Below are 57671 nucleotides of genomic sequence, written 5' to 3'. Positions count from 1 at the left end.
TTTTCCCGCGATATTAGCCCGGCTTATCGGCAGAAACTGCTTTCACTGGGAATGCTACCCGGTTCTTCATTTAATGTTGTGCGCGTAGCTCCCCTCGGTGACCCTATTCACATTGAGACCCGACGCGTCAGCCTGGTATTACGGAAAAAAGACCTCGCGTTAATTGAACTGGAAGCGGTTGCACAATAACACCTGACCGGCACTAAGAGTCTGAAAAATGAAAAAATTAACCGTTGGTTTAATAGGTAATCCTAATTCCGGCAAAACAACCTTATTCAATCAGTTAACCGGCGCGCGCCAGCGTGTGGGCAACTGGGCGGGAGTCACCGTTGAGCGTAAAGAAGGCGCGTTCAGCACCACCGACCACCAGGTCACCCTGGTCGATCTGCCAGGCACCTACTCACTGACGACAATCTCCTCGCAGACCTCGCTCGACGAACAGATTGCCTGCCACTACATTCTCAGCGGCGACGCCGACCTGCTGATTAACGTTATCGATGCCTCTAATCTTGAGCGTAATCTGTACCTGACGTTGCAGCTGCTGGAGCTGGGCATTCCCTGCGTCGTTGCGCTCAACATGCTGGATATCGCCGAAAAGCAGCAGATCCGCATTGACGTTGACGCGCTGGCCGCCCGCCTCGGCTGCCCGGTTATCCCGCTGGTCTCCACCCGCGGCCGCGGTATCGAAGCGCTAAAAATGGCGCTCGACCGCCACGAACAGAATCAGCCGCTGGAGCTGGTGCACTACCCGCAATCCCTGCAGCGTGAAGCCGATATGCTGGCGCAGGAAATGGATGTTGAAATGCCGCTGCGTCAGCGCCGCTGGCTCGGCTTGCAGATGCTGGAAGGCGATATTTATAGCCGCGCCTTCGCCGGCAACGCCGCCGACAAACTGGATCTGGCGCTGGCCAATCTCAGCAGCGAGATGGACGACCCGGCGCTGTATATCGCCGACGCTCGCTATCAAAGCATTGCCGCCGTTTGCGATGCCGTCAGCAACACCCTGACCGCCGAGCCGAGCCGCTTCACCACGGCGATGGATAAAATCATCCTTAACCGCTTCCTCGGTTTGCCGATCTTTCTGTTCGTGATGTACCTGATGTTCCTGCTGGCCATCAACATCGGCGGCGCGCTGCAGCCGATCTTCGACGCCGGCTCGGTGGCTATCTTCATTCACGGCATTCAGTGGCTGGGTTATACCCTGCACTTCCCGGACTGGCTGACCGTTTTCCTCGCTCAGGGGCTGGGCGGCGGTATCAATACCGTGCTGCCGCTGGTGCCGCAAATCGGCATGATGTACCTGTTCCTCTCCTTCCTGGAGGACTCCGGATATATGGCGCGCGCGGCGTTCGTCATGGACCGCCTGATGCAGGCGCTCGGGCTGCCGGGGAAATCCTTCGTGCCGCTGATCGTCGGCTTTGGCTGTAATGTCCCTTCCGTCATGGGCGCCCGTACGCTGGATGCGCCGCGTGAACGCCTGATGACCATCATGATGGCGCCGTTTATGTCCTGCGGCGCGCGACTGGCGATTTTCGCCGTCTTCGCCGCGGCCTTCTTCGGCCAGAACGGCGCGCTGGCGGTCTTCTCACTGTATGTGCTGGGCATCGTGATGGCGATCCTTACCGGTCTGATGCTCAAATACACCATTATGCGCGGCGAAGCCTCTCCCTTCGTGATGGAGCTGCCGGTGTATCACGTACCGCATATTAAGAGCCTGATTATCCAGACCTGGCAGCGTCTGAAAGGCTTCGTACTGCGCGCCGGTAAGGTGATTGTTATTGTCAGTATCTTCTTAAGCGCGCTGAATAGCTTCTCGCTGAGCGGCAAAGTGGTCGATAACATCAACGACTCGGCGCTGGCCTCGGTCAGCCGGGTAATTACACCGGTGTTTAAACCGATTGGCGTGCATGAAGACAACTGGCAAGCGACCGTCGGCCTGTTCACCGGCGCCATGGCGAAAGAAGTGGTAGTCGGTACGCTGAACACCCTTTACACCGCGGAAGATATCCAGAATGAAGCGTTCAATCCGCAGGAGTTCAACCTTGGCGACGAGCTGTTAGCCGCCGTTGATGAAACCTGGCAGGGTCTGAAAGACACCTTCAGCCTGAGCGTGCTGGCAAACCCAATTGAAGCGAGCAAAGGCGATGGCGAAATGGAAACCGGCGCGATGGGCATGATGGGCAGCAAATTCGGCAGTGCCGCCGCCGCGTACAGTTACCTGATCTTCGTTCTGCTCTACATTCCGTGCATTTCCGTCATGGGTGCGATTGCCCGCGAATCCAGCCGCGGTTGGATGATGTTCTCGGTACTGTGGGGACTCAACATCGCCTATTCGCTGTCGACGCTCTACTACCAGACCGTGAGCTTTAGCCAGCATCCGCGCTACAGCCTGGTGTGCATTCTGGCGGTGATTCTGTTCAACGTGGTGGTCTTTGGCTTGCTGCGTCGGGCGCGGAGCCGGGTGGACGTTTCGCTGCTGACAACGCGTAAAACCCCGGCATCCTGCTGTCAGAGCCCGGCTGGCGATTGTCACTAAGGAGCAATCATCATGGCATCGTTAATTGAAGTTCGCGATATGCTAGCCCTGCAGGGGCGCATGGAGGCCGCGCAGTTGAGCGCCCGCCTGCATACGCCGCAGCCGCTGATCGACGCCATGTTGAGCCGTCTGGAAACCATGGGTAAAGCGGTAAAAATTATCGAAGATGCCGATGGTTGTCTTTCCGGCAGCTGCAAAAGCTGTCCGGAAGGTAAGGCCTGCCTGCGGGAATGGTGGTCGCTACGCTGAATGAACATCCCCGGATGGCGGCTCACGCCTTATCCGGGCTACCCAACGGTACGGAATCGTCGCCCTGCTGAACATCCCCGGATGACGGCCAACGCCTTATCCGAGCTACCCGACGGTACGAAACCATCACCCTGCTGAACATCCCCGGATGGCGGCTAACGCCTTATCCGGGCTACCCAACAGCACGAAACCGTCGCCCTGCTGAACATCCCCGGATGACGGCGAGCGCCTTATCCGGGCTACCCAACAGCACGGAACCGTCGCCCTGCTGAACATCCCCGGATGGCGGCTAACGCCTTATCCGGACTACCCAACAGTACGGAACCGTCGCCCTGCTGAACATCCCCGGATGGCGGCTCACGCCTTATCCGGGCTACCTAACAGCACGGAACCGTAGCCCTGCTAAGCGTAGCGCCAGCAGGGAACATCCCCGGATAGCGGCTCACGCCTTATCCGGGGAGCATCTGATTTACTTATAAACGTCGGCGTTAGCGTGAACGCTCTTCTCGTTCTTCTCGCCAGCAATCACCACGAAGTATTTACCACCCAGCTTATCCGCCTTCTTCGACAGATCGCGTTTCGCGTCCATCGGCGAGGTTGTCTTTGACGTCGTAATGGTACCGACCTTAGTCAGTTTCATCTGCGCGACTTCATCTTTCTGAATCTCTTTCGCCGCGAACGCGCCAAAAGAAAGGGAGCCTATCACCAGAGATGCAACAATACCTGTAACAAGTTTCATAGCCTTTACTCTCCATAAGGTTGTTATTTTTAGTTTGCGGCGGCAAAAATGAAATAATCAACCACCGCAACAACCTAAGTATTACCAGATCCTGGCGATTTACCACGCTCCGCTAAAAATAATTATTCAGCCGATTTTTTAGCGTAATCAGTGGCTCACAGAACGCCTGCGGATGCGAGATAAACGGCGCGTGGGCTGCCTTTTCGAAGACGATAGCCTCGCTTTGCGGCCACCGTTCATTCAACAACGGAATGATTTTGCGCGGCACCAGGCCATCCAGGCGACCATAAAGGCGCAGGAATGGCATCGTCAGCGCGGCGAGCGGTTGACGTAAATCGACGGTCTTGAGGATCTCCAACCCGCCGTTGAGGACGTCGGCAGGCGGCATCGGCAGTGACAACACGGTACCTTTCAGCGCACGAGCATCCTGGCGTGCGCTTTCGGTCCCCATGGTCTGCAGGGCGAGAAAACGCTCGACGGTGCGCTGGAAATCTTCGCTAAGCTGCTGCTGGAAACCGCTCAGCACTTCCGGTTTAATCCCCGGCCACCGTTCACGCGCGCCGAAGCATGGTGACGAGGCTACGGTCACCAATGCCTGCACGCGCTGCGGATACTGTAGCGCGACGAGGCTCGCCACCAACCCGCCCAGGCTCCAGCCGAGCCAAATAGCCTGTTGCGGCGCTTTTTCAACCACCCGCTGCGCCATTTCCTCAAGCGTTAAAGCGCCAAAACCGACGCTGCGCCCGTAACCCGGCAGATCCACCAGGTGCAGCGTAAAATGCGCGGCCAATTCCGGCGTAATGCAATCCCACACGTTGGCATTCAGCCCCCATCCGTGCAGCAGCACAAGATGACAATTTCCTTCGCCCGTGGTTTGCCACCAGATGTCATTCATCAGTTACTGTTCTCTTTTCATCACTATGAGGTGAATTATGCTAACAGCACACAGCTTATGCTGGCTATGCCAAATGCCGTTGGCCATCGCCCGCTGGGGGATATGCTCGCGCTGCACTGCCTCGCTGCTCACACCGCAAACGCTCTGCCCGCAATGCGGTTTGCCGGCGTTAGCGCCTACCGTCCCCTGCGGGCGTTGCCTGCAAAAACCGCCGCCCTGGCGGCGGTTGGTGGCGGTCAATGATTATGTCCCGCCACTGAGCGGGCTGGTGCATCAGCTGAAGTTTGGACATCGTCCGGAACTGGCGCCCGCACTGGCGCGGCTACTCATTTTGCGTTTGCGCCACAGCTGCGGGCTACCGCCCGTAGACCGGATCGTGGGCGTGCCGCTATGGCAGCGTCGCCACTGGCGTAGGGGATTTAATCAAAGTGAAGCGCTGTGTCGCCCGCTGGCGCACTGGACGGGTTGCGCATGGCGCGGCGATTCGTTGACGCGCACCCGGCGCACCGCCACTCAGCATCAACTCAGCGCCAGATTGCGCAAGCAGAACCTGAAAAATGCTTTCCAACTTGAATTATCTGTACGGGGTCACCATATCGCCATTGTGGATGATGTCGTCACAACCGGAAGCACCGTCGCTGAGATATCCCGCCTGCTTTTGCGAAACGGCGCCGCGACGGTTCAGGTATGGTGTTTGTGCCGTACCTTGTAGACCCCCGCTGATGGGCGTATTATAACCCAGTAAAATAGTCAACTATTAGGCCAACGCTATGATCCGTATTTCCGATGCTGCACAAGCGCACTTTGCCAAACTGCTGGCAAATCAGGAAGAAGGGACGCAAATTCGCGTATTTGTGATTAATCCCGGCACCCCAAACGCTGAGTGCGGCGTATCTTACTGCCCACCGGATGCGGTGGAAGACACCGACACGGCGCTGAAATTCGAACAGCTGACCGCATATGTCGATGAACTCAGCGCGCCTTATCTGGAAGATGCTGAAATCGACTTCGTCACCGACCAGCTCGGTTCTCAGCTGACGCTGAAAGCGCCGAACGCTAAAATGCGTAAGGTTTCCGACGACGCCCCGCTGATGGAGCGCGTTGAGTATCTGCTGCAGTCGCAGATCAACCCTCAGCTGGCAGGCCACGGCGGCCGCGTGTCGCTGATGGAAATCACCGAAGACGGCCTGGCTATCCTGCAGTTCGGCGGCGGTTGCAACGGCTGTTCCATGGTCGACGTGACCCTGAAAGAAGGGATCGAGAAGCAGCTGCTGAATGAATTCCCGGAGCTGAAAGGCGTGCGCGATCTGACCGAGCACCAGCGCGGCGAGCACTCCTACTACTAAGCTTTCGTTCCCTGCGCCCGGCGACATTCCGTTTGCCGGGCGACTTCCCCAGCTTTCATGTTACCGCATAACAGTTCTTACTCGCCCGCACTGCAAAAACCCGGCAGAGAGTATGACTTAAGTCTCATATTTAAAATTTACCACGCCTGGGGCATTCTCAAAGCTCACATGTTACCCGTATCATTCACAACAAGCACCACCGATAAAAAATAGCCAGCTCTCCTCTCTCTGGGTCAGGAAAATGCCAGCTTTACGGTGCCAGACATCCTTGTTCCCGTGTGGAACGGATACTGTAGATGTTGAGACTTTAACGTTACCCATAACAAGTTAAGGCCAGGTAAATCATGCCATTAGTCATCGTAGCTATCGGGGTTGCCCTGTTATTGTTGCTGATGATCCGTTTCAAAATGAACGGCTTCATCGCTCTGGTTCTGGTGGCGCTCGCCGTCGGATTAATGCAGGGCATGCCTCTGGATAAAGTCATCGTATCCATCAAGAACGGCGTTGGGGGTACCCTCGGCAGCCTCGCGCTGATCATGGGCTTTGGCGCCATGCTCGGTAAGATGCTGGCGGACTGCGGCGGCGCGCAGCGTATCGCCACCACTCTGATTGATAAATTCGGTAAAAAACATATTCAATGGGCCGTCGTCCTGACCGGTTTCACCGTCGGTTTCGCCCTGTTCTATGAAGTCGGCTTCGTGCTGATGCTGCCGCTGGTGTTCACCATCGCCGCCTCCGCGCGTATCCCGCTGCTGTACGTCGGCGTACCGATGGCCGCCGCGCTGTCAGTCACCCACGGCTTCCTACCGCCGCACCCGGGTCCGACCGCTATCGCCACCATCTTCCATGCTGATATGGGCAAAACGCTGCTCTACGGTACGATTCTGGCTATCCCGACGGTTATTCTCGCCGGTCCGGTTTTTGCCCGCTGCCTGAAAGGCATCGATAAGCCGATTCCGGAAGGTCTGCACAACCCGAAAACCTTTAGCGAAGAAGAGATGCCGGGCTTTGGCGTCAGCGTCTGGACTTCTCTGGTACCGGTGATCCTGATGGCAATGCGCGCCGTTGCCGAAATGATCCTGCCGAAAGGCCACGCCTTCCTGCCGATTGCCGAGTTCTTTGGCGACCCGGTAATGGCGACCCTGATTGCGGTGCTGATCGCGATGTTCACCTTTGGTCTGAACCGCGGCCGTTCGATGGAGCAAATCAACGAGACGCTGACCTCTTCTATCAAAATCATCGCGATGATGTTGTTGATCATCGGCGGAGGCGGCGCCTTCAAGCAGGTGTTGGTTGATAGCGGCATGGATAAGTACATCGCCTCTATCATGCACGAATCCAATATGTCTCCGCTGTTTATGGCATGGTCCATTGCCGCGGTGCTGCGTATCGCGCTGGGTTCAGCGACCGTTGCCGCCATCACCGCGGGCGGTATCGCCGCGCCGCTGATTGCTACCACCGGCGTCAGCCCGGAACTGATGGTTATCGCCGTTGGCTCCGGTAGCGTTATCTTCTCACACGTGAACGATCCAGGTTTCTGGCTGTTCAAAGAGTATTTCAACCTGACCATTGGCGAGACCATCAAGTCCTGGTCAGTGCTGGAAACCATCATTTCCGTATGTGGTCTGATTGGTTGTCTGCTGTTGGGGATGGTGGTGTAACCTTCTCCCTGAGATAAGAAAAGGCCGGGTCCGCATCATGCGCCCGGCCTTTTTGTTGCTCGTTTCCCGGATGGCGGCGCAAAGCGCCTTATCCGGGCTACCCGTAGCCCCGGTAAGCGCAGCGCCACCGGGGAATTTTCTCTGGATTAACGGGATTTACGACGCTTGTCCAGGTCTTTAATCAGCTTATTCACCCGCTCATCGGCAAACATCCGTTCGAGTGTCACGGCAAGTTTACGCCGCCAGTTTGGATACTCAGTACTGGTGCCTGGAATGTTGACCGGTGAAGCCATCTCCAACCAATCTTCCGGCTGCAGCCCTAGCAGGGCGCTATTGCTGTCGGCGATATATCGCTGCATCCCGCGATTGAGCGTTGCGGTCATCGCCATCAGCGACGCCTTATGTCCGGCGCGCTTCGGCAAACAACCGTACCGATGCAGCGCGTCCAGCAACCCCTGCTTCGCCAGCTCGCGATCCGCATACAACCCGCGCAACACCGCCTCGTCCGGATACAGACCCAGCGACTTGCCAAGCGTCAGATCGCCGCTCTCCCAATATCCGCGCAGCGTCGGTAGGTCATGGGTCGTCGCGACCGCCATCGACTGCGGCGGATAAGCTTTCGGCGCGCGGAAGGTTTTATCGTGGTCGTTCTCAAAATAGAGCACTTTGTACGAGTAAACGCCGCGCTTACGCAGCTTACCGACGATTTCAACCGGTACGGTGCCAAGATCTTCGCCGATCACCATGCAGCGATGGCGCTGGCTCTCCAACGCCAGAATCGACAACAAATCATCCACCGGGTACTGCACATAGGCCCCGTGGTCGGCAGTCTCGCCATACGGGATCCACCACAGGCGCAGCACCGACATGACGTGGTCGATACGCAATGCGCCGCAGTTTTGCATATTCGCCCGCAGCAGCTCGATAAACGGCTCATAAGCGCGGGCGACCATGACGTGCGGATCCATCGGCGGCAGCCCCCAGTTCTGCCCCAGCGGGCCGAGGATATCCGGCGGCGCGCCGACAGACGCCTTCAGGCAGTACAGTTCGCGATCGCACCAGGTCTCAGAGCCGCCTTCGGCGACGCCGACCGCCAGGTCGCGATACAGGCCAATCGGCATCGCATCCTGCTGGCTGGTTTGCCAGCAAACGGCAAACTGCGTATAAGCCAACCACTGCAGCCACAGGTAGAAACTCACCTCATCGGCATGCTCTTTGCAGAAGGCCTTCACCTGCGGGCTGGTCGTGCTCTGGTACGCCTTCGGCCATGCCGGCCAACCCCAGCGCATGGGGTCCTGCTGGCTCTGCCAGGCATGCAGCGCATCAAATGCCGCCTGCCAGTAGAGACTTTCACCTTCGCGAAGGACGAATTGACGGAAATCCGCCATTTGCTCGTCTTCGCGAGTCGAAAACTCCGCCCACGCCATGCGCAGCGCGGTCAACTTCAGCGTAGTGACGGCGGTATAATCGACATCATCGGTCTGGCGCGCGGCCTGTAGCGCCTGTTGGGTCGCCGGAAGCTGCCACCACGCCTGCGCGGCGCGGCTGCGATGAAAATCCTCCACCGCGTTAACGTCGATATAGATAACGTTGAGCCAGCGGCGCGACGACGGGCTGTACGGGCTGGCGCTCTCCGGGTTGGCCGGATACAGCGCGTGAATCGGGTTGAGGCCGATAAACGCGCCGCCGCGACGGGCGATTTCCGGCAGCATAGCGCGTAAATCGCCGAAATCGCCGATCCCCCAGTTTTTCTCAGAGCGCAGGGTATACAGCTGGACGCAGGCCCCCCACAGCTTTTTCCCCTCTTTCAACGCCGACGGTTCATAGCAGCGCGCCGGGGCCACGATCGCCCGGCAGTGCCAGCGCTCGCCATCCCGCGTCAGGGTTAGCGTGTGATAACCTTCCGGCAATCTTCCCGGCAGCGTCAACGTCTCACCGCCGCGCGCCTCTCCCTGATACTGCTTGCCTTCTTCAGTGGTCAGCAGCCAGTGGAATGCGCCGCGGCCCGCCACCGGCAGCTGCATTTTCTTACCATGGGTAAAAACCTGCACCGTCGGTAGCGGCTCTACCGCCGCTTTCGCGGCGGCAGGAGCACGATGCATGGCATCCAGCAAACGCTGTTTGGTGGCCGCCGCGATCGACTGCGGCTGCCCGTGCGCGTTGATATAACTGGGGCTGATCCCTGCCGCCAGCGCGGCATTATCAAGGCGTTTATTCTCCATAGGCCTGTCCTTAGCGTTTTGCCTGCCAAATACGTTGCTGATAATCGCGAATGGAACGGTCCGAGCTGAACATGCCGCAGCGCGCGGTGTTGAGGATCGCCGCGCGGGTCCAGGCTTCCTGGTCGCGATACAGCTCATCAACCTGTTTCTGCGCCGCGACATAGGCGGCAAAGTCGGCCAACACCAGGTAGGGGTCGCCGCCTTTCAGCAGACTGTGCAGCATCTGATCAAAAGCGTGTTTGTCGCCGCCGCTGTATTTGCCGCTCTCCAGCTCTTTCAGCACCGCATCCAGCAGTTTATCCTTCTTGCGCCATTTCAGCGGATCGTAGCCTTTTGCTTTCAGCGCTTTCACCTCTTCCACCGTGTGGCCGAAGATAAAGATGTTGTCCTCGCCGACCTGCTCAGCGATTTCGACGTTGGCGCCGTCAAGCGTGCCGACGGTCAGCGCGCCGTTCAGCGCCAGCTTCATGTTGCCGGTACCGGAAGCCTCTTTACCCGCCGTCGAGATTTGCTCGGAGACATCCGCCGCCGGGATCAGCATTTCCGCCGCCGACACGCAGTAATCCGGCAAGAAGACCACTTTCAGCTTATCGCCCACCAGCGGATCGTTGTTGATCGCTTCGGCAACCTTGTTGATCGCCAGGATGATGTTCTTCGCCAGGTAGTAACCTGGTGCGGCTTTGGCGCCGAACAGGAACACGCGTGGCACGCGATCGGCCTGCGGGTTTTCGCGGATCTCTTTGTACTGCGCCAGAATATTCAGCAGATTGAGGTGCTGGCGTTTGTACTCGTGCAGGCGCTTAATCTGGATATCGAAAATCGCCTGCGGGTTGATGTCGATGCCGGTGCGCAGCTTAACGAACCTGGCGAGACGCACTTTATTGGCCTGCTTGATATCGCGATAAACCTGACGGAATTTCGCGTCATCGGCATATTTCTCCAGCTTAATCAGCTGGTCGAGATCGTTGGCCCACTCTTTCTTCAGCGTTTTATCCAGCAGCGCGGCCAGCGCCGGGTTACACTGTTTAATCCAGCGACGCGGCGTGATGCCGTTGGTCACATTATGGAATTTGTTCGGCCACAGCAGGTGATATTCCGGGAACAGATCCTTCACCACCAGCTCAGAGTGCAGCGCCGCGACACCGTTGACCGCAAAGCCGCTCACCACGCACATATTCGCCATCCGCACCTGCTTGTCATGCACCACAGCCAGCTTCGCCCAGACCGGCTTATTACCCGGCCAGGTTTTCTCCACCAGCCGTTTAAATCTGTCGTTAATCTCTTTGATGATCTGCATATGGCGCGGCAGCAACGCTTTCACCAGCTTCTCGTCCCAGCACTCCAGCGCTTCCGGCATCAGGGTATGGTTGGTGTAAGCGAAGGTTTTGCTGGTGATGGCCCACGCCTCTTCCCAGCTCATCTGATGCTCATCGAGCAGCACGCGCAGCAGTTCCGGGATGGCGATGGTCGGATGGGTATCGTTCAGTTGGATAACTTCGTAATCCGCCAGCTCATGCAGCTTGCGGCCCGCCAGGTGATGGCGACGCAAAATATCGGCCACCGAGCAGGCGCACTGGAAGTACTGCTGCATCAGGCGCAGTTTTTTGCCCGCCTGATGGTTGTCGTTCGGGTACAGGACTTTGGTCAGTTTTTCCGCGTCGATACCTTGCTGCTCCGCGCGCAGGAAATCGCCGTCGTTAAATTTGGTCAGGTTGAACGGATGGGCATGTCTGGCCTGCCACAGGCGCAGCGGCTGCGCGACGTTGTTGCGATAACCCAGCACCGGCAGATCCCAGGCTTCGCCGATCATCACGAATGCTGGCTGCCATTCGCCGTTTTTACTAACTTTGCCGCCAATGCTGACCTGCACATCCAGCGCGTTGTTGTGGCGGAACCACGGATAGCTGCCGCGTCCCCAGTCATCCGGCGCTTCCATCTGCTGGCCGTCATCGAAGGACTGGCGGAACAGGCCGTACTGATAGTTCAGGCCATAACCGGTCGCCGACTGGCCGACGGTAGCCATTGAATCCAGGAAACAGGCCGCCAGACGGCCCAGGCCGCCGTTGCCCAACGCCGGATCGGTCTCTTCTTCCAGCAAGTCGGTCAGGTGGATGTCATACGCCTGCAGCGTTTCGCTCACGCCTTCATACCAACCGAGATTGAGCAGGTTGTTGCCGGTCAGGCGGCCAATCAGGAATTCCATCGAGATGTAGTTAACGTGGCGCTGTCCTTTCACGGCTTTCGCCGCGGGTTGCGCCGCCAGAAGCTCCGCCAGCGCGCCACTGACCGCCTGCCACCACTGGCGCTGGGTCATCTCTGCGGCTGACGATAAACCGAAACGCTGCCACTGACGCGTCAGTGCAGCCTGAAACTGAGCTTGGTTAAAAGAAGTCTGTGACATAAGAAATCCGGGTCCTTTACTAAAACGTTAGCCTTAGTGTGCCGACCTCCCGATGCCGCTGCCTCATCCCGAGGGGGATTAGGCAGGGAGGAGTGGCAGGGATGAGCGAAAATTGTGATCGCGGCCACTTTAACGTTAGCCCGTCGCCGGCAATTCACTGCCTTATTCCGCGTTCAGAACAATAAAATCGCCAGTGTAGTAAGCCGTAAATTTGTTACAGTGCAATTCATGCAGAAAAACAAAATGCTCTTCTGCGGTTATCGAGAAATAAAAAATAAACCACCCACAGAATAAAAAGACGCCATGACAAAAATACGTGAAATAGATTAAGCCTAAGAATTCAATGAGGATAACTTAATAAAAACAATCAACTACAAAAAACGGTATTAAAAGTGATTTATTACCGGGCGAAACCGTCAGGAACTGAGGTGTGACGCGCACTGGTACCGGTTTAGGTTCCGTTAAAAACCTAAATGAGGATTTGTGACCCAGTGCAAATTCGAGAGCATCAATTTTGGACATAACTTGCAATAATTTTCATTATCGCCGACCTTAGGAGTTATTAATTACGAAGCGCAAAAAAAATCCCCATTCCTTTCTTGCACAGCGAAATAGTGAACTATGTTGATTCCGTCTAAATTAAGTCGTCCGTCCCGTCTCGAACACACCGTGGTTCGCGAGCGGTTACTGGCGAAACTTTCCGGCGCGAACAATTATCGTCTCGCGTTGGTGACCAGCCCGGCAGGTTACGGCAAAACCACGCTCGTTTCGCAGTGGGCTTCGGGTAAGCATGACCTCGGCTGGTTCTCGCTTGATGAAGGCGACAACCAGCAGGAGCGCTTCGCCAGCTATCTGATTGCAGCCATCCAACAGGCTACCGGCAGCCACTGCGCCGCCAGCGAAGCCATGGTGCAAAAGCGCCAGTACGCCAGCCTGCCATCGCTGTTTGCGCAGCTTTTTATCGAACTCGCCGACTGGCAGCGCCCGCTGTATCTGGTGATCGATGATTACCATCTGATTAATAACCCGGTTATCCACGACGCGATGCGCTTCTTCCTGCGCCATCAGCCGGAAACCATGACTCTGGTGGTGCTGTCGCGCAACCTGCCGCAGTTGGGGATCGCCAACCTGCGCGTACGTGAACAATTACTCGAAATCGGCAGCCAACAGTTGGCTTTTACTCATCAGGAAGCGAAACAATTTTTCGATTGCCGCCTTTCCTCGCCAATTGAGGCCGATGACAGCAGCCGCCTGTGCGATGACGTCGCTGGCTGGGCCACCGCCCTCCAGCTCATCGCCCTCTCCGCCCGGCAGAAAAATAGCTCCGCCCACCACTCCGCCCGCCGCCTCGCCGGGATAAACGCCAGCCATCTTTCCGATTATCTCGTCGATGAAGTCCTGGATAACGTCGATGCCCGCACCCGCAGCTTCTTATTAAAAAGCTCGCTGTTGCGTTCGATGAATGACGCGCTGATCGTCCGCGTCACCGGCGAAGAGAACGGCCAGATGCAGCTGGAAGAGATCGAACGTCAGGGACTGTTCCTGCACCGGATGGACGATTCCGGCGAATGGTTCCGTTATCACCCGCTGTTCGGTAATTTCCTGCGCCAGCGCTGCCAATGGGAAATGGCGACTGAACTCCCGGAAATTCACCGCGCCGCCGCCGAGGCGTGGATGGCGCAGGGCTTCCCGACGGAAGCCATTCATCACGCGCTCGCCGCTGGCGACGCCGCCATGTTGCGCGATATTCTGCTCAACCACGCCTGGGGCATGTTCAACCATAGCGAGCTTGGGCTGCTGGAGCAGTCGCTGGCGGCACTGCCGTGGTCAAACCTGCTGGAAAACCCGCGGCTGATCCTGCTGCAAGCCTGGCTGATGCAGAGCCAGCACCGCTATAGTGAAGTGAATACCCTGCTGGCCCGCGCCGAGCAGGAGATGGATGTCGAAATGGATACCGCGATGCACGGCGATTTCAACGCCCTGCGCGCGCAGGTGGCAATTAACGCCGGCGATCAGGATGAAGCGGAACGCCTGGCGATGGTGGCATTGGATGAGCTGCCGCTGGCCAACTATTACAGCCGCATCGTCGCCACCTCCGTTCACGGCGAAGTGCTGCACTGCAAAGGCCTGCTGAGCAAATCGCTGGCGGTGATGCAGCAGACCGAACAGATGGCCCGCCGTCACGATGTCTGGCACTACGCCCTGTGGAGCATGATCCAGCAGAGCGAAATTCTCTTCGCCCAGGGCTTCCTGCAGGCGGCATGGGAGATTCAGGATAAAGCGTTCCAGCTTATTCGTGACCAGCACCTTGAACAGCTGCCGATGCATGAGTTCCTGCTGCGCATTCGCGCGCAGCTACTGTGGGCCTGGGCGCGCCTTGATGAAGCGGAAGGCTGTGCCCGCAACGGCATCACGGTACTGGCAGGCTATCAGCCGCAGCAGCAGTTGCAGTGCCTGGCGCTGATGGTGCAGTGCTCGCTGGCCCGCGGCGATCTCGACAACGCCCGCAGCCAGCTCAATCGCCTGGAAAACCTGTTGGGCAACGGCCATTATCACAGCGACTGGGTTTCCAACGCCGATAAGGTGCGCGTGATCTACTGGCAGATGACCGGCGACAAGACCGCGGCGGCCAACTGGCTGCGCCAGACGCCGAAGCCGGAATTCGCCAATAATCACTTCCTGCAGAGCCAGTGGCGTAATATCGCCCGCGCGCAGATCCTGCTCGGCGATGTTGATTCCGCCGAAATGGTGCTGGAAGAGTTAAACGAAAACGCCCGCTCGCTACGCTTGATGAGCGATATCAACCGCAATCTGCTGCTGTTGAACCAACTGTACTGGCAGGCGGATCGCAAGAGCGACGCGCAAAAAGCGCTGCTGGAAGCCTTAACCCTGGCCAACCGCACCGGCTTCATCAACCACTTCGTGATTGAAGGCGAAGCCATGGCGCAGCAATTGCGCCAGCTGATTCAGCTCAATACGCTGCCGGAACTGGAGCAGCATCGCGCGCAGCGGATCCTGCGCGATATCAACCAGCATCATCGCCACAAATTCGCCCACTTCGACGAAAGCTTCGTCGAGCGCCTGCTCAACCACCCGGAAGTGCCGGAGCTTATCCGCACCAGCCCGCTGACCCAACGCGAATGGCAGGTATTAGGGCTTATTTACTCTGGCTACAGCAACGAGCAGATCGCCGGCGAACTGGATGTCGCGGCAACCACCATCAAAACGCATATTCGTAATCTGTATCAGAAGCTTGGGGTGGCGCACCGCCAGGATGCCGTTCAGCATGCCCAGCGGTTGCTCAAAATGATGGGATACGGCGTCTGACGCCGCTTAGCACAACTCCAACTGCAGATTGTTGTCTTTAATCACCTTCAGCACGCCAGCAGGCGGCATGACATCGGTGTAGACCGCATCGACCATACTGATGCTGCCCATATTCACCATCGCATTACGGCCAAACTTCGAGTGATCCACCACCAGCATCACATGACGCGAGTTCTCGATAATCGCCCGCTTGGTACGCACTTCATGGTAATCAAATTCCAGCAGCGAACCGTCGCTATCAATGCCGCTGATGCCGAGAATGCCGAAATCGAGACGGAACTGGGAGATAAAATCGAGCGTCGCTTCACCGATGATCCCGCCGTCGCGGCTGCGCAGCTCGCCGCCAGCGAGAATAATACGAAAATCATCTTTCACCATCAGCGTATTGGCGACGTTGAGGTTGTTGGTCACGATCCGCAGGTCATTGTGATTGAGCAGCGCGTGCGCGACCGCCTCCGGCGTGGTGCCGATATCGATAAACAGCGTCGCGCCGTCGGGAATTTCGCTCGCCACTTTACGCGCGATGCGCTCTTTTTCCGCGGTCTGGGTCGCTTTCCTGTCGTGCCACGAGGTGTTGACCGAGCTTGAAGGCATCGCTGCGCCGCCGTGGTGGCGCAGGATCATTTTTTGTTCCGCTAAATCATTCAAGTCGCGACGGATAGTCTGCGGGCTGACGGCAAACTGCTCGACCAGCTCTTCGGTACTGACGTATCCCTGTTTTTTTACCAGCTCGATAATCGCGTCATGACGTTGTGTTTGTTTCATGAAATGTCCCTGGAAGAAGGTGCTCACTTATCAGGCGTTATTGTCAGGCCAGCGGGCAAACAACCTGCCCGCTGGAAAAGTCCTTACGCTCGTTTTCGCACATGTAACGTATCGACGAACGCCATCGCCAGGCCGACAACCAGGCCCGCCACGTGCGCACCGTTGGCGATCGACATGCCGAAAACATCAAACCATCCCGCCACTAACCACACTAAAGAGAAGAGGATCAGGCCGCGTTGCAGATAGATGCCGCTCTGCGGATCGCGTTCACCACGCAGCCAAACATAGCCCATCAACGCGTAGACCACGCCCGACAAACCACCGAACCACGGACCGCTGACCTGATGCTGGACAAACCCGCTCAACAGGGCGCTGATGACGGTAATCACCACTAATTTACCGCTGCCGATGCGCTTCTCTACCGCACCGCCGAGGTACCACCACCATAGCAGGTTAAACAGAATATGCATCAGCGAGAAGTGCATGAAAGCATGGGTAAGATAGCGCCAGGCTTCGAATTTCAGTGAAGGATCGTAGGGCCAGGCGAGCCAAATCATCACCGGCTGATCGCCGAGCGCATTCTGCAGCACGAAGACCACAATACAGGCCAACAGAATCGCCCACGTAAACGGCCCGGCGTTATGACGCAAGGTGGCTAAAAACGGGAAGCGCTGATAGTGCAGCCCGCTATTGGTATGCCCCGATTGCCAGCTGGCGGCGAGATAACGCGGGTCGGCCGGGTTTTCGAGAAAACGAGCCAGCTCGGCCTGCACCCGCTCGGTCTGGCTTTCATCGGCCAACCAGACGTCGCTCTGCGTGTGTTGTTGAATCGTCAGAATGACCCCCTGCGTCGCCATATAGTCGACAAACGCCTGGGCCACGCGCGGGTTGGCAAAAGAGGTAATCATTAACATACAGCGAGTCGCTTATTCCACACAAAGGGAGCTAGTATATACCGTACCGCGCTTATAGCGAGCCGTGCGCGACTTCCGCCGGGAAATGACGATGCCAGGCGTCAAACCCGCCATCAACGCTGTAGACCTGATCGAAGCCCTGCTGCAGCAGATACTGTGCGGCACCTTTACTGCTGTTGCCGTGGTAGCACATTACCATCACCGGCGTCTCAAAGTCGTTATCGCGCATAAATGCGCCCAGCGTATCGTTAGTCAGATGAAACGCTCCCGGCGTATGCCCCATAGCAAAACTCTGCGGGTCGCGGATGTCGACCAGTACCGCCGCCTGCTGCTGCAGTTTCTGGTGCGCTTCTTCTACGTTGATACATTCAAATTGTTCCATGGCTCTCTTCTCTATTTCGCTTCATGACGGGCGGTGACCGGCCCTGATTTTACCCTCTAGTGTACCGCCAGGCGGTAAATAAACGCCAATATGTTACATGTGTCACTCTGAAATGTTTTTTTGATGTTACCAAAAGCGCGTTTGTTTGCTATAGTGAGCGATATCGAACATTTATGAGCTTAAACGAAAGCGAACGAGGTGCGAGCGTGGAAATCAAAGATCTGATTGTGATAGGCGGAGGCATCAACGGTGCCGGTATCGCGGCAGACGCCGCCGGACGCGGTTTATCCGTGCTGATGCTGGAAGCGAGAGACCTTGCCTGCGCCACCTCAAGCGCCAGCTCAAAACTGATTCACGGTGGCCTGCGCTACCTTGAACACTACGAATTCCGCCTGGTCAGCGAAGCGCTGGCGGAACGTGAAGTGTTATTAAAAATGGCCCCGCATCTCGCCTTCCCGATGCGCTTTCGTTTACCGCACCGCCCGCACCTGCGCCCGGCGTGGATGATTCGTATTGGTCTGTTTTTATACGATCACCTCGGTAAACGCACCAGTCTGCCGAGTTCCAGCGGTTTGCGCTTTGGCGCGGAATCCGTGCTGAAGCCTGAAATCGTGCGCGGTTTCGAATATTCCGACTGCTGGGTAGACGATGCGCGCCTGGTGCTCGCCAACGCCCAAATGGTGGTACGCAAAGGTGGCGAGGTTCGCACCCGTACCCGCGCTATCTCAGCAAAACGCGAAAACGGACTGTGGGTCGTTGAAGCGGAAGATATCGATAGCGGTGAGAAATTTACCTGGCACGCGCGTGGTCTGGTGAACGCTACCGGCCCGTGGGTGAAACACTTCTTCGATGAGGGAATGCACCTGCGCTCACCTTATGGCATCCGCCTGATTAAAGGCAGCCACATCGTGGTTCCGCGCGTACATACCCAGAAGCAGGCCTACATTCTGCAAAACGAAGACAAGCGTATCGTATTCGTGATCCCATGGATGGATGAATTCTCGATTATCGGCACCACCGACGTCGAGTACAAAGGCGACCCGAAAGCGGTGGCGATCGATGATAAAGAGATCAACTACCTGCTGGACGTCTACAACGCGCACTTTAAAAAGACGCTATCGCGCGACGATATCGTCTGGACTTACTCCGGCGTACGTCCGCTGTGCGATGACGAATCTGATTCCCCGCAGGCGATTACCCGCGACTATACGCTCGATATTCATGATGAGAACGGCCAGGCGCCGCTACTGTCGGTATTCGGCGGTAAGCTCACCACCTACCGCAAGCTGGCGGAACACGCGCTGGAAAAACTCACCCCGTATTATCAGGGAATTGGCCCGGCATGGACCAAAACTGCGGTACTGCCTGGCGGCGATATCGGCGGCGACCGTGACGACTACGCAGCGAAACTGCGCCGTCGCTTCTCATTTATCAGCGAATCGATGGCTCGCCACTATGCCCGCACTTATGGCAGCAATAGCGAGTGGATCCTTGGCGAAGCGGCTTCTGTTGCCGATTTAGGCGAAGACTTCGGCCATGAGTTTTATGAGGCCGAGCTGAAATACCTGGTCGAACACGAATGGGTGCGCAGCCTCGACGATGCCATCTGGCGCCGTACCAAACAAGGTATGTGGCTGAACGCCGAACAGCAGGCGCGCATTAGCGAGTGGCTGGCGCAGCACGTGGGAAAGTCTGAACTGTCGTTAGCATCGTAACATACCCCGGGTTACATCACGACGCAGATCCGTAGCCTCGCTGAGCGCAGCGCGAGCGGAGAACTCCCCCGGGTTGCGGCTTACGCCTGACCCGGGCTACATCACCGCGCAAACCCGTAGCCCCGCTGAGCGTAGCGCGAGCGGAGAACTCCCCCTGGTTGCGGCTTACGCCTGACCCGGGTTACATCACGACGCAGATCCGTAGCCCCGCTGAGCCGTAGCGCGAGCGGAGAACTCCTCCGGGTTGCGGTTTACGCCTGACCCGGGCTACATCACCGCGCAAACCCGTAGCCCCGCTGAGCGTAGCACGAGCGGGGAAATCCCCCGGGTTGCGGCTTACGCCTGACCCGGGCTACATCACGGCGCAGATCCGTAGCCCCGCTGAGCGCAGCGCGAGCGGGGAAATCCCCCGGGTTGCGGCTTACGCCTGACCCGGGCTACATCACGACGCAGATCCGTAGCCCCGCTGAGCGCAGCGCGAGCGGGGAAATCCCCCGGGTTGCGGCTTACACCTGACCCGGGCTACATCACGACGCAGATCCGTAGCCCCGCTGAGCGCAGCGCAAGCGGGGAACTCCCCCAGGTTGCGGCTTACGCCTGACCCGTGCTACACACGGCGCAGATCCGTAGCCCCGCTGAGCGTAGCGCAAGCGGGGAACTCCCCCGGGTTGCGGCTTACGCCTGACCCGGGTTACATCACGACGCAGATCCGTAGCCCCGCTGAGCGTAGCGCGAGCGGAGAACTCCCCCGGGTTGCGGCTTACGCCTGACCCGGGCTACACACGGCGCAGATCCGTAGCCCCGCTGAGCGTAGCAAGAGCGGGGAAATCCCCCGGGATACATCACCGCGCAAACAGAAACGGGGCCTGCTGGCCCCGTTTTGCTGATACTTACCCGATTACAGACGAACCGGGTCGATATGCCAGATATATTTGGCGTATTCCTGAATCGTGCGGTCGGAAGAGAAATAACCCATATTGGCGATATTCATCATCGCCTTATTGGCCCACTCCTCCGGATGACGGTACAGCTCATCCACTTTATCCTGGCAATCCACGTAGCTACGGTAATCCGCCAGCACCTGATAGTGGTCGCCGAAGTTAATCAGCGAATCCAGCAGGTCGCGATAGCGGCCAGGTTCCGATGGGCTGAACAAACCGGTGCCAATCTGCGTCAGCGCCTGATGCAGTTCCAGATCCTGTTCATAGTAGTCACGCGGTTTGTAGCCGTTGTTGCGCAGGGCCTCCACCTCTTCCGCGGTATTGCCGAAGATAAAGATATTATCCTCGCCGACGTGCTCCAGCATCTCGACATTCGCGCCATCCAGGGTACCGATCGTCAGCGCGCCATTGAGACCGAACTTCATATTGCTGGTGCCGGACGCTTCCGTCCCCGCCAGCGAGATCTGCTCAGAGAGATCCGCCGCCGGAATAATCAGCTGCGCCAGACTCACGCTGTAGTTGGGGATAAATACCACTTTCAGCTTGTCGCCAATCTGCGGATCGTTATTCACCACCGCCGCCACATCGTTGATCAGATGAATAATATGCTTCGCCATGTAGTAGGCCGAAGCGGCCTTACCGGCGAAAATATTCACCCGCGGCACCCACTCCGCCTGCGGATCGGCTTTGATCCGATTGTAGCGGGTGATCACGTGCAGGATATTCATCAGCTGGCGCTTATATTCGTGGATGCGTTTAATCTGCACGTCATACAGCGCCTTCGGATTCACCACCACGTTAAGCTGCTGGGCGATATAGTTGGCCAGCCGCTGCTTGTTCTCAAGTTTGGCGTGGCGCACCGCCTGATTCACCGTCGGGTAATCGATATGCTGCAGCAGGTCGCTCAGTTGACTCAGATCGGTACGCCAGGTGTGGCCGATATTCTCATCCAGCACCTGCGACAACGACGGGTTAGCCAGCGCCAACCAGCGTCGCGGCGTCACGCCATTGGTGACGTTGGTGAAGCGCATCGGGAAAATCTTCGCAAACTCGGCAAACAGCGACTCAACCATTAAGCGCGAATGCAGCTCGGAAACGCCGTTCACTTTATGGCTGATCACCACCGCTAGCCACGCCATACGCACCCGGCGGCCGTTGGACTCATCGATAATCGACGTGCGGCTGAGCAGCGCGGTATCGTTGGGATACTGCTCCTGCAACGTCTTGAGGAAGTAGTCGTTAATCTCGAAAATAATTTGCAGATGACGCGGCAGAATTTTACCCAGCATATCGACCGGCCAGGTCTCCAGCGCTTCGCTCATCAGCGTGTGGTTGGTATAGGAGAAGACCTGACAGGTCACCTCGAAGGCCTCATCCCAGCTAAATTTATGCTCGTCGATCAGCAGGCGCATCAGCTCGGGGATCGACAGCACCGGGTGGGTATCGTTGAGATGAATGGCGATTTTATCCGCCAGATTATCGTAGGTTCGGTGTAGCTGATAGTGACGACTGAGAATATCCTGCACCGTCGCTGAGACGAGGAAATACTCCTGCCGCAGGCGCAACTCGCGCCCGGAATAGGTGGAGTCATCCGGATAGAGCACGCGCGACACGTTCTCAGAGTGGTTCTTATCTTCCACCGCCGCGAAGTAATCGCCCTGGTTGAATTTACCGAGATTGATTTCGCTACTGGCCTGCGCGCTCCACAGCCGTAAGGTATTGGTGGCGTCGGTATCAAAGCCAGGGATAATCTGATCGTAGGCTTCGGCGATGATCTCTTCGGTTTCGATCCAGTGGGTGTGTTTACCTTCCTGCTGCACACGGCCGCCGAAACGCACTTTATAGCGCGTATTGTAGCGCTCGAATTCCCACGGGTTGCCGTACTCCAGCCAGTAATCCGGCGACTCTTTCTGCCGCCCATCGACGATGTTCTGTTTGAACATGCCGTAGTCGTAACGAATGCCGTAGCCACGGCCAGGAAGACCCAGCGTCGCCAGCGAATCGAGGAAGCAAGCGGCCAGGCGCCCTAAGCCGCCGTTGCCTAAGCCAGGGTCGTTCTCTTCATCAATCAGCTCTTCCAGATCGAGCCCCATATCGGCCAGCGCATTATTAACATCTTCATAAATCCCTAACGACAACAGCGCGTTAGAAAGGGTACGGCCAATCAAAAATTCCATCGACAGGTAGTAGACCTGACGCACTTCCTGCGACAACTGGGCGCGGTTTGAACGCAGCCAGCGCTCGACCAAACGGTCGCGCACGGCGAACAGGGTGGCGTTCAACCATTCGTGTTTGTTCGCTATCGCCGGATCTTTACCGATGATAAACATCAGCTTATACGCGATAGAATGCTTTAACGCCTCAACGCTCAGCGTGGGTGACGCATAACTAAAGGGTGCATTCATAGCCATAGCTCCTGTGGTTACATCAAGCGTTGATAGAGTTCGCGATAAGATTTCGCCGCCACCTGCCAACTAAAGTCCATATTCATCGCCTGACGCTGGACGTAACGCCACAGCGACGGTCGCGACCACAACACAAAGGTGCGCCGGATGGCCCGCAGCAACGCCACCGCATTGCTGTCTTCAAAGACGAATCCGCTGGCGACGCCGTCGGCGAGGTTTTCCAACGAACAGTCGGCGACAGTATCGGCGAGACCGCCGGTGCGGCGCACCAGCGGCAGAGTGCCATATTTCAGCCCATACAGCTGAGTCAGGCCGCACGGCTCAAAGCGGCTGGGAACCAGAATCACATCGGCGCCGCCCATGATGCGGTGCGAAAACGCCTCGTGATAACCAATCTGTACGCCGACCTGCCCCGGATGTTCGGCGGCGGCGGCAAGGAAGCCTTCCTGCAGCACCGGGTCGCCGGCCCCCAACAGCGCCAGTTGTCCGCCCTGTTCGAGCAGACCCGGCAGCGCTTCCAGCACTAAATCCAGTCCTTTCTGGCTGGTCAGGCGGCTGACCACGGCGAACAGCGGCGCTTTATCATCCACCTTCAACCCCATGGCGATTTGCAACTGTCGTTTATTCTCGGCCTTCTCTTCCAGACAATCGCGGTCATAGCGCGACGCCAGCAACAGGTCGCTGTGCGGATTCCAGATGCTGTCATCCACACCGTTAAGAATGCCGGATAAACGCCCCTCGTGCTGACGCTGGCGCAGCAACCCTTCCATCCCGTAGGCATATTGCGGTTCGGTGATTTCCCGCGCGTAGGTCGGGCTTACCGCCGTAATATGGTCGGCATAGTACAACCCGGCCTTGAGGAAGGAGATCTGGCCGTTAAACTCAAGGCCGTGCATGTTATAAAACGACCACGGCAGCTCTATCTCATTCATATGCCAGGAGTAAAACATCCCCTGGTAGGCAAGGTTATGTACCGTAAACACCGACTTCGCCGGGTGGCCGCGCGCCGCCAGATAGGCAGGGGTCAGGCCCGCGTGCCAGTCATGGGCGTGTACCACCTCCGGTCGCCAGAACGGATCCAGCCCGCAGGCCATCTCGCTGCCGACCCAACCGAGCAGCGCAAAGCGCAGCACGTTGTCGGTATAGGCGTTCATGTTGGCGTCGTGATAAGGGCTCCCAGGGCGATCGTAGAGATGCGGGGCATCGATCAGATAAATGCCAACGCCGTTAAAATGGCCGAACAGCAGGGTAATGCGCCCGGCAAAGGTATCCCGGCGGGTCACCACCTGCGCGTCGGTGATCCCGCGTCGGATATCCGGATACCCCGGCAGCAGCACGCGGGTATCTACGCCGTCAGCGATCTGCGCCGCCGGCAGCGCGCCGATCACATCAGCCAGGCCGCCGGTTTTTAACAACGGGAACATCTCTGAACATACGTGTAAAACCTGCATTATCGCTCCTGTTTGTGCCCCAGTTTCCGCAGCATGTCGCGGGTTACCAGCACGATACCTTCCTCTGAACGGTAGAAGCGGTTGGCATCTTCTTCCGCATTTTCGCCAATTACCATGCCTTCAGGGATGACGCAGGCGCGGTCAATCACGCAGCGGCGCAGGCGGCACGAGCGCCCGACCCAAACATCTGGCAATAAGACTGCCGAATCAATGTTACAAAACGAATTCACCCGCACTCGCGGGAATAGCACCGACTGCACCACCACCGAACCGGAAATAATGCAGCCGCCGGAAACCAGCGAGTTCAGCGTCATGCCGTGGCTACCGGAACGATCCTGAACGAATTTCGCGGGCGGCAGCGATTCCATATGGGTGCGAATTGGCCAGTTCTGGTCGTACATATCCAGCTCCGGGGTCACCGATGCCAGGTCGAGGTTGGCTTTCCAGTAGGCTTCTAACGTCCCAACATCACGCCAGTACGGTTCGGAATCCGGGTCGGATTGCACGCAGGATAGTGGGAAAGGATGTGCATAAGCCATGCCAGCTTCGGTAATTTTCGGGATGATGTCTTTGCCGAAGTCGTGGCTGGAGTTTTCGTTGAGATCGTCGGCGGCCAGCAGCTCATAAAGGTAATCCGCATCAAAGATATAGATACCCATACTGGCCAGCGAGCGCGTGGCGTCGTTCGGCATCGCTGGCGGGTTGGCCGGTTTTTCAACGAACTCGATAATTTTCTCGCTTTCATCGACGGCCATGACGCCAAAGGCGGATGCCTCTTCAATGGGCACCGGCATGCACGCAACGGTGCAGCGCGCCCCTTTTTCGACATGGTCGATCAGCATCCGCGAATAGTCTTGTTTGTAGATATGGTCGCCGGCGAGGATCACCACGTATTCCGCCTTGTAGCGGCGAATAATATCGAGGTTCTGCGTCACCGCATCTGCCGTGCCGCGATACCAGTTTTCACCGTGTACGCGTTGTTGCGCTGGCAGCAGATCGACGAATTCATTCATCTCCTCGCTGAAGAAGGACCAACCGCGCTGGATATGCTGCACCAGGGTGTGCGACTGATATTGGGTAATCACGCCAATACGGCGGATACCTGAGTTAATGCAGTTAGATAATGCGAAGTCGATAATACGGAACTTACCGCCAAAGTGGACAGCAGGTTTCGCGCGCTTAATGGTTAAATCCTTAAGCCGGGTACCGCGCCCGCCAGCGAGGATCAGCGCCACGGACTTGAGAGGAAGTTGACGCGCCAGCATCAACGGATCGTTCTTTTCTAGCCTAACCATGATTAACTCCTTTTTACTTCCCTGCTTTACGGCCCGCGGCTGAAAAGGCGCGCCGAAAACCCCCAGGGATTACGACCTTTGAAATACGCACACTCCGTGCGCGGGCCCATGCCAGACAGCCATGATGACCGGATTATCCTCTCCGGCGAATGGAGGAACGGCGCGCCATTCCCCCGCAGGTAAAACCATTTCCGCCACCTCGGGGGCGGCGTTCAGCGTAATTAACCAACGATCGGACAACAGAATCTGCATACGCGCGGCGCCATGCTGCCACTCGTCGGCGTTTAATGGCCGCCCCTGCGGGTTGAGCCAGCGAACGTTGCCGTCTTGTTCCTGCCACCACTGATTGCGGGTTAACGCTGGAATTCGCCGACGCAGATGGATAAGCGCCACGACAAATGCGGTGAGCCCGCGATTCGCCCGCTGCCAATCCAGCCAGGTTAACGCATTGTCCTGACAGTACGCGTTATTGTTGCCGTGCTGACTATGACCATGTTCATCGCCCGCCAGCAGCATGGGCGTCCCTTGCGACAGCAGCAGCGTAGTTAAGAGCGCATGCACGCTATCTCGCCGTCGTTCAATCACCGGAAGATGGGCGTCTAACCCCTCTATACCATGATTGTTACTGTAGTTATTGTTAGTCCCATCGCGATTTTCTTCGCCGTTCGCCTCATTATGTTTCTGATTGAAACAGACACAATCGCGTAGGGTGAAACCATCGTGCGCCGTGATCAGATTCACCGTCGCCGCAGGCCGCTTACCATCACGGGCGTAGAGATCGCTGGACGCGGCGAAGCGCCGGGCGAAGTCACCCAACGACACGTTTTGTTGCAACCAGAAACGCCGCGCGGTATCGCGAAAATGGTCATTCCATTCGGCAAACAGCGGCGGGAAGTTCCCCACCTGATAGCCGCCCGGACCAATATCCCAGGGTTCAGCAATCAGCTTGATTGCCGACAGAACCGGATCGCGGCGAATCGCCTCGAACAGCGGCGCATCCTGGCGAAAATCCGGCGTGCGCCCCATCACCGACGCCAGGTCGAAACGGAAGCCGTCGACATGGCACTCGTCGACCCAAAAACGCAGGCACTGCAGGGCATACTCCACAACCCCCGGATGGCTGAGATTGAGCGTGTTGCCGCAGCCGGTCCAGTTGTGATAATCACCGTCGTCTCTGATCCAATAATAGCTGCGGTTATCGATACCGCGCAGAGAGATGGTCGGCCCTTCGAGATCGATTTCCGCGCTATGATTAAGCACGATATCAAGGATCACTTCGATACCCGCCGCGTGCAGCGCTTTTACCGCCTCGCGGAACTCATCAAGCGCCCGCAGTGGTTGGCTGGCGTAGCGCGGTTCCAGCGCAAACAGCGCCAGCGGGTTGTAGCCCCAATAGTTGCTCAGACCCATTCGCTGCAGGCGAGGCTCGCTGGCGAACTGCGCTACTGGCATCAATTCCAGCGCGGTTATGCCCAGACGGCGAAAATAGTCGATCATCAGCGGATGGCCCAGCGCCTTATAAGTACCGCGGATCGCCTCCGGCAACTCCGGATGCAGCCAGGTCAGCCCTTTGACATGCGCTTCATAAATCACCGTTTCGCCCCACGGCGTGCGCGGCGGTTTATCGCCAAGCCAGTCGTAGCGTAGATCAACCACCTGCGCCTTCGGCGCAATGGCCGCGCTATCGCGGCCGTCCGGTTCGTCCATGCCGCCGTGTAGACGCTCGTCATCCGGCAACGCTCCCACAACCTGATGCGCACAGGGGTCGAGTAGTAACTTGGCGGGATTGAAACGCTGCCCCTGCGCCGGATCCCACGGCCCGTGGACGCGATAGCCATAACGCAGCCCCGGACGGGCATCGGCCAGCCAGCCGTGCCAGATATCGCCGCTGCGCGCCGGCAGGTCGAAACGCCGCTCATTGCCCTGCTCGTCGAACACGCACAGTTCCACCCGCTCGGCGTGGGCGGAAAACAGAGTGAAATTCACCCCTTTGCCGTCATAGCTGGCGCCCAGCGGCGCGGGTTTTCCTGCAGCGAGCGTCGTCATCAGGCCTCCCGCACCAGCCAGATTGTCGCCAGCGGCGGCAGCGTAATCGACAGCGAGTGCTCGCGTCCGTGGCTGGCGACAGGCTCGCTCTCCACGACACCGCCGTTACCGGCGTTACTGCCGTGATAATGGCTTGAGTCTGTATTCAGCTCCTCGCGCCAACGTCCCGGCTGGTTAATGCCAAAACGGTAGTGATGGCGCGGCACCGGAGTGAAGTTGCTGGCGACGATGATTTCGTTACCGGCCTTGTCACGACGCACGAAGACAAAGACTGAACGTTCATGATCGTCGACCACCAGCCATTCGAAGCCATATGGGTCGAAATCAAGCTCGTGCAGCGCTTTATGGTGGCGATAGGTGTGGTTCAGATCGCGCACCAGCCGTTGCACGCCGTGGTGCCAGTTATCGCCGCCTTCCAGCAGATGCCAGTCAAGGCTTGCATCATGGTTCCATTCACGTCCCTGAGCGAATTCATTGCCCATAAACAACAGCTTTTTGCCCGGGAAGGCGAACAGCCAGCCATAGTAGGCGCGCAGGTTGGCGAACCGCTGCCACGCATCGCCTGGCATACGATCGAGAATCGATTTTTTGCCGTGCACCACTTCATCGTGGGAGAGCGGCAAGACGAAGTTTTCGGTGTAGTTGTAGAGCATGCCGAAGGTCATCTTGTCGTGGTGGAACTGGCGATGCACCGGATCGAGTTTCATGTAATCCAGGGTGTCATGCATCCAGCCGAGGTTCCATTTGAACCAGAAACCGAGGCCGCCATCGGCAGGCGGGCGCGATACGCCGGCAAAATCGGTGGACTCTTCCGCCATCGTCACCGCCCCTGGCGTTTGTTCGCCAAGAATGCGGTTAGTGTTGCGCAGAAACTCAATCGCTTCGAGGTTTTCCCGCCCGCCATATTCGTTGGGGATCCACTCGCCCTCTTTACGGCTATAGTCGCGGTAGATCATTGAGGCCACCGCATCGACGCGCAGGGCATCAATGCCGAAGCGCTCAATCCAGTACAGCGCGTTGCCCACCAGGAAGTTGCTGACTTCGCGGCGACCGTAGTTATAGATGAGGGTATTCCAGTCCTGGTGGTAGCCTTCTCGCGGGTCGCTGTGTTCATACAGCGAGGTACCGTCAAACGCAGCCAGCGCGAAATCATCCGCCGGGAAATGACCCGGAACCCAGTCGAGAATGACGTTGAGACCTGCGGCGTGGGCGGCGTCGATGAAATAACGAAAATCATCGCGGGTGCCGAAGCGACGAGTCGGCGCGTAGAGCCCGGTCGGCTGATAACCCCAACTGCCGTCAAACGGATGTTCGTTAACCGGCAGCAGCTCAAGATGAGTAAATCCCATCCATTTCGCGTATGGCACGAGCTGGTCGGCGAGTTCGCGATAACTCAGCCAGAAATTGTTGTCGGTATGGCGGCGCCACGAGCCGAGATGCACTTCATAGATGGAAATGGCAGCATCAAACTGGTTCGCCGCCTTGCGCTCCACTGGCTGTTCGACTTTCGGCGGCAGATCGCAGATAAGCGAGGCGCTTTCCGGGCGCATCTGCGCTTCAAAGGCGTAAGGGTCGGCTTTCACCCGCAGGTGACCATGTGCGTCGATCAGTTCGAATTTATACAGCTGACCGTTAAGCGCGCCGGGGACAAACAGCTCCCAGATACCTGACTCTTTGCGCAGGCGCATCGGGTGGCGACGGCCATCCCAGTAGTTGAATTGCCCGACCACAGAGACACGACGGGCGTTAGGTGCCCATACCGAAAAACGCGTGCCGGTAACGCCATCCATGGTGTCGGCATGCGCGCCCAGGGTTTCGTAAGGGCGCAGGTGCGTGCCTTCCGACAACAGCCATGCGTCGACATCCTGCAGCAACGGGCCGAAACGGTAAGGGTCGTCAATCAGATTTTGCTGCCCGTGCCAGGTGACGGCCAGCTGATAGCGAAAAACGTTTTTACGCCGCGGCAGCGTGCCGCTAAAGAATCCGCGCGAGTCGAGGCATTCAAGTTTGCCGACTTTACGCCCGGTTTTCGGTTCGATAACCCACACATCAGTGGCGTCTGGTAATAATGCGCGAACTTCCAGCCCGGCGTCGGTACGGTGCATGCCAAGCACGGAAAAAGGATCCGCGAAATGACCTGCGATAAGCGCATTAATCACGTCTCTATCGATACGATTAGACATGCTTTCATCCTGTTGTAGGTGTCGCCCTTTCCTGTAACCGGCGACTTTTTTTGACCTGAACGGCACAGCACTAACGTGCATCCTCCTGCTCCGTCCCACCTTCAGGTAAGGAACTCCTTACTTAAAGCATAGCCAAGGCTGTGTTACCTCCGAGGGGAAAAATCCAACATCCGCGTTTACTCCTTGTATTACGCAAAAAAAAGGGATGTATCCACACCCCTTATCGTTCGTCCTGTCGTTACGCCAGCTGCCGTAGCATGCGGCGCAGCGGTTCGGCGGCGCCCCAGAGCAGCTGGTCGCCGACGGTAAAGGCCGACAGGTACTCCGGGCCCATATTCAGTTTACGCAGGCGCCCAACCGGGGTCGTCAGGGTGCCGGTCACCGCGGCTGGGGTCAGCTCGCGCATGGTGATGTCGCGATCGTTCGGCACCACTTTGGCCCACGGGTTGTGCGCGGCCAGCAGTTCCTCAACGGTCGGGATAGAAACATCTTTCTTCAGCTTGATGGTGAATGCCTGGCTATGGCAGCGCAGCGCGCCAACACGTACACACAGGCCATCGACCGGAATCGGCGCGGCGGTGGCGAGGATCTTGTTGGTCTCCGCCTGGCCTTTCCACTCTTCGCGGCTCTGGCCGTTATCCAGCTGTTTGTCGATCCATGGGATCAGGCTGCCCGCCAGCGGTACGCCAAAGTTATCGACCGGCAGGTCGCCGCTGCGCGTCAGCGAGGTCACCTTACGTTCAATATCCAGAATCGCGGAAGCCGGGTTCGCCAGTTCGCTCGCCACGTGACCATGCAACTGGCCCATCTGGCTCAGTAGTTCGCGCATATGCCGCGCGCCGCCGCCGGAGGCCGCCTGGTACGTCGCCACGCTGGCCCACTCCACCAGATCATGGGCAAACAGGCCGCCGAGGGACATCAGCATCAGGCTCACCGTACAGTTGCCGCCGACGAAGGTTTTGATGCCGTTATTCAGGCCTGCGGTAATCACATTCTGGTTAACCGGGTCGAGAATAATGATCGCATCGTCTTTCATGCGCAGCGAGGAAGCCGCGTCAATCCAGTAGCCCTGCCAGCCGCTTGCGCGCAGCTTCGGGTAAATCTCGTTGGTGTAATCGCCGCCCTGGCACGTGACAATAATGTCCAGTGCCTTCAGCGCTTCCAGATCGAACGCATCCTGAAGCGTGCCACCGGTACTGCCGCCGAATGACGGCGCAGCCTGTCCCAACTGGGAGGTGGAGAAGAAAATCGGGCGAATGGCGTCGAAATCACGCTCTTCCACCATGCGTTGCATGAGAACAGAGCCGACCATTCCACGCCAACCGATAAAACCAACATTTTTCATAACGTATTCCTGCGAGGTGTGTGCTGTTAGTGCCAGGCCAGTTTCCAACTGGGATGTCCATCACATTACAAAATGCAGCTAAAGTCGCAAGTGAAATTAATCAATGATTGCCCGGCAATCAGAAAAGCAACTTATTCCACACTCCACCCACCGTCGCGGGGAATCATAAAAAGCATAAAGATTATCGGGGAAATAACCCGCGCAATGGAATCTTTTCTGTCGCTATTTTATTGATCCTGAATATGGATTCATTCGGAAATTTTGCGATTTTCCGCTTGCGCTAAAAAACCGACAACCCCTGATATAGCAAGCTTTGACGAGCAGTACGAGCATCTTCGTAGCAGTAATAGTAGCACCAGGGAAGAGAGGGAAAAGAGGGGGAAATCACGTGTTATTGAGAAGAAGCCAGGGTAAACGGTGTTCCCCGGTTTTTTACCCGACCGCGTGTGCCGTGGTCGGGTAAATTATTTTGACTTAGCTCAGCAGCTGGAAGGCAATCATCCCAACAATCGCGCCGGTGGTGCCGAGGATGGTTTCCATCATCGTCCAGGTTTTCAGCGTCTGCGCTTCTGTGGCACCGGTAAACTTACCGAACAGCCAGAAGCCAGCGTCGTTAACGTGGCTCACTACAATCGAACCACCCGCGATACAGATGGACAGAGCTGCCATCTGCGCACCACTGTAGTTCAGCTGTTCAATGACCGGCATCACCAGGCCGACCGCCGTCAGACACGCGACGGTTGCGGAACCCTGAATGATACGTACCGCCGCAGCCAGCACGAAGCAGGTAATCGCAATCGGCAGCCCCATACCGGTCAACGCTTCACCCAGCGCCGGGCCGACGCCGGAGTCAACCAGCACCTGCTTGAAGACGCCGCCTGCGCCAATCACCAGCAGGATAATCCCCGCCGGCTGCAGCGCGTGACCGCAGATTTCCATGACGCGATCTTTCGCCATCCCCTGACGTACCGCCAGGCCGTAGATCGCCACCAGGCAGGCCACCAGAATCGCGGTGAACGGGTGACCGATAAATTCAAACCACTCGTAGGCGTGAGAACCCACCGGCACAAAGCGCGCGGCAATAGTTTTCAGGCCAACCAGCACCAGCGGCAGCAGGATCAGCGCAAGGCTGAAACCGAAGGACGGCATCTTGCCTTCGCCAAGATGCGGTTCGCTGATATCGTCAGGAATGTGCAGCTCAACGTAGCGGCTGATGAAGTTGCCCCACAGCGGCCCGGCGATAATCATCCCCGGAATCGCGGCGCACAGGCCAATCAGGATCATCCAGCCAAAGTCGGCGTGCATTTGCGAAGCCAGCAGCATCGGCGCGGGCCCCGGCAGCAAGAACGCCGCCGCCGCCGCGACGCCGGCAAACAGCGGGATCACCAGCTTCACAAGGTTAGTACCGGTATGGCGCGCCATGGAGAAGGCGACGCTAATCAGCAACACGATCGCGACTTCGAAAAACAGCGGCAGCGCGCAGATAAGACCGGCCAGGCCAATCGCATAGTGTGCGCGGTTGTGGCCGAAGGACTTCAGCATTTTCACAGCAATTTGGTCAACGGCGCCGGTTTCATGCAGGATCTTACCGAACATCGCCCCCAGCGCGACGACTATCGCCAGAAAGCCCAGCGTGCCGCCCATCCCTTTTTCCATCGTCGCCGCAATTTTATCCAGCGGCATGCCGGAAAAGAGGCCCGCGCCGATAGAAACCACCATCAAAGCCACGAAGGCGTGCATACGCGCCTTCATGACTAAAAACAGCAGCAGCAATACTGAGCCAACTGCTGTTAAAACAAGCGTTAAAGTACTCACTAGTTACTGCCTTTGTTAATCACCTCAATGGTGCTGGCGACCACGCCTTCCAGTGACTGGTCGATATCAACGATAAGCACATCGCTTTCGTCGGCGCTCGGTTCCTGCAGCGTGTCAAACTGCGTTACCAACATTTGGGTTTTGAAGAAGTGGCCTTTACGCGCCTTCAGACGGTTTTCAATCACGTCGAAGTCGCCTTTCAGGTAGATGAAGGAGAGGTTCGGGTTGCCCTTACGCAGAATATCGCGGTAGCTCTTTTTCAGTGCGGAACACACGATCAGCGAGACTTTATTGGTACGCTGCATAGCAAACGCCGCGTCATTCAACGCTTGCAGCCACGGCGTACGATCATCGTCGTTCAGGGGTTCGCCGGACGCCATTTTGGTGATGTTGCTACGCGGATGCAGAAAATCGCCATCGAGAAACGCGGCCTGCAGTTGATGCGCCACTTCACTGGCGACGGCGGATTTACCACTGCCGGAAACGCCCATCAGGACATAGACGTGGTGATCATGGTTAGTCGTGCTCAAAGCGTCCTCCCACTGGACTGGTATGCCGCGCCGGGGCTGACTCATACAGCGCGAAAGCGGCATATCGGTTAATGATTACGGGCAAGTGTTACGGGTAACTGTTATCGGTAACATTGTCATGCCGGACCCAGGGAGAAGCAATAACCATTCGTGCCAGATGTGAATATGTGTGATCTACTTCAAATTTGTCAGTTTAAATAGATCCGCCCGGTGACAATGTGAAACCTAAATCTAACATCTTAGGGGTAATCGTCTCACCGCGGATGCGCGCCAGCAGGCGCTCGGCGCCTATGCGTCCCATCCGCTCACGTGGGGTCAGTACGCTGGCGAGACGTGGCTCCATCACCTGGCCGATATCGTGGCCGTGGAAACCGGCAATCGCCATGTCGTCCGGGATCTTCAGCCCCAGGCGCTGACACTCAAACGCCGCGCCGACCGCCAGGTCATCGTTAGTACAGAAGATGCCGTCGAGCTGCGGATATTCGCGGCGCGCCTGACGCATTAACTCTATCCCTGATGAGTAGGAGGACGACTGCTCCACCATCACGCTGTAGGGCGTCATCCCGGCGTCATGCATCGCCTGCTCGTACCCCTTCTGTTTGATGATCGTACGTTCATCCAGACGCGCGCCCAGGTAGGCAACGTGGCGGTGGCCGCGGGCAATAATCGCCGCCGTCATCTGCCGGGCCGCTTCAAAGTTGTCAAAACCGACGGCAATGTCGAGGCACGGCGACTGGCTGTCCATCAGCTCAACCACCGGGATCCCGGCGACTTCGATCATTTTGAGGGTACGCGGCGTGTGGGTACGTTCGGTGAGGATCAGGCCGTCAATGTTCCAGGAGAGCATGGATTCAAGGCGTTTCTCTTCCATTTCCGGCTTATAGCCGTAGTGCGCCAGCATAGTTTGATAGCCGAAAGCGTCAGTGACGCTTTCGATGCCGCGCAGCACTTCTGAGAAGACCTGGTTGGTTAACGATGGCAGCAGCACGCCAATGGCGCGGCTGGTGGCGTTAGAGAGGATGTCAGGGGCGCGGTTGGGAATATAACCCAGTTCATCGAGTGCAACAGCAATCTTACCACGCAGGGCCTCAGAAACCTGTTCCGGGTTACGTAAATAGCGACTGACCGTCATTTTGGTCACGCCGACAAGATCGGCTACATCCTGAAGTACGGGTCTTTTCTTTTTCATCGTCCTGACTGTGATCGGCTGGGAAACATTTTCTCAGTTTATCACGGACAAAGCGCAACCTTCCCGGAGAAAAAAGGGCTAAAAGATTTATTTAGAGTTGATACGCAAAATTATTCAAGTTGCATTGAGGCGGCAACGCCACGAATCCCCGGAAGCGTACAAGGGGTACGCGACCGGGGTGAGTGAGGAGAGCCAACAAAAATGCGGCTTGAAGGATGACGCGTATCAGACCGGCGGCAGATCGAACAGCAGAATTTCGCTATCGCTGTCGGCGTGAATCGAAATCGCCTGTTCGTCCCAAATCGCCAGACCATCGCTGGTGGTGGCTTTGGTGCCATTAATGGTCACTTCGCCTTTCACCACCTGGATCCACACACGGCGTTCTGCGGCAATCTGGTGGACCGACTGCTCATCTTTCAGCAGCGCCCAGCGATACAATTCCATATCCTGATGCACTTTCAACGAACCATCACGCGCATCCGGCGACAACACCAGCTGTTTGCCCTGCTCGGCATCAAAGCGGCGCTGCTCGTAACGCGGCGTAATGCCGGTTTCTTCTGGAATAATCCAGATTTGATACAGACGCAGGCGGTCAGTGTTGCTCGGGTTGTATTCCGAGTGACGCACGCCGGTACCCGCGCTCATGATCTGGAACTCGCCAGCCGGAACCTGCTCTTTGTTACCCATGCTGTCCTGGTGCTCTACTGCGCCTTCCAGCACATAAGTCAGGATTTCCATGTCTTTGTGCGGGTGAGTGCCAAAACCCTGGCCGGCGTCGATAACGTCATCGTTGATCACGCGCAGCGCGGAGAAGCCCATAAAATTCGGGTCGTAGTAATTAGCGAAAGAGAAAGTATGCCAGGAATCCAGCCAGCCATGGTTAGCGTGGCCACGTTCGTTAGCTTTGCGTAAAAAGATCATGTTGCACCCCCGTATGTTTTCGATGGACTCAGTGTGGACCCATTCCGTCGGCGATCATAGAGGGTGAAAATTGACTCCTCTGTTCAAAAAATATGAACAAGCGCCGGGGAGCCAATTTTGCTTACTTCGCCAGGGTAATCGTCGCCGGTGAAGGCTGCTCAAAGCCGCGCTGCAGAATCTCCATATTGGTGAGAACTTCAGATTCCTTGACGTAATTCAGCTGACCATTGACGAGGGTGTCATACAGCGCGTCGTACACCCGACCGTAGTCACCGGCCTCCAGCGGCACCTCTTCACGTACCGCCACGCCCGCCTCGTTGATATACACCAGTTGACCGACGCTGTTATCGGCGCCAAACCCCGCTTCACCCGGCATGATATTGGCCTTCAGGCTGGTCTCCTGCTGGTCGATGCCGTATTTCACAAACGAGCCTTTATGACCGTGGACGATAAATTTCGGGTAGTCGATCTGCACCAGATGGCTGGTTTTCACAATCGCCTTCAGGTTGCCGTAGAACAACTGAGCTTCAAACGTGTCATCAGGGTTGGCTTTATTACGCAGCGAACGCAGGTCGTAGGCAACGTGATCCGGGCGACCAAACAGAGAAATGATCTGGTCCAGGGTATGGACGCCGAGACCGTAGAAATCTCCGCCTTGCGGCCCGCCAGGATTGGTTTCCGCCAGCGGACGGTAGTTATCGAAATGACTTTCAATTTCCACCAGCTCACCGAGCTTACCGCTTTCAATCACTTTTTTAGTGGTCAAAAAGCAGGAATCAAAGCGGCGGTTCTGGTACGGCGTGACCGTCAAACCTTTGCTTTTCGCCAGCGCGAATAGCGCTTTCGCTTCGTCCAGGGTCGGGGTAAACGGCTTTTCGACCAGCACGTTTTTTCCCGCTTCCAGCGCCCGTTTCGCGTATTCGAAGTGGCTGTCAGCGTGAGTGCAGACAACCACCAGCTTGACCTGTGGGTCGTTCAGCACATCGGCGAGATCGCTGGTGAAGTGAATATGTGAATACTGCGGCGCCTGTTCTTCCGGCCTGGCGCTGCGGCGATAAATGTGTGCAACGCGCCAGCGGTCCTGGCGGTGCAGAACGTAAGGAAGGTGGTAGCGGGTGGTGCTTTTACCAAAGCCAATAAATGCGCAGTGCAGAGTCATAATGAGGTCCTTTTAAAGGTGACTCCCCTTACCTTAGCGCAACCCATCAGACGATGCCGCAGATAACGTTCTTGTCGTACCACGAACGCCAGGCGGAAAAAACAGCAAAAAAAAAGCCAGCACCCGGCTGGCTAAAGTAATACTGGAAGCAATGTGAGCAATGTCGTGCTTTCAGGCTTTCCGCAAGGGTCTCCCTGAATGCAGGACAATAATAATCATTCTCATTCGCACTTGTCTACTCTTTTTTGCAAAAAACAGCCATTGACTCACATGATGAAGTCAGTGATGTTTAAAGGGACTTTTCACCCAAATGAGGATTGAGGAATGAGTGACATAGTGATACGCCATGCCGAACCGAAAGATGTCGACGCGATTCGTCAAATTCACGCCCAGCCGGAGGTGTATCGCAACACGCTACAGGTCCCTCATCCTTCCGAGCATATGTGGCAAGAGCGGCTAAGCGATACTGCCGGTGTGAAACAACTCGTGGCCTGTATTGAGGGGCAGGTGGTAGGCCATTTAAGCATTGCGGTAGCCCAGCGCCCGCGCCGAAGCCATGTCGCTGACTTTGGTATTAGCGTGGATTCACGCTGGCATAATCGCGGTATCGCCAGCGCGTTGATGAATACCATGATTGATATGTGCGACAACTGGCTGCGCGTCGATCGTATCGAGCTAACGGTATTCGTGGATAACACCCCCGCAGTGGCGGTGTATAAAAAGTACGGTTTTGAGATCGAAGGTACCGGCAAGCGCTATGCGCTACGCAACGGCGAGTATGTGGATGCCTATTTTATGGCGCGGATGAAGTCATCATGAAGGAATTGCCCGGCGACGTTACGCCTGCCGGGCAAATAACTCAGTATCCCGCCGTCAAATCATCCGGCGAACGTGGATCGGATGCGCCATACAGCGTACCGTCCGGGCCGACCATAATGCTCTGGGTGCTGCCCATCGCCTCTTTCAGCACCACCTTTTGGCCTTTCTCTTCCAGCAGCTTCAGCGTATCCGGGCTAAAGCCTTTTTCAACACGCAGCTCATCCGGCAGCCACTGGTGGTGGAAGCGCGGCGCGTTGGTGGCTTCCGCGACATTCATCCCGAAATCAATGGTATTCACCACCATTTGCAGCACGGTGGTAATGATACGGCTGCCGCCCGGGCTACCGGTCACCAGCCAGGTTTTACCATCTTTGACCACGATGGTCGGCGACATCGACGACAGCGGACGTTTTTTCGGCCCCACCGCGTTAGCATCGCCGCCTACCAGACCATAAACGTTAGGCACACCAGGTTTCGCCGAGAAGTCATCCATCTGGTTATTCAGCAAAATACCGGAGTCGCCCGCCACAATACCGGTGCCGAAAGTGGTGTTCAGCGTATATGTCACCGCCACCGCATTACCGTCCTTATCCACCACTGAGAAGTGGGTGGTCTGGTTGCTTTCATACGGCGCCAGTTTACCCGGACGGATCTGGCTGGAAGGCTTCGCTTTATTCACATCAATTTCGGCGGCGATCGCCTTCGCATAGGCCTTACTGGTCAGCGCTTGCCACGGTACTTTGACGAAGTCAGGATCGCCAAGATACTCCGAGCGATCGGCATAGGCATGTTTTTCCGCTTCCGCCATCACCTGCATGGCGTCAGCGCTGCCGAAGCCATACTTATGCATATCGAAGTTTTCCATGATATTGAGGATCTGTACGATGTGGATCCCGCCGGAGGACGGCGGCGGCATCGAATACACCTCGTAGCCGCGATATTCGCCGCTAATCGGCGTGCGCTCCACCGCTTTGTAGTTGGCAAGATCGGCTTTGGTAATCAGCCCACCGTTCTTTTGCATTTCACCAGCAATCTGGTCGGCGATGGCCCCTTTATAGAAGGCGTCCGGGCCGTGCTCAGCAATCAGCTCCAGGCTTTTACCCAGTTGCTTTTGCACCAGCTTGTCGCCTTTTTTCAGCGGTTCGCCATTCTTCCAGAAGATAGCTTTGCTGTTTTCATGCTGCGGAATCACTTCGCTGCCGTAGGTTTTCAGATCGTCAGCCAGCGCATCGTTGACGATGAAGCCCTCTTCCGCCAGTTTAATCGCCGGGCGGATCACTTTATTCAGCGGCATAGTGCCGTATTTTTCCAGCGCGAGCGAGAAGCCCGCGACGCTGCCCGGGGTGCCGGAAGCTAGGTGGGAAATGAGCGATTTTTTACTGTCAGGGTTGCCATGTTCATCGAGGAACATATCGCGAGTGGCTTTCTCCGGCGCCATTTCACGGAAATCGATCGCCGTTGTTTTACCGTCTTTGGTACGCAGCATCATAAATCCGCCGCCGCCGATATTACCGGCCTGCGGGTGGGTTACCGCCAGCGCATAACCGACCGCCACCGCCGCATCGACGGCATTGCCGCCCTGGCGCAGAATATCCACGCCGATGCGCGTCGCTAACGCATCCACCGAAGCCACCATTCCCTGTTGGGCGCGGACCGGGTGGAACACATCTTCCTCAACGCCATAAGAGACCGGCGGCGGTGGCGGGTTGGCGGCGACGGTAAAGCTCCCGCCCGCCAGCAACGCAGCGATGACCACCTGACGCCATATTGTTGTTTTTATCATTGTCATACTCCTGAAAGTTAGGTTTATATCCCGGCTTAAGCCTGGTTGATAACTCCTAAAAAATCATTGTTATGGCGAAATAGAGATACACTTAAGTGATCCCACGCACGGGAGGAGAAAACAATGAAAGCGATTTTATTTCTGGCGGCGCTGATGCCGCTGAGCGTATTAGCACAGCCGATCAACATCAATAACAGTCCCAACCAGCCGGGATACGTGATTCCCAGCCAGCAGCGGATGCAAAATCAGATGAATGTGCAGCAACAGCAGCAGCAAAGCATGCTGAAGCAGGATCTGAATAACCAGTCCCGCACACAGCAGCAGCATTTGCAGACGCAACTGCAAAATAATCAGCAGCGCGCGCTGCAGGGGGGCACTCTCAATTCGCAGCAGCAGGTGCTGCCTAACACGAACGGCGGGATGCTGCGGCAGACCAACCCATAAGGGCCAGCTGCCGCGAAGCCACGCTTAAGGCTGGAAGTTCGGGCCGATAACGTCAATCGCATCGGTACAGATGCAGTCCACGCCCCAGCTCAGCAGCTCAGCAGCGCGCTGGGGTTTATTGACGGTGTAAACCAGGATATGCAGCCCGGCAGCCTTGAGGCTCGCTACCCGCGCCTCATCCAGCAATTTGTGATTGAGGTGAATCGACACGCAGCCCAGACGGCGAGTCAGTTCGCGCCAGTCATCACGCCAGTCATCCAACAACAGCCCGCGCGGTAGCTCGGGAGCGGCTTCCTGCGCTGCCTCCAGCGCGTCGATTTCAAAGGACGACAGCAGCGGCGCGGTCATCCCGGCCCACAATTCGCGCGCGGCCAGCGCCACCACCTTGCCGGTTTGCGGCCCCAGTCCGGTGGTCGGTTTAATTTCGATATTCGCCATCATGCCGTGTCGACGACAGCGTTCCGCGACCTCGGAGAGCAGCGGCAGCGGCTCGCCCTTAAATTCGCCGCTATACCAGCTACCGGCATCGACCTTCAACAGATCGTGCCACGGCAGCTCGCCAGCCACACCCCAGCCGTTGCTGGTGCGTTCGAGGTTATCGTCGTGCAGCAGAAAAATCTGCTCGTCTTTCGACAGCTTGGCGTCAAATTCGATCATCGTATGCCCGTAGCGGGCGCCAACATCGATCGCCGCCAGAGTATTCTCCGGCGCCAGTTTACCGCCGCCGCGATGGGCGACGATGCGGGGATAAGGCCAGTGACTCATGCGCGTTGTCCTGTTTCACCATCAAAGAGATGCAGATGTTCCAAAGGCAGATGCAACCATAGCGTGCTGCCTCCCGCCGGGCGCTGCTGATGCGGTAATCTGACCACCAGTTTCTGCTCGCCCCAGCGCCCGTGGGCGAGGTTATCGGCGCCTAAAATTTCCAGCGTATCCATCAGCAGCGGAATGCCGCCTTGCGCCTGCGAGCTTAAGATAAAATGCTCCGGGCGGATACCTAGCGTCATTTTACGCCCGGCGTGACGCCGATGCTCGTGATTCATCGGCAACTGCATGCCGCCTTCCAGTTCAAAGCGGCCGCCGTCATCGCTGACGCGTCCATCCAGCAAGTTCATCGCCGGGCTGCCGATAAAGCTTGCCACAAAGCGGCTGGCCGGTTTTTCATACACTTCAATCGGGGTGCCAATCTGTTCGGCGACGCCTTTGTTCATCACCATCACCCGCTGGGCAAGGGTCATCGCCTCGACCTGATCGTGAGTGACGTACAGTGAGGTGGTCTTCAGGCGGCGGTGGAGCTGCTGCAGTTCAAGGCGCATCTGCACGCGCAGCTTGGCGTCGAGGTTTGACAGCGGTTCATCGAACAAAAATACCGCCGGGTCACGCACGATGGCGCGGCCCATTGCCACGCGCTGGCGCTGGCCACCGGAGAGTTCGCGCGGGCGGCGCTTGAGCAGGCCGTCCAGCTCAAGAATACGCGCCGCTTCTTGTACGCGTTCGTCAATGAGTCCCTTGCCCATACCGCGAATTTTCAGCCCCCACGCCATGTTCTCTTCCACGCTCATATGCGGGTAAAGGGCATAGTTCTGGAACACCATTGCAATACCGCGGTCCTTCGGTTCCATCTCCGTCACGCGCTTGCTATCGATCCAGATATCACCGCTGGTCACCCGCTCCAGCCCGGCCACCATACGCAGCAACGTCGATTTGCCACAGCCCGAAGGGCCGACCATAACGATAAATTCCCCGTCCGCCACATCCAGCGTCAGCGGTTGAATCACCTGGGTTTTACCATCCCAGCTTTTGGTTACTGCTTGTAGTTTTAAACCAGCCATTTTATTTCTCACTATCGACCAGGCCACGCACAAACGCGCGCTGCATGGCTAAAACGATGACGACCGGCGGGATCAGGGTCAGCAGCATCGCCGCCATCACCTGATTCCACTGGGTAGTCCCTTCGCCGGTAGCGATCATGCCTTTGATACCGGCGACCGCGGTGCCAAGATTCACATCCTGAATAATCAGCAACGGCCACAGGTATTGGTTCCAGCCGTAAATAAAGGTGATAACGAACAGCGCCGCGAGGTTGGTTTTCGACAGCGGCAGTACGATGTCGCGGAAAAAGCGCATCGGCGAAGCGCCATCAATACGCGCCGCTTCAATCAGCTCATCCGGCAGGGTCATAAAGAACTGGCGGAATAAGAAAGTCGCGGTCGCCGAGGCCATCAACGGCAGCGTTAACCCGGCATAGCTGTCGAGCATTTTAAGGTTGGCGATCACTTCCACCGTCGGGAAAATACGCACTTCTACTGGCAACATCAGGGTAATAAAGATCATCCAGAAGAACAGGTTACGCAGCGGAAAGCGGAACCAGACAATAGCGAAAGCGGACAGCATCGATACCGCGATTTTGCCCACCGTAATGCCGAACGCCATGATGAAGCTGTTGAGCATCATCAGCCAGAAGGGCGCGCTGTTCGCGCCGACGCCGTTCACCCAGATGATCTTCATGTTCTCCAGCAAATGTCCGCCGGGGATAAGCGTCATCGGCGTTTCGAACACCGATTTGTTATCCAGCGTCGCCGCCACAAAGGCGACATACAGCGGGAACAAAATGACGGCAATGCCCAGAATCAGCATGGTATGGCTGAAAATCGTCAGCCCGCGACGGTTCTCAATCATTGGTAACGCACCTTACTTTCAACGTAACGGAACTGCACCACCGTCAGAATAATGACGAGGAACATCAGCACCACCGACTGCGCGGCGGAAGCGGAAAGGTCGAGGCCAGCGAAACCTTCGCGATAGATTTTGTAAATCAGCGTGGTCGTCGCCTGCACCGGGCCGCCAGCGGTTGCGGCATCGATCACCGGGAAGGTATCGAAGAAGGCGTAAACCAGATTGACCACCAGCAGGAAGAAGCTCACCGGCGCAATCAGCGGCAGCGCCAGTTTAAAGAAACGGCGAATCGGCCCGGCGCCGTCAATGGCGGCAGCTTCAACCAGTGAACGCGGGATCGATTGCAGCGCGGCGAAAAAGAACAAGAAGTTATAGCTAATCTGCTTCCATACCGAGGCGAACACCACCAGGAACATCGCCTGGCCGCTGTGTTGCGCGTGGTTCCAGTCGTAACCCAGCTCACCGAGGAAATGGGTTATCAGCCCGCGTCCTGGGTTGAAAAGGAAGATCCACAGCACGGCCGCCACGGCAGGCGCGACGGCATACGGCAGCAGCATCAGCGTCTGATAGAAGCGGCTGCCGCGCACCACGTAGTCAACCAGCGCGGCGAAGAATAGCGGAACCAGCAGGCCGCTGACGGTGACCATGGTACTAAATTTAATGGTGGTCCAGAATGAGTCCAGATAGTACGGGTCATGGAATAGCGTGACGAAGTTATCCAGGCCGACAAACTGGCTGGAAAGGCCAAAAGGATCGACGCTTTGCAGCGAATACCACAGCGCCTCGCCCGCGGGCCAGATGAAAAAGATAACGGTGATAATCAGCTGCGGCGCGACCAACACATAAGGCAGCCAGCGCGATTTAAACACCGGACGGGATGATGACATAGTTAAACTCTGAGTTGGTTTCCCCTCACCCCGGCCCTCTCCTCAAAGGGGCGAGGGAGAAAGGCGGGTCCCCTCTCCCCTTTGGGGAGAGGGTTAGGGTGAGGGGGTTAGTCAATGATTAAGACTTGGTCGATTGCTCGAAGCGACGCAGCAGCTGATTCCCACGCTCTACCGCAGAGTCCAGCGCCTGCTGAGGCGTTTTCTTACCGGTCCACACGCTCTCCAACTCCTCATCAACGATGGTGCGGATCTGCGGCATGTTGCCCAGACGCAGGCCTTTGGTGAACGGCAACGGCGGTTTGTTCAGCATCTGGCGGGTGGCGATATCGGCGCCCGGGTTCTTATCATAGAAGCCCTGCTGGCGCGTCAGATCGTAAGCGGCGGTGGTAATCGGCAGATAGCCGGTTTTCTGATGCCACTCGGCGGCGTTTTCCGGCTTAGTCAGGAACTCAAGGAACTTCGCCACGCCGGTATACGTTTCTTTGTCTTTGCCCTGCATCACCCACAGGCTGGCCCCGCCGATGATGGCGTTCTGCGGCGCGCCTTTGACGTCGGCATCGTAAGGCATCATGCCTACGCCGTAGTTAAATTTAGCGTACTGACGAATATCAGCCAGCGAGCCGGAAGAGGCGGTGGTAATCGCGCAGTCGCCGTTATAGAACTTCTCGGTGGACTCGTCTTTACGCCCGAAGTAGCTGAAATAGCCCTTCTTGTTCATCTCTTCGAGCATGGCGATATGCTTCACCTGCTCTGGTTTGTTGAACTCAAGTACCGCGTCGGTGCCGTCGAAACCGTTATTTTGGGTGGCGACCGGCAGCCCATGCCAGGCGCTGAAGTTTTCAATCTGGATCCAACCCTGCCAACCGCTGGCGTAGCCGCACTTCATACCGGAAGCTTTCAGCTTAGCGGTATAAGCCGCCAGGTCCTGCCAGGTTTTCGGCGGCTGTTCCGGATCTAAACCGGCTTTTTTGAAGGCGTCTTTGTTGTAATACAGCACCGGAGTGGAGCTGTTAAACGGCTGGGAGAGTAAATGGCCGGTTTTAGAATCGGTGTAATAACCGGAGACCGTCGGTACGAACTGCGATTCATCAAACTTAATGCCTGCATCGCTAAAGACCTGATACACCGGCTTAATGGCTTTCGACGCCATCATGGTCGCGGTACCGACTTCATACACCTGCAGAATCGCCGGGGCATTGCCGGTGCGGAAGGCGGCGATACCCGCGCTCAGACTCTGTTCGTAGTTGCCTTTGTACACCGGAACAATTTTGTAATCCGGGTTGGCTGCGTTGAAACGTTGCGCCAGAGAATCAACTTCTTTACCCAACTCCCCTTCCATTGAGTGCCAGAACGGGATGGTGGTTACTGCCAGTGCCTGGCCGGCAAATGCCAGACTCAGCGTCAGTCCTAAAGCTGTATGTCGTAACGATATCATCGGTTATCTCTCTTGTTGTTCTGGATGCGCGATTTCACGCGTTTTATGCTCGCGGGGTAACATGACATGTTCGAATTACAGAAAAATAACTTTTTTATTACAAAAAAAAGATAGTAACGGGTCAGTGAGATGACAAGCTGATGAAAGGACGAGGGAAGTAAAGTGGGAGCTGAGACACGGATAATATTCGTGCGATCGGCTCCCGGGGTCGGCGCAAGCGCCTCGCCCGGGCTACAATCCGGCCAAGTGAACGACGCCGGGTTACGACGAATTAACCGCCGAGATAGGCGCTGCGCACTGCTTCGTTCGCCAGCAATGCGTCGCCGGTATCTTCGAGCACCACGTGGCCGTTTTCCAGCACGTAGCCGCGGTCGGCCAGCTTAAGCGCCTGGTTGGCGTTTTGCTCGACCAGGAAGATAGTCATCCCCTGTTCACGCAACTGCTCAATGGTGTCGAATATCTGCTGGATAATAATCGGCGCCAGCCCCAGCGAAGGTTCATCCAACAGGAGCAGGCGCGGCTCGCTCATCAGAGCGCGGCCAATTGCCAGCATCTGTTGCTCGCCGCCGGACATGGTTCCGGCGCGCTGAACGCGACGTTCGTGCAGCCGCGGGAACAGCTCATATACCCACTTAATACGGGTCTGGAACTGATCGCGGTCGGCAAAAAAGCCGCCCATCGCCAGGTTCTCTTCCACCGTCATGCGCGAAAAGACCCGCCGCCCTTCCGGCACAATCGCCACCGCTTCACGCATGATTTTCGCGGTCTGCCAGTCGGTAATATCCTTGCCGTCAAAGACAATTCGCCCGCTGGAGGCGCGCGGATCGCCGCACAGCGTCCCGAGCAACGTGGTTTTCCCCGCGCCGTTGGCGCCGATAAGCGTCACAATCTCACCCTGCTTGATATGCAGGCTGACGTTGTGCAGCGCCTGGATCTTGCCGTAGTGGGCGCTTACGTTGTCAAAAGATAACATCGTTTTTTCCATCTTATGCGTCACCACCATTATGCTTCACCTAAATAGGCGCGGATCACGTCCGGGTTATTACGAATTTCTTCCGGCGTCCCGTTAGCCAGCGGCGTCCCCTGGTTAACGACGTAGATGCGATCGGAAATACCCATCACCAGCTTCATATCGTGTTCGATAAGCAGAATGGTGGTGTTGTGATGGCTACGCAGCTCAGCGATCAGCTCATCCAGCTCTTTGGTCTCTTTCGGGTTCAGCCCCGCCGCGGGCTCATCAAGCATCAGGATTTCCGGCTGGGTCACCATGCAGCGGGCGATCTCCAGGCGACGCTGGTCGCCGTAGGCCAGGTTGCTGGCCTGGCGGTTAGCGTGCTCCAGCAGACCGATACGCTCAAGCCAGGCGGCGGCACGATCCAGCGCTTCGCTTTGCGCGCGGCGGAAAGACGGCGTTTTCAGCAGACCGGAGAAAACGCCGGTTTTCAGCTGCTGATGTTGCGCCACCAGCAGGTTTTCAATCACCGTCATTTCGCGGAACAGACGCACGTGCTGGAACGTTCGCACCACACCCATACGCGCAATCTGCTGACCCGGCAGACCTTCCAGGTGTTGGTCGCGTAGCATAATAGTGCCGCCGGTCGGTTTGTAGAAACCGGTCAGGCAGTTGAAGACCGTGGTTTTCCCCGCGCCATTCGGACCGATTAAGGAGACAATTTCCTGCGGGCGCAGCTCCAGCGAAACGTTATTGACCGCCAGCAGGCCGCCAAAACGCATCATCAGGCCGCTAACGGATAATAATGGCTGACTCATGCCTGCTCTCCTTTTGCCTGACCGTTTTTCAGCTTCAGCTGCGGACGCGTCATCGGCAGAAGCCCCTGCGGACGCCAGATCATCATCAGCACCATCAAACCACCCAGCATTAACATGCTGTATTCGTTGAAATCACGCATCAACTCGCGCGATACCACCAGCAGCACGGCGGCCAGGATCACCGCAAACTGTGAGCCCATCCCGCCCAACACCACGATCGCCAGCACAAAGGCGGACTCCGCAAAGGTGAAGGATTCCGGGCTGACAAAACCCTGACGCGCGGCGAACAGCGTTCCGGCGAAACCGGCAAACGCGGCGCTGATAGTAAAAGCGGTCAGCTTGATGCGTGTCGGGCTCAGGCCCAACGAACGACAGGCGATCTCATCTTCACGCAGCGCTTCCCACGCGCGGCCCAACGGCATGCGCAGCAGGCGGTTGATCACAAACAGGCTCAGAACCACCAACAGCAGCGCCACCAGATAGAGGAAAATCACCCGGTCGCTGGGGTCGTACTTCAGGCCAAAGAAGTTGCTGAATGTATCCCAGCCGCCTTCGCGGGCGCTGCGGCTAAACTCAAGACCGAAGAAGGTCGGTTTCGGGATCTGGCTGATGCCATTAGGCCCACCGGTGATATCGGTGTTGTTAAGCAGCAGAATACGCACGATCTCGCCGAAGCCTAAGGTCACGATCGCCAGGTAGTCGCCGCGCAGACGCAGCACCGGGAAGCCCAGCAGGAACCCAGCCGCCGCCGAAACCAGCCCGGCCAGCGGCAGGCAGGTCCAGAAGCCGAGACCATAATAGTGGTTCAGCAGCGCGAAGGTATACGCGCCGATAGCGTAGAACCCGCCATAGCCCAGCACCAGCAGACCGGAGAGCCCGACCACCACGTTCAGGCCGAGGCCGAGGATGATATAAATCATCGTCAGGGTGGCGATATCCACCGTTCCGCGCGACACCATAAACGGCCATGCCACGGCAATCACCAGCAAGGCAATCAGGAACAGCTTCTGTTTCACCGTCGAACCGTCAATCGCCGGCATAATAAACTTCGGTCCGGAGACGTTCTTAACCGCCTTCTGGAACAGCGGTCGCAGCAGCTGGAAGAAAAAGACCACCGCGGTACCGATAAAGATCCACTGCCAGCGAATATCGGCGGCGGTATCCACCACCAGCTTAGTGCCGTCCAGTTCCAGCTGCACGCCCATGAAGACGCCCGCCAGAATAAAGAACATCACGGCGGACAGCAGCGCCATCGCAATTTGCATCGGTTTCATACTTTTTCTACCTCCGGGCGGCCCAGGATACCCGTCGGCATGACTAACAGCACCAGGATCAGCAGCGCGAAGGAGACAACGTCTTTATATTCGGTGCTGAGATAGGCAGAAGAGAGCGCTTCGGCAATACCCAGAATCAGGCCGCCGATCATCGCGCCAGGGATACTGCCGATGCCGCCAAGTACCGCGGCGGTAAAGGCTTTCATCCCGGCCATAAAGCCGATGTAGGGGTTAATCACGCCATAGAACTGCCCCAGCAACACGCCAGCAACCGCCGCCATCGCCGCGCCGATCACAAAAGTCAGCGCAATTACACGGTCGGTGTTGATGCCAAGCAGGCTAGCCATTTTCAGATCTTCGGCACAGGCGCGGCAGGCGCGGCCCATCCGCGAGTAGCGAATAAAGATGGTCAGCGCCAGCATGGCGACAAAGGTGACTACCCAGATCATCAGCTGCATGGTGGTGATAGTGGCAGAGAAGTTATCACTGTGGCCGACAATCCACTGACCGTTAAACAGGCTCGGCAGCGCCACATCGCGCGAGCCTTGGGTCAGGCTGACGTAGTTCTGCAAGAAGATGGACATCCCGATAGCGGAAATCAACGCAATCAAACGTTTGGAGCTGCGTACCGGCCGGTAGGCCACGCGTTCGATACTCCAGCCGTAGGCGCTGGCGATAATAATGGCGCCGATAAATCCGGCGGCGACGAGCAGCCAGCTAGTATCGATGCCCATCATCATCAAGGCGGCGATGATCATGAAGGAGACGTAGCTGCCAATCATGTAAACCTCGCCGTGGGCGAAGTTAATCATGCCGATAATGCCGTACACCATCGTATAACCGATGGCGATCAGCGCGTAGGTACTGCCCAGCGTGACGCCGTTAAACATCTGCTGCAGAAAATAAAGAAACTGCTCGGACATAAGGTAACCTTTTTCATGCCGCCCGCGCGATACGGGCGGTGGGATAACGCGTCTTACTGGGCGACGGTGGATGAACCATCCGCGTGCCACTGGAAGACACCAAATTCAAATCCCTTCAGATCGCCTTTATCATCCCAATTCAGCGGCCCAATCACGGTCTTCGCGCCGTGAGCTTTCAAATCTTTGATTAAATCCAGCGGCTGTCGACTGCCGGTTCTGTCCATCGCCTGCGCCAGCGACTGAACGGCGGCATAGGTGATCCAGACATACGGGCCGCTCGGATCTTTTTTATCCGCCTTCAGCGCTTCAACGATAGCGCTGTTGGCCGGATCCTGGTCATAGCGTTTTGGCATCGTCACCAGCATGCCTTCCGCCGCCGCACCAGCGATGTTCGACAGAGAAGCGTTACCCACCCCTTCCGGTCCCATAAACTGCGTTTTCAGGCCAACGGATCGCGCCTGACGCAGCATCTGCCCCATTTCCGGGTAGTAACCACCGTAGTAGACGAAGTCGATGTTCTCTTTCTTCAGACGCGCCAGCAGCGCGGAGAAATCTTTTTCACCAGCGGTGATGCCGTCAAAGAAGACGATATTGGCGCCGGCTTTCTTCAGGTTGTCCTGAACGGAACGCGCCAGACCTTCACCGTATTGCTGCTTGTCATGAATAATCGCAATACGCTGCGGCTTCACGTGCTCAAGGATATATTTCGCCGCGGTCGGCCCCTGTGAGGAGTCGAGCCCGGCGGTACGCATGATGTACTGATAACCGCGTTGGGTCAGCTCCGGGTTGGTTGCCCCCGGGGAGATCATCAGGATACCTTCATCTTCATAGATATCAGATGCCGGCTGAGTCGAAGAGGAACACAGGTGGCCGATAACGTACTGAATACCGTCATTAACGATTTTGTTGGCCACCGCAACCGCCTGTTTTGGGTCGCAGGCGTCGTCATATTCGACGCCAACCAGTTTGTCGCCTTTAATGCCGCCGCTGGCGTTGATGTCTTTAATCGCCTGGCGCGCGCCGTTGAATTCCATATCGCCCCACTGGGCAACCGGGCCAGACATCGCGCCGACCACGGCGACTTTAATATCCTTTGCCATCGCTACGTGGGAGATCGCTAATGCGACAACTCCCGCGATGATCGTTTTCGCGTTCCTTTTCATGCTTCAGAACCCCATTCGTGATGTGATGTAAATGTTTTGTATTTTTATGGTTAAAAAGCATTCTGTGCTTTTATTAAACAACGCCATTTTTACCATTAACTTTAATGGTTTAGCGCAGTTTTTTGCCTGAAATATGATTAAAATCTCTATTTTTCAGGTGATTAAGAAAAGATAATATTCTGGTTTTAGGTGAAGATAAACAAAAAAAAGTCCAGTTTGCAGCATAAAATAACGGTACATAAGGCGGAATAAAACGCTACCTATTAGGTTAAAATTCTGCTTATTTTTCGATCCATGATGTATTGCGCTACCTCTGTGTAACCAGGAAAACGAATCCCCTGATGCGCGCGTTAAAAACAGCGCCCCGTCAAACGACAAATTTGGGTACACTGAGGCATCTGTTTTGACTGGAATTGCCGCGTATGAAGCTCACCATTATCCGTTTACAGCACTTCAGCGATCAGGATCGCATCGATTTGGCTAAAATCTGGCCGTCGCAGGATCTTGCGGCGTTGACGCTGGATGATAGCCATCGTATTTACGCCGCCCGTTTTAACGAGCGTCTACTGGGTGCTGTGCGCGTGACCCTGCGTGGTGTCGAAGGCGAACTCAGCGATCTGCACGTGCGCGAAGTCACCCGTCGTCGCGGCGTCGGGCAATATTTAGTGGAAGAGACGTTGAGCGACAACCCGAACATCAACAGCTGGCGTATCGCCGATAGCGGTGTGGAAGACCGCGGCGTGATGGCGGCATTTATGCAGGCGCTCGGTTTCAGCGCCCAGCAAAACGGTTGGGAAAAGCATTAAGCAGTAACCCCGGCGGCGCTTTGCCTGGCCGGGCTACCTGACTGTTGTAGCCCCGGTAAGCGCAGCGCGACCGGGGTTGAGGGACGTAGACAACGCATCTGCGGCGTGAAAGACGCAGGTTAAATTATTTGGCGTCGGTCGCCGTACCGTTGGCATGCCAGGTAAACACACCGAATTCGAAGCCTTTCAGGTCGCCCTTTTCGTTCCACGACAGCGGCCCCATAACGGTATCTACCGTCGCCCCTTTCAGGTACTTAGCGATGGCTGCCGGATCCTCAGACTGGTTCAGGCCCGCCTGCAGCGACTGCAGCGCCGCATAGGTGGTCCATACGAAGGCGCCGCTCGGATCCTGTTTCTTCGCCTTGATCGCATCCACAATCGGTTTGTTCGCCGGAACCTGGTCGTAGTTCTTCGGCTTGGTCACCAGCAGACCTTCTGCCGACTCGCCGGCAATGTTAGACAGCGAAACGTTCGCTACGCCTTCCGGCCCCATAAACTGCGTTTTCAGGCCCGCAGCGCGCGCCTGACGCAGGATTTGCCCCATTTCCGGGTGGTAGCCGCCGTAGTAGACGAAGTCGATATTCTCTTTCTTCAGACGCGCCACCAGGGTGGAGAAATCTTTTTCACCAGCGGTGATACCGTCGAAGAACACCACGTTGGCGCCGCCCTTCTTCAGGTTTTCCTGAACCGAGCGCGCCAGCCCTTCGCCATACTGCTGTTTGTCATGTACCACCGCGATACGCTGCGGCTTCACTTTATCGAGGATATATTTTGCCGCCGTCGGCCCCTGGTCAGAGTCAAGGCCGGTGGTACGCAGGATCAGCTTATAGCCGCGGTCCGTCAGCTCAGGCGCGGTCGCGGCCGGAGTAATCATCAGAATGCCTTCGTCTTCATAAATATCAGACGCAGGTTGCGTAGAAGAGGAACACAGGTGGCCGATAACATATTTAATACCGTCGTTAACCACTTTGTTTGCCACCGCAACCGCCTGTTTCGGGTCGCAGGCATCATCATATTTCACGATCTGCAGTTTGTTGCCTTTGATACCGCCCTTGGCGTTAATATCGGCAACGGCCTGCTCCGCGCCGGTAAATTCCTGATCGCCGTACTGGGCAACCGGGCCGGACATCGCTCCCACGACGGCAACTTTGATGTCTTCCGCCAGCGCGGAACCGCTCATAATTAAAGCAATACATCCTGCCAGTAACGCTTTACCCTTCATATTCATCCTGAGGCTCCCCATTATTATGGTTTTTGCATTTGTTGTGATGTTGTTTGTTAGCGCATTATTCTGATTTTAAAGCGATACCAAGCATAGTATGGCTATGTTTAGGTCTACTGCCTGCGCTTTTGCAGCACACTATGCCAAAACATACCCCATTTTTCAGAATTTGAAACAACAATTTGCAGGAGATGTAAAAGTTATGTGACTGGGGTGAGCGAGGAAAGCCAACGCACATGCAGCTTGAAGTATGACGGGTATAGAAAACAAAAAGCCCCTGCAGAAGGCAGAGGCTCACTTCACTACGGCGCTTAAAGACGAAGATTAGGCTTCGATAGCGGCACGCAGTTTTTTCATCGCGTTCTTTTCCAACTGACGAACACGTTCAGCTGAGACGCCATAACGATCCGCCAGTTCCTGCAGCGTGGACTTGTTGTCTTCGTCCAGCCAGCGGGCGCGGATGATGTCCTGGCTACGCTCGTCCAGGCCCTGCATCGCGTCAGTCAGCTTGTTCGCCGCCTGCTCTTCCCAGTTGTCATCCTCAATGCCGTCGGCAAAGTTAGACGTTTTATCCTGCAGATAAAGCACCGGCGCCATTGGCTGGCTGTCGGATTCGTCATCAGACGACATATCAAAGGTCATGTCCTGCGCTGCCATACGCGATTCCATCTCACGTACGTCTTTGCTCGACACACCCAGCTCGCGGGCAACCATTTCCACTTCATCCTGATTAAACCAGCCCAGACGCTGCTTTGTTTTACGCAGGTTGAAGAACAGCTTACGTTGCGCTTTGGTGGTTGCGACTTTAACGATACGCCAGTTACGCAGCACGTATTCGTGGATTTCCGCTTTGATCCAGTGCACGGCGAAGGAAACCAGTCGCACACCCACTTCCGGGTTGAAACGACGTACGGCTTTCATCAGACCGATGTTGCCTTCCTGAATCAGGTCCGCCTGCGGCAGGCCATAGCCCGAGTAGTTACGAGCAATATGAACAACAAAGCGCAGGTGAGACAGAATCAGCTTTTTCGCTGCTTCCAGATCGCCCTGGTAATGCAGCTTTTCAGCAAGCTCCCGCTCTTCATCAGCCGATAACATCGGCCAAGTGTTAGCGGCCCGGATGTACGATTCCAGGTTACCAACGGGGGCTAAGGCTAAAGTTTGCATTTCTTTGGTCATTCAAATCCTCTCAATCGATATTGTCTGACATGATCTTGTCCCCATCAGGCAACAAACATGCCAGCATTTATGAGCAACGAGAATATCACCCACAGTAGTATCAGACAGTGATTTTATCCACAAGTTCCATGCAACGTTGTGAGTAAATTACGCACAAAATGTGACATGGCGATGAAAGATTAGGGAAGAGCCGAACAGGGACGCTTTCCCTGCAGAGAGATATTCAGTGCAGGGAAAGATTATACCAGAAAATTTTTAGTCGGGGGTAAAGTGACGTAAATGTTGAACGGTCGCCAACCAGGCGGCTACCCAGCCAATCATCGAGCAGACAATCAGCATCAGCAGACATTCATCAAAGCCTAAGCCGCTGAGTTCAAACTTAGTACCGAACACTTTCGCCACTTCCGTCACCGCGGACGAGAGACGCATCACCAGAATCTCCGACAGGATCAGCGACAAGAACGCCCCCGCGAAGCCCAGCATCGCGCCGCCGTACAGGAAGGGACGCAGAATAAAGCCGTCGGTGGCGCCGATCAGCTTCTGTACGTTGATGGTGTCGCGACGGGCGAAGATGCTCAGACGTACGCTGTTGCCGATCACAAGGAACACGGCGGCGATCATCAAGACGCCGATCATCGCCGACACACGGCCGACCAGCCCGGTCAGCGACGCCAGACGCGCAAACCAGCTATCGTCCATGCGGACTTCATCAACGCCCTGAATACGAGCAACGCGATCGCGCAGGGTGTTAAGTGAGTCGGTATTCTGGAAATCGAGCTTCGGCACCACAATCGCCACCGCCGGCAGCGGGTTCTCTTCCAGCATATCCAGCGCACCGCCGAATCCAGACCAGTTACGGAACTCGCCCAATGCTTCATCACGCGACAGGTAGTTCACCTTATCGACGCCCTGCTCCGCTTGCAGCTGGCCGACAACTCTGGCAGCGGCATCGTCATCCAGCGTTTTTTCCAGATAGACGGTGATCTGCGGCGACGGATAATACTGTGACGCCGCGCTGTTGACGTTTTTGTAAACCATATAGCAGACGCTCGGCAGCGTCAGCGAAATGGCGATCACCATGATGGTCAGGAAGGTCGCCAGCGGCGTGCTTTTTAAATCCTGCAACGCGCCGTGCCAGGCGTAGCGCACCTGCTCGTTAAAGACGTTGCTTTTACGTGATGCCGGACTCGGCGCCGCTTTCGGCCGTTTTGGCGCATTGCGCCCGCCATTGCCGCTGCCGCTCGCGTTGCGCAGACGGTCAAACTTGCTGCCGAACTGGCGAATCTGGTTCACTGCGTCGCGCTTATTCACCCCGGTGGCCTCCGTGCATATGACCGTCGCTGAGGGTCAGTACTCGGTACGGACGACTGGAGATAAGCCCCAGGTCGTGCGTCGCCATCAGTACCGTCACCCCAACGCGGTTAAACTCTTCAAACAGACGTAAAATCCCTTCCGAGAGCGCCTCATCGAGGTTACCGGTCGGTTCATCCGCCAGCAGCACCGCCGGCTTGTTGACCACCGCGCGGGCGATGCCCACACGCTGCTGCTCACCGCCGGAGAGTTGGATGGGGAAGTTTTTCGCTTTGTCCAGCAGCCCGACTTTATCCAGCGCAGCGGATACACGGCGGCGAATATCATCGCCGCTGGCACCGGCGATAATCAGCGGGATCGCCACATTATCGAACACGGTGCGATCCATCAGCAGGTGGTGGTCCTGGAAAATCATGCCGATCTGGCGGCGTAAAAACGGCACCTCACGGCTCTTCAGACGGCTGATATCATGGCCGCTGAACAGAATCTTCCCGGCGCTCGGCCGTTCGATACCACAGATAAGCTTCAGCAGGGTACTTTTCCCCGCGCCGGAATGACCGGTCAGGAACGCCATCTCGCCCTGCTGCAGGTGGAATGTCACCCCCTGCAGCGCTTGTCTCCCACCGAGATAGGCTTTGCTGACTTGTTCAAAGCGAATCATTCTTAATCCTCTCGGGCAAAAAGTGCCTCAATAAAGTCGCCCGCATTAAACGGACGCAGATCTTCAATACGCTCGCCGACGCCAATATAGCGAATCGGAATACTGAACTGGTCAGCAACCGAGAAGATAACCCCGCCTTTCGCGGTTCCATCAAGCTTGGTCAGCGTGATCCCCGTCAGCCCCACCGCTTCGTGGAACAATTTGGCCTGGCTAATTGCGTTCTGCCCGGTGCTGGCATCAATGGTTAACATGACTTCATGCGGCGCATCGACGTCCAGTTTCTTCATCACGCGGACAATCTTCTTCAGTTCTTCCATCAGATGCGATTTATTCTGCAGACGACCCGCGGTATCAGCAATCAGGACATCGACATTACGCGCTTTCGCCGCCTGAATGGCGTCAAAAATCACCGATGCGGAGTCTGCGCCGGTATGCTGAGCAATCACCGGGATATCGTTACGCTGACCCCAGACCTGAAGCTGCTCTACCGCCGCCGCGCGGAAAGTATCCCCCGCCGCCAGCATCACCGATTTGCCCTGCTGCTCGAACTGACGCGCCAGCTTACCGATAGTGGTGGTTTTACCCACGCCGTTAACGCCAACCATCAGAATAACAAATGGCGTTTTACCTTCAACATTCAACGGCTCCTCGACTTTCGCCAGGATCTCGCTCATCTCTTCTTTCAGCAGGCCGTACAACGCTTCTGCGTCGCGCAGCTGCTTACGGCTGGCGCCCTCGGTAAGATTAGCAATAATCTTACGCGTGGTTTCCACTCCGACGTCGGCAATCAGCAGCTGTTCTTCCAGTTCTTCAAACAGATCGTCGTCAATTTTTTTGCCGCGGAACAGACTGATAAACCCGGATCCCAGGTTCTGTTTGGTTTTCACCAGGCTGCGTTTTAAGCGGGCGAAGAAACCTTCTTTGGTCGGTTTTTCCTGCTCCTGCAGCGCCGTTTCCTGAGGTTCCGCCTCTTCTTCCGCCAGCGTTTCCGCTGCCTCTTCATCGCTTGCCGCCAGCGCCTGCGCTTCCAGCTCTTCGTCGGTAAGCTCAGCATCGGTGCCGAGTTCTTCAGGGATGATCTCTTCTTCAATCACCTCTGGCTCTGCGGCGATCACCTCTTGCGGCGTCTGCTCAGCAACGGCTTCCGCGACGACCGGCTCGGCAATCACTTCTTCAACCAGCGTTTCAGCGACGCTTTCTTCCGCAACTGGAGCAACCGACTCTTCGACCCCTGGCGGCTCGACGATTTCGGCGATCTCATCGACCACCACCGGCGTTTCTTCAACGACGGCTTCCGGCGCAGAAATTTCTTCCGCCACCGGTGGTTCAACAATTTTTTCTTCCTGAACGGCTTCGGCAACCACCGGATGCGGCAATTCGCTTTCAACAACCTGTTCGGTTACTTCAACGACCTCGGCGGCGAAGGCCTCCGGGTCTTCTGGTACCGTTTCCGCTGCGGGCACGACGTCCGTAGACGCTTCCGCCGCCGGTACCTGTTCCACAACCTCTTGTTGTTCTTCTACTTTTTGTTCGCTTTCGTTTTCCTGGGCCTGTTCTTTTTGCCCAAAGCCCAGCCAGGAAAAGAAGCCACGTTTTTTCTCTTTTGCCATTTGCGACCACACTCCTCGCTGTTTATTCATGGCGCAGCTTCTGGATAACCGCCTCGGAAGCTGAAAAAATGATGAAATTAGTTGGATAGTCTATCACTTAACTTAACTCGCATCACCGCCCCCGGATTAAGGTTTCGTCAATGGTCTTCGATCGTTAGAATAGCAGGCTGGAAGTTGAGACTTGAGCAAAGAGATGAAGAAACCAAATCACGCAGGCAGCGGCCAGATCCGCATTATCGGCGGACAGTGGCGAGGCCGTAAATTACCGGTGCCGGAGAGCCCGGGTCTGCGCCCGACCACCGACCGGGTTCGGGAAACGCTATTTAACTGGCTGGCGCCGTCGATGGTCGACGCCCACTGCCTGGACTGCTTCGCCGGTAGCGGCGCGCTAGGGCTGGAGGCACTCTCACGCTATGCCGCCAGCGCCACGCTGCTGGAGATGGAGCGCGGCGTCGCGCAGCAGTTGCAAAAAAATCTCGCCACGCTGAAAACCAGCAACGGCAAGGTGGTCAACACCAACACGTTGGCGTTTCTCAGCCAGCCCGGCACGCCGCACCACATCGTTTTTGTCGATCCGCCGTTCCGTAAAGGGCTGCTGGAAGAAACGCTCAGCCTGTTGGAGAACAATCGCTGGCTCGCCGATGAGGCGCTGATTTATATCGAGAGCGAAGTGGAAAACGGGCTGCCGCCGGTTCCGGCAAACTGGCAGTTGTATCGCGAAAAAGTCGCCGGACAGGTTGCCTATCGCCTGTATCAACGTGAGGCACAAGGAGAACACCATGCTGATTAATTTAGGCCGCCTGCTGATGCTGTGCGTATGGGCATTTTTACTGTTGAATCTGTTTCAACCTTTCCCGAAACCACTGAATATCTTCGTCAACGTCGCATTGATCTTTATGATTCTGATGCACGGCCTGCAGCTGACTTTGCTGAAAGCAACGCAGCAAAAAGATGCGCCGCCGCTGGGTCGTTTCGAGCAAATCCGCATTTTTGTCTTCGGCGTGTTTGAACTGGTGGCCTGGCAGAAAAAACTGAAGGCCACGCTGAAGAAGAAGTAACGGCGAATACAGGGCTCAGTTATCTGCGACAAACTCGACGAACGTTGAGCCCTTATAACTCAGCATCCCCCGGTCGCCGACGCTCAGCGCATGATATTGCGGCGCCTCAAGGCGGAAAACCACTTCCAGTCCGCCATTTTCCGGGCGGAAGCTCGCTTCATAACGCATATCGCTGCCGGCAGGTGTCACCGTCTGCTGGCGCGAACGACGATCGTTAA

At 56.7% G+C, this 57671-nt stretch carries 48 protein-coding genes (2 of these 48 only partly in view); 13 read left to right on the top strand and 35 right to left on the bottom strand.

The window, feature by feature from the left end; all coding sequences use genetic code 11:
• The 3 genes in view from feoA to feoC are tightly spaced (at most 28 nt apart) and all read left to right on the top strand, a layout consistent with a single transcriptional unit that may run on beyond the window.
• Positions 1 to 189, top strand: the 3' portion of a protein-coding gene (gene feoA, locus PYR66_01555) for a ferrous iron transporter A (GenBank protein WEF28451.1). 39 nt of this gene lie to the left of the window's left edge; the window shows 189 of its 228 coding nt (coding positions 40-228); its start codon lies off the left edge, out of view; its stop codon occupies positions 187 to 189.
• A gap of 28 nt (positions 190 to 217) precedes the next feature.
• Complete coding sequence (gene feoB / locus PYR66_01550; GenBank protein WEF28450.1) at positions 218 to 2536, top strand: Fe(2+) transporter permease subunit FeoB; 2319 nt, start codon at positions 218 to 220, stop codon at positions 2534 to 2536.
• A 12-nt stretch (positions 2537 to 2548) separates the two neighbouring features.
• On the top strand, positions 2549 to 2785 hold the full coding sequence (gene feoC, locus PYR66_01545) for a [Fe-S]-dependent transcriptional repressor FeoC (GenBank protein ID WEF28449.1): 237 nt from the start codon (positions 2549 to 2551) through the stop codon (positions 2783 to 2785).
• 469 nt (positions 2786 to 3254) lie between these two features.
• On the opposite strand, the gene PYR66_01540 is transcribed toward feoC, so the two are convergent.
• Both PYR66_01540 and bioH read right to left on the bottom strand, forming a co-directional pair.
• Complete coding sequence (locus PYR66_01540; GenBank protein ID WEF28448.1) at positions 3255 to 3524, bottom strand: DUF1471 domain-containing protein; 270 nt, start codon at positions 3522 to 3524, stop codon at positions 3255 to 3257.
• A 112-nt stretch (positions 3525 to 3636) separates the two neighbouring features.
• Positions 3637 to 4419 (bottom strand): pimeloyl-ACP methyl ester esterase BioH, encoded by a 783-nt coding sequence (gene bioH / locus PYR66_01535; protein WEF28447.1) that lies wholly within the window; start codon positions 4417 to 4419, stop codon positions 3637 to 3639.
• A gap of 37 nt (positions 4420 to 4456) precedes the next feature.
• On the opposite strand from bioH, the gene gntX reads away from it, so the two are divergent.
• From gntX to gntT, 3 genes are all read left to right on the top strand, one after another.
• The gene (gene gntX, locus PYR66_01530; GenBank protein ID WEF28446.1) at positions 4457 to 5131 is read left to right on the top strand and encodes a DNA utilization protein GntX; all 675 of its coding nucleotides are present in this window, start codon (positions 4457 to 4459) and stop codon (positions 5129 to 5131) included.
• A gap of 58 nt (positions 5132 to 5189) precedes the next feature.
• Positions 5190 to 5765 (top strand): Fe-S biogenesis protein NfuA, encoded by a 576-nt coding sequence (nfuA, locus tag PYR66_01525; GenBank protein ID WEF28445.1) that lies wholly within the window; start codon positions 5190 to 5192, stop codon positions 5763 to 5765.
• Between the two features lie 344 nt (positions 5766 to 6109).
• Positions 6110 to 7426, top strand: coding sequence for a gluconate transporter (gntT, locus tag PYR66_01520; GenBank protein WEF28444.1), 1317 nt, complete (start codon positions 6110 to 6112; stop codon positions 7424 to 7426).
• A gap of 146 nt (positions 7427 to 7572) precedes the next feature.
• Here the strand turns inward: gntT and malQ are convergent, their stop codons facing one another.
• Both malQ and malP read right to left on the bottom strand, forming a co-directional pair.
• A complete protein-coding gene (gene malQ, locus PYR66_01515) occupies positions 7573 to 9648 on the bottom strand; it encodes a 4-alpha-glucanotransferase (protein WEF28443.1) in 2076 nt (691 codons plus the stop codon).
• 10 nt (positions 9649 to 9658) lie between these two features.
• Positions 9659 to 12049: a maltodextrin phosphorylase gene (gene malP, locus PYR66_01510; protein WEF28442.1), complete on the bottom strand. Its 2391-nt coding sequence runs from the start codon at positions 12047 to 12049 to the stop codon at positions 9659 to 9661.
• Positions 12050 to 12670: 621 nt separating this feature from the next.
• Between malP and malT the strand changes: the two genes are divergently transcribed.
• Entirely contained in the window at positions 12671 to 15376 is a 2706-nt protein-coding gene (gene malT, locus PYR66_01505) for an HTH-type transcriptional regulator MalT (protein ID WEF28441.1), read from the top strand.
• A gap of 6 nt (positions 15377 to 15382) precedes the next feature.
• Here the strand turns inward: malT and PYR66_01500 are convergent, their stop codons facing one another.
• The 3 genes from PYR66_01500 to glpE form a co-directional block, all read right to left on the bottom strand.
• The gene (locus PYR66_01500) at positions 15383 to 16141 is read right to left on the bottom strand and encodes a DeoR/GlpR family transcriptional regulator (GenBank protein WEF28440.1); all 759 of its coding nucleotides are present in this window, start codon (positions 16139 to 16141) and stop codon (positions 15383 to 15385) included.
• An 83-nt stretch (positions 16142 to 16224) separates the two neighbouring features.
• A complete protein-coding gene (glpG, locus tag PYR66_01495) occupies positions 16225 to 17055 on the bottom strand; it encodes a rhomboid family intramembrane serine protease GlpG (protein WEF28439.1) in 831 nt (276 codons plus the stop codon).
• A 52-nt stretch (positions 17056 to 17107) separates the two neighbouring features.
• Positions 17108 to 17437, bottom strand: coding sequence for a thiosulfate sulfurtransferase GlpE (gene glpE, locus PYR66_01490; protein ID WEF28438.1), 330 nt, complete (start codon positions 17435 to 17437; stop codon positions 17108 to 17110).
• A gap of 206 nt (positions 17438 to 17643) precedes the next feature.
• On the opposite strand from glpE, the gene glpD reads away from it, so the two are divergent.
• On the top strand, positions 17644 to 19152 hold the full coding sequence (glpD, locus tag PYR66_01485) for a glycerol-3-phosphate dehydrogenase (GenBank protein ID WEF28437.1): 1509 nt from the start codon (positions 17644 to 17646) through the stop codon (positions 19150 to 19152).
• An 898-nt stretch (positions 19153 to 20050) separates the two neighbouring features.
• Here the strand turns inward: glpD and glgP are convergent.
• The 11 genes from glgP to PYR66_01430 all read right to left on the bottom strand — a co-directional run bounded on the left by glgP (position 20051) and on the right by PYR66_01430 (position 36432).
• Positions 20051 to 22498 (bottom strand): glycogen phosphorylase, encoded by a 2448-nt coding sequence (gene glgP, locus PYR66_01480; GenBank protein WEF28436.1) that lies wholly within the window; start codon positions 22496 to 22498, stop codon positions 20051 to 20053.
• Between the two features lie 17 nt (positions 22499 to 22515).
• Entirely contained in the window at positions 22516 to 23949 is a 1434-nt protein-coding gene (glgA, locus tag PYR66_01475) for a glycogen synthase GlgA (GenBank protein ID WEF28435.1), read from the bottom strand.
• A complete protein-coding gene (gene glgC / locus PYR66_01470) occupies positions 23949 to 25244 on the bottom strand; it encodes a glucose-1-phosphate adenylyltransferase (GenBank protein ID WEF28434.1) in 1296 nt (431 codons plus the stop codon). Before glgC ends, glgA begins: the two co-directional genes overlap by 1 nt.
• A 69-nt stretch (positions 25245 to 25313) precedes the next feature.
• Positions 25314 to 27290: a glycogen debranching protein GlgX gene (glgX, locus tag PYR66_01465; protein ID WEF28433.1), complete on the bottom strand. Its 1977-nt coding sequence runs from the start codon at positions 27288 to 27290 to the stop codon at positions 25314 to 25316.
• Positions 27290 to 29473 carry a 1,4-alpha-glucan branching enzyme gene (glgB, locus tag PYR66_01460; GenBank protein WEF28432.1) on the bottom strand — a complete coding sequence of 728 codons (2184 nt, stop codon included), beginning with the start codon at positions 29471 to 29473 and terminating at the stop codon, positions 27290 to 27292. Before glgB ends, glgX begins: the two co-directional genes overlap by 1 nt.
• A gap of 238 nt (positions 29474 to 29711) precedes the next feature.
• A complete protein-coding gene (gene asd / locus PYR66_01455; GenBank protein WEF28431.1) occupies positions 29712 to 30818 on the bottom strand; it encodes an aspartate-semialdehyde dehydrogenase in 1107 nt (368 codons plus the stop codon).
• A 474-nt stretch (positions 30819 to 31292) separates the two neighbouring features.
• Entirely contained in the window at positions 31293 to 32633 is a 1341-nt protein-coding gene (gene gntU / locus PYR66_01450) for a gluconate transporter (GenBank protein ID WEF28430.1), read from the bottom strand.
• A complete protein-coding gene (gene gntK / locus PYR66_01445) occupies positions 32633 to 33163 on the bottom strand; it encodes a gluconokinase (protein ID WEF28429.1) in 531 nt (176 codons plus the stop codon). The genes gntU and gntK overlap by 1 nt, the downstream gene beginning before the upstream one ends.
• Before the next feature lie 193 nt (positions 33164 to 33356).
• On the bottom strand, positions 33357 to 34352 hold the full coding sequence (gene gntR, locus PYR66_01440) for a gluconate operon transcriptional repressor GntR (protein WEF28428.1): 996 nt from the start codon (positions 34350 to 34352) through the stop codon (positions 33357 to 33359).
• A gap of 225 nt (positions 34353 to 34577) precedes the next feature.
• The gene (locus PYR66_01435; protein WEF28427.1) at positions 34578 to 35273 is read right to left on the bottom strand and encodes a pirin family protein; all 696 of its coding nucleotides are present in this window, start codon (positions 35271 to 35273) and stop codon (positions 34578 to 34580) included.
• A gap of 121 nt (positions 35274 to 35394) precedes the next feature.
• Positions 35395 to 36432, bottom strand: coding sequence for an oxidoreductase (locus tag PYR66_01430; protein WEF28426.1), 1038 nt, complete (start codon positions 36430 to 36432; stop codon positions 35395 to 35397).
• A gap of 324 nt (positions 36433 to 36756) precedes the next feature.
• On the opposite strand from PYR66_01430, the gene yhhY reads away from it, so the two are divergent.
• Positions 36757 to 37251, top strand: coding sequence for an N-acetyltransferase (yhhY, locus tag PYR66_01425; protein ID WEF28425.1), 495 nt, complete (start codon positions 36757 to 36759; stop codon positions 37249 to 37251).
• Between the two features lie 40 nt (positions 37252 to 37291).
• Here the strand turns inward: yhhY and ggt are convergent, their stop codons facing one another.
• Positions 37292 to 39034, bottom strand: coding sequence for a gamma-glutamyltransferase (ggt, locus tag PYR66_01420; protein WEF28424.1), 1743 nt, complete (start codon positions 39032 to 39034; stop codon positions 37292 to 37294).
• Positions 39035 to 39157: 123 nt separating this feature from the next.
• Between ggt and PYR66_01415 the strand changes: the two genes are divergently transcribed.
• Complete coding sequence (locus PYR66_01415) at positions 39158 to 39478, top strand: DUF2756 family protein (GenBank protein ID WEF28423.1); 321 nt, start codon at positions 39158 to 39160, stop codon at positions 39476 to 39478.
• A gap of 24 nt (positions 39479 to 39502) precedes the next feature.
• Here the strand turns inward: PYR66_01415 and ugpQ are convergent, their stop codons facing one another.
• From ugpQ to livK, 10 genes are all read right to left on the bottom strand, one after another.
• On the bottom strand, positions 39503 to 40243 hold the full coding sequence (gene ugpQ / locus PYR66_01410; protein WEF28422.1) for a glycerophosphodiester phosphodiesterase: 741 nt from the start codon (positions 40241 to 40243) through the stop codon (positions 39503 to 39505).
• Positions 40240 to 41310: a sn-glycerol-3-phosphate import ATP-binding protein UgpC gene (locus PYR66_01405; GenBank protein ID WEF28421.1), complete on the bottom strand. Its 1071-nt coding sequence runs from the start codon at positions 41308 to 41310 to the stop codon at positions 40240 to 40242. Before PYR66_01405 ends, ugpQ begins: the two co-directional genes overlap by 4 nt.
• Position 41311: 1 nt before the next feature.
• Positions 41312 to 42157: a sn-glycerol-3-phosphate ABC transporter permease UgpE gene (gene ugpE, locus PYR66_01400; GenBank protein ID WEF28420.1), complete on the bottom strand. Its 846-nt coding sequence runs from the start codon at positions 42155 to 42157 to the stop codon at positions 41312 to 41314.
• Positions 42154 to 43041 carry a sn-glycerol-3-phosphate ABC transporter permease UgpA gene (gene ugpA, locus PYR66_01395; protein ID WEF28419.1) on the bottom strand — a complete coding sequence of 296 codons (888 nt, stop codon included), beginning with the start codon at positions 43039 to 43041 and terminating at the stop codon, positions 42154 to 42156. The genes ugpE and ugpA overlap by 4 nt, the downstream gene beginning before the upstream one ends.
• A 118-nt stretch (positions 43042 to 43159) precedes the next feature.
• Positions 43160 to 44476 (bottom strand): sn-glycerol-3-phosphate ABC transporter substrate-binding protein UgpB, encoded by a 1317-nt coding sequence (gene ugpB / locus PYR66_01390; GenBank protein ID WEF28418.1) that lies wholly within the window; start codon positions 44474 to 44476, stop codon positions 43160 to 43162.
• Between the two features lie 271 nt (positions 44477 to 44747).
• The gene (gene livF, locus PYR66_01385; GenBank protein ID WEF28417.1) at positions 44748 to 45461 is read right to left on the bottom strand and encodes a high-affinity branched-chain amino acid ABC transporter ATP-binding protein LivF; all 714 of its coding nucleotides are present in this window, start codon (positions 45459 to 45461) and stop codon (positions 44748 to 44750) included.
• Between the two features lie 17 nt (positions 45462 to 45478).
• Complete coding sequence (livG, locus tag PYR66_01380; GenBank protein WEF28416.1) at positions 45479 to 46246, bottom strand: high-affinity branched-chain amino acid ABC transporter ATP-binding protein LivG; 768 nt, start codon at positions 46244 to 46246, stop codon at positions 45479 to 45481.
• Positions 46243 to 47520 carry a branched chain amino acid ABC transporter permease LivM gene (gene livM / locus PYR66_01375; GenBank protein WEF28415.1) on the bottom strand — a complete coding sequence of 426 codons (1278 nt, stop codon included), beginning with the start codon at positions 47518 to 47520 and terminating at the stop codon, positions 46243 to 46245. The genes livG and livM overlap by 4 nt, the downstream gene beginning before the upstream one ends.
• Complete coding sequence (gene livH, locus PYR66_01370) at positions 47517 to 48443, bottom strand: high-affinity branched-chain amino acid ABC transporter permease LivH (GenBank protein ID WEF28414.1); 927 nt, start codon at positions 48441 to 48443, stop codon at positions 47517 to 47519. Before livH ends, livM begins: the two co-directional genes overlap by 4 nt.
• Positions 48444 to 48496: 53 nt before the next feature.
• Entirely contained in the window at positions 48497 to 49606 is a 1110-nt protein-coding gene (gene livK, locus PYR66_01365; GenBank protein ID WEF28413.1) for a high-affinity branched-chain amino acid ABC transporter substrate-binding protein LivK, read from the bottom strand.
• Between the two features lie 422 nt (positions 49607 to 50028).
• On the opposite strand from livK, the gene panM reads away from it, so the two are divergent.
• Positions 50029 to 50412 carry an aspartate 1-decarboxylase autocleavage activator PanM gene (panM, locus tag PYR66_01360; protein WEF28412.1) on the top strand — a complete coding sequence of 128 codons (384 nt, stop codon included), beginning with the start codon at positions 50029 to 50031 and terminating at the stop codon, positions 50410 to 50412.
• A 124-nt stretch (positions 50413 to 50536) separates the two neighbouring features.
• On the opposite strand, the gene livJ is transcribed toward panM, so the two are convergent.
• The 5 genes from livJ to ftsY form a co-directional block, all read right to left on the bottom strand.
• Entirely contained in the window at positions 50537 to 51640 is a 1104-nt protein-coding gene (gene livJ / locus PYR66_01355) for a branched chain amino acid ABC transporter substrate-binding protein LivJ (protein ID WEF28411.1), read from the bottom strand.
• Between the two features lie 318 nt (positions 51641 to 51958).
• The gene (gene rpoH, locus PYR66_01350; protein WEF28410.1) at positions 51959 to 52813 is read right to left on the bottom strand and encodes an RNA polymerase sigma factor RpoH; all 855 of its coding nucleotides are present in this window, start codon (positions 52811 to 52813) and stop codon (positions 51959 to 51961) included.
• Positions 52814 to 53068: 255 nt separating this feature from the next.
• On the bottom strand, positions 53069 to 54124 hold the full coding sequence (gene ftsX / locus PYR66_01345; GenBank protein ID WEF28409.1) for a permease-like cell division protein FtsX: 1056 nt from the start codon (positions 54122 to 54124) through the stop codon (positions 53069 to 53071).
• A complete protein-coding gene (ftsE, locus tag PYR66_01340; protein ID WEF28408.1) occupies positions 54117 to 54785 on the bottom strand; it encodes a cell division ATP-binding protein FtsE in 669 nt (222 codons plus the stop codon). The genes ftsX and ftsE overlap by 8 nt, the downstream gene beginning before the upstream one ends.
• A 2-nt stretch (positions 54786 to 54787) precedes the next feature.
• A complete protein-coding gene (gene ftsY / locus PYR66_01335) occupies positions 54788 to 56395 on the bottom strand; it encodes a signal recognition particle-docking protein FtsY (protein WEF30336.1) in 1608 nt (535 codons plus the stop codon).
• A gap of 193 nt (positions 56396 to 56588) precedes the next feature.
• Between ftsY and rsmD the strand changes: the two genes are divergently transcribed.
• Positions 56589 to 57185: a 16S rRNA (guanine(966)-N(2))-methyltransferase gene (gene rsmD / locus PYR66_01330; GenBank protein WEF28407.1), complete on the top strand. Its 597-nt coding sequence runs from the start codon at positions 56589 to 56591 to the stop codon at positions 57183 to 57185.
• Positions 57175 to 57453 carry a DUF1145 family protein gene (locus PYR66_01325; GenBank protein WEF28406.1) on the top strand — a complete coding sequence of 93 codons (279 nt, stop codon included), beginning with the start codon at positions 57175 to 57177 and terminating at the stop codon, positions 57451 to 57453. Before rsmD ends, PYR66_01325 begins: the two co-directional genes overlap by 11 nt.
• A gap of 15 nt (positions 57454 to 57468) precedes the next feature.
• On the opposite strand, the gene PYR66_01320 is transcribed toward PYR66_01325, so the two are convergent.
• A protein-coding gene (locus PYR66_01320; GenBank protein WEF28405.1) for a DUF2500 domain-containing protein crosses the window boundary here: on the bottom strand, positions 57469 to 57671 show its 3' portion. Its footprint extends 157 nt past the window's final position; the window shows 203 of its 360 coding nt (coding positions 158-360); its start codon lies off the right edge, out of view; its stop codon occupies positions 57469 to 57471.

Origin of the sequence: Klebsiella aerogenes (assembly GCA_029027985.1) — a bacterium.
Taxonomy (GTDB): domain Bacteria; phylum Pseudomonadota; class Gammaproteobacteria; order Enterobacterales; family Enterobacteriaceae; genus Klebsiella; species Klebsiella aerogenes_A.
This window is presented reverse-complemented; position numbering and strand designations above follow the sequence as displayed.

Coding starts and splice junctions, on each gene's coding strand:
- panM (WEF28412.1), top strand. CDS start 50,029: ATGAAGCTCACCATTATCCGTTTACAGCACTTCAGCGATCAGGATCGC.
- malQ (WEF28443.1), bottom strand. CDS start 9,648: ATGGAGAATAAACGCCTTGATAATGCCGCGCTGGCGGCAGGGATCAGC.
- PYR66_01435 (WEF28427.1), bottom strand. CDS start 35,273: ATGATCTTTTTACGCAAAGCTAACGAACGTGGCCACGCTAACCATGGC.
- ugpQ (WEF28422.1), bottom strand. CDS start 40,243: ATGAGTCACTGGCCTTATCCCCGCATCGTCGCCCATCGCGGCGGCGGT.
- PYR66_01540 (WEF28448.1), bottom strand. CDS start 3,524: ATGAAACTTGTTACAGGTATTGTTGCATCTCTGGTGATAGGCTCCCTT.
- glgB (WEF28432.1), bottom strand. CDS start 29,473: ATGTCTAATCGTATCGATAGAGACGTGATTAATGCGCTTATCGCAGGT.
- PYR66_01405 (WEF28421.1), bottom strand. CDS start 41,310: ATGGCTGGTTTAAAACTACAAGCAGTAACCAAAAGCTGGGATGGTAAA.
- ugpB (WEF28418.1), bottom strand. CDS start 44,476: ATGATATCGTTACGACATACAGCTTTAGGACTGACGCTGAGTCTGGCA.
- glpG (WEF28439.1), bottom strand. CDS start 17,055: ATGTTAATGATTACCTCTTTTGCCAACCCGCGCGTGGCCCAGGCGTTT.
- PYR66_01430 (WEF28426.1), bottom strand. CDS start 36,432: ATGACTCTGCACTGCGCATTTATTGGCTTTGGTAAAAGCACCACCCGC.
- feoB (WEF28450.1), top strand. CDS start 218: ATGAAAAAATTAACCGTTGGTTTAATAGGTAATCCTAATTCCGGCAAA.
- glgP (WEF28436.1), bottom strand. CDS start 22,498: ATGAATGCACCCTTTAGTTATGCGTCACCCACGCTGAGCGTTGAGGCG.
- malT (WEF28441.1), top strand. CDS start 12,671: ATGTTGATTCCGTCTAAATTAAGTCGTCCGTCCCGTCTCGAACACACC.
- livH (WEF28414.1), bottom strand. CDS start 48,443: ATGTCCGAGCAGTTTCTTTATTTTCTGCAGCAGATGTTTAACGGCGTC.
- bioH (WEF28447.1), bottom strand. CDS start 4,419: ATGAATGACATCTGGTGGCAAACCACGGGCGAAGGAAATTGTCATCTT.
- gntX (WEF28446.1), top strand. CDS start 4,457: ATGCTAACAGCACACAGCTTATGCTGGCTATGCCAAATGCCGTTGGCC.
- ugpA (WEF28419.1), bottom strand. CDS start 43,041: ATGTCATCATCCCGTCCGGTGTTTAAATCGCGCTGGCTGCCTTATGTG.
- glgA (WEF28435.1), bottom strand. CDS start 23,949: ATGCAGGTTTTACACGTATGTTCAGAGATGTTCCCGTTGTTAAAAACC.
- livG (WEF28416.1), bottom strand. CDS start 46,246: ATGAGTCAGCCATTATTATCCGTTAGCGGCCTGATGATGCGTTTTGGC.
- ftsE (WEF28408.1), bottom strand. CDS start 54,785: ATGATTCGCTTTGAACAAGTCAGCAAAGCCTATCTCGGTGGGAGACAA.
- ugpE (WEF28420.1), bottom strand. CDS start 42,157: ATGATTGAGAACCGTCGCGGGCTGACGATTTTCAGCCATACCATGCTG.
- ggt (WEF28424.1), bottom strand. CDS start 39,034: ATGATAAAAACAACAATATGGCGTCAGGTGGTCATCGCTGCGTTGCTG.
- livK (WEF28413.1), bottom strand. CDS start 49,606: ATGAAAAGGAACGCGAAAACGATCATCGCGGGAGTTGTCGCATTAGCG.
- rpoH (WEF28410.1), bottom strand. CDS start 52,813: ATGACCAAAGAAATGCAAACTTTAGCCTTAGCCCCCGTTGGTAACCTG.
- livJ (WEF28411.1), bottom strand. CDS start 51,640: ATGAATATGAAGGGTAAAGCGTTACTGGCAGGATGTATTGCTTTAATT.
- gntR (WEF28428.1), bottom strand. CDS start 34,352: ATGAAAAAGAAAAGACCCGTACTTCAGGATGTAGCCGATCTTGTCGGC.
- feoC (WEF28449.1), top strand. CDS start 2,549: ATGGCATCGTTAATTGAAGTTCGCGATATGCTAGCCCTGCAGGGGCGC.
- PYR66_01415 (WEF28423.1), top strand. CDS start 39,158: ATGAAAGCGATTTTATTTCTGGCGGCGCTGATGCCGCTGAGCGTATTA.
- glpE (WEF28438.1), bottom strand. CDS start 17,437: ATGGAACAATTTGAATGTATCAACGTAGAAGAAGCGCACCAGAAACTG.
- yhhY (WEF28425.1), top strand. CDS start 36,757: ATGAGTGACATAGTGATACGCCATGCCGAACCGAAAGATGTCGACGCG.
- glgC (WEF28434.1), bottom strand. CDS start 25,244: ATGGTTAGGCTAGAAAAGAACGATCCGTTGATGCTGGCGCGTCAACTT.
- rsmD (WEF28407.1), top strand. CDS start 56,589: ATGAAGAAACCAAATCACGCAGGCAGCGGCCAGATCCGCATTATCGGC.
- asd (WEF28431.1), bottom strand. CDS start 30,818: ATGAAAAATGTTGGTTTTATCGGTTGGCGTGGAATGGTCGGCTCTGTT.
- nfuA (WEF28445.1), top strand. CDS start 5,190: ATGATCCGTATTTCCGATGCTGCACAAGCGCACTTTGCCAAACTGCTG.
- malP (WEF28442.1), bottom strand. CDS start 12,049: ATGTCACAGACTTCTTTTAACCAAGCTCAGTTTCAGGCTGCACTGACG.
- gntT (WEF28444.1), top strand. CDS start 6,110: ATGCCATTAGTCATCGTAGCTATCGGGGTTGCCCTGTTATTGTTGCTG.
- PYR66_01325 (WEF28406.1), top strand. CDS start 57,175: ATGCTGATTAATTTAGGCCGCCTGCTGATGCTGTGCGTATGGGCATTT.
- PYR66_01500 (WEF28440.1), bottom strand. CDS start 16,141: ATGAAACAAACACAACGTCATGACGCGATTATCGAGCTGGTAAAAAAA.
- livM (WEF28415.1), bottom strand. CDS start 47,520: ATGAAACCGATGCAAATTGCGATGGCGCTGCTGTCCGCCGTGATGTTC.
- ftsY (WEF30336.1), bottom strand. CDS start 56,395: ATGGCAAAAGAGAAAAAACGTGGCTTCTTTTCCTGGCTGGGCTTTGGG.
- livF (WEF28417.1), bottom strand. CDS start 45,461: ATGGAAAAAACGATGTTATCTTTTGACAACGTAAGCGCCCACTACGGC.
- glgX (WEF28433.1), bottom strand. CDS start 27,290: ATGACGACGCTCGCTGCAGGAAAACCCGCGCCGCTGGGCGCCAGCTAT.